General features: G+C 65.1%; 51 protein-coding genes and 2 tRNA genes (2 of these 53 only partly in view). 33 read left to right on the forward strand and 20 right to left on the reverse strand.

Going from position 1 to position 56896, the window contains the following annotated elements; all coding sequences use genetic code 11:
* Positions 1–432, forward strand: partial view of an MFS transporter gene (locus tag Q8L25_RS09025; protein WP_308924540.1) — the 3' portion only. It extends 879 nt beyond the left edge of the window; only the last 432 of its 1311 coding nucleotides appear in the window; the start codon falls outside the window, past its left edge; the stop codon is at positions 430–432.
* Between the two features lie 77 nt (positions 433–509).
* On the opposite strand, the gene Q8L25_RS09030 is transcribed toward Q8L25_RS09025, so the two are convergent.
* The 8 genes from Q8L25_RS09030 to Q8L25_RS09065 form a co-directional block, all read right to left on the reverse strand.
* The gene (locus Q8L25_RS09030; RefSeq protein WP_308924541.1) at positions 510–2975 is read right to left on the reverse strand and encodes a TonB-dependent siderophore receptor; all 2466 of its coding nucleotides are present in this window, start codon (positions 2973–2975) and stop codon (positions 510–512) included.
* 73 nt (positions 2976–3048) lie between these two features.
* The gene (locus Q8L25_RS09035; protein ID WP_308924542.1) at positions 3049–4038 is read right to left on the reverse strand and encodes a FecR domain-containing protein; all 990 of its coding nucleotides are present in this window, start codon (positions 4036–4038) and stop codon (positions 3049–3051) included.
* Positions 4035–4562, reverse strand: coding sequence for a sigma-70 family RNA polymerase sigma factor (locus Q8L25_RS09040; RefSeq protein WP_308924543.1), 528 nt, complete (start codon positions 4560–4562; stop codon positions 4035–4037). The genes Q8L25_RS09035 and Q8L25_RS09040 overlap by 4 nt, the downstream gene beginning before the upstream one ends.
* Positions 4563–4735: 173 nt before the next feature.
* Positions 4736–4812 (reverse strand) — tRNA-Met (locus tag Q8L25_RS09045).
* A gap of 59 nt (positions 4813–4871) precedes the next feature.
* Positions 4872–4948: transfer RNA gene (locus Q8L25_RS09050), tRNA-Met, on the reverse strand.
* Positions 4949–5027: 79 nt separating this feature from the next.
* Positions 5028–5969: a tRNA (adenosine(37)-N6)-dimethylallyltransferase MiaA gene (gene miaA, locus Q8L25_RS09055; protein WP_308924544.1), complete on the reverse strand. Its 942-nt coding sequence runs from the start codon at positions 5967–5969 to the stop codon at positions 5028–5030.
* A gap of 95 nt (positions 5970–6064) precedes the next feature.
* Positions 6065–7963, reverse strand: coding sequence for a DNA mismatch repair endonuclease MutL (gene mutL / locus Q8L25_RS09060; protein WP_308924545.1), 1899 nt, complete (start codon positions 7961–7963; stop codon positions 6065–6067).
* A gap of 30 nt (positions 7964–7993) precedes the next feature.
* Positions 7994–8926 (reverse strand): peptidylprolyl isomerase, encoded by a 933-nt coding sequence (locus Q8L25_RS09065; RefSeq protein WP_308924546.1) that lies wholly within the window; start codon positions 8924–8926, stop codon positions 7994–7996.
* A 271-nt stretch (positions 8927–9197) separates the two neighbouring features.
* Between Q8L25_RS09065 and Q8L25_RS09070 the strand changes: the two genes are divergently transcribed.
* On the forward strand, positions 9198–9848 hold the full coding sequence (locus tag Q8L25_RS09070) for a VTT domain-containing protein (RefSeq protein ID WP_308924547.1): 651 nt from the start codon (positions 9198–9200) through the stop codon (positions 9846–9848).
* Between the two features lie 137 nt (positions 9849–9985).
* On the forward strand, positions 9986–11026 hold the full coding sequence (locus Q8L25_RS09075) for a carbonic anhydrase family protein (RefSeq protein WP_308924548.1): 1041 nt from the start codon (positions 9986–9988) through the stop codon (positions 11024–11026).
* 260 nt (positions 11027–11286) lie between these two features.
* Here Q8L25_RS09075 and Q8L25_RS09080 read toward each other — a convergent pair whose 3' ends face one another.
* Genes Q8L25_RS09080 through tsaE form a run of 3 tightly spaced genes read right to left on the reverse strand, consistent with a single transcriptional unit; the run spans position 11287 to position 13998 of the window.
* Complete coding sequence (locus Q8L25_RS09080; RefSeq protein ID WP_308924549.1) at positions 11287–12123, reverse strand: D-hexose-6-phosphate mutarotase; 837 nt, start codon at positions 12121–12123, stop codon at positions 11287–11289.
* Positions 12124–12136: 13 nt separating this feature from the next.
* Positions 12137–13546 carry an N-acetylmuramoyl-L-alanine amidase gene (locus Q8L25_RS09085; protein WP_308924550.1) on the reverse strand — a complete coding sequence of 470 codons (1410 nt, stop codon included), beginning with the start codon at positions 13544–13546 and terminating at the stop codon, positions 12137–12139.
* Entirely contained in the window at positions 13510–13998 is a 489-nt protein-coding gene (tsaE, locus tag Q8L25_RS09090) for a tRNA (adenosine(37)-N6)-threonylcarbamoyltransferase complex ATPase subunit type 1 TsaE (RefSeq protein WP_308924551.1), read from the reverse strand. Before tsaE ends, Q8L25_RS09085 begins: the two co-directional genes overlap by 37 nt.
* A 94-nt stretch (positions 13999–14092) precedes the next feature.
* On the opposite strand from tsaE, the gene queG reads away from it, so the two are divergent.
* Positions 14093–15184, forward strand: a complete 1092-nt coding sequence (gene queG, locus Q8L25_RS09095; RefSeq protein ID WP_308924552.1) for a tRNA epoxyqueuosine(34) reductase QueG — start codon at positions 14093–14095, stop codon at positions 15182–15184.
* Here the strand turns inward: queG and Q8L25_RS09100 are convergent.
* Positions 15181–15558 carry a DUF3052 domain-containing protein gene (locus tag Q8L25_RS09100; RefSeq protein WP_308924553.1) on the reverse strand — a complete coding sequence of 126 codons (378 nt, stop codon included), beginning with the start codon at positions 15556–15558 and terminating at the stop codon, positions 15181–15183. The genes queG and Q8L25_RS09100 overlap by 4 nt on opposite strands.
* A 112-nt stretch (positions 15559–15670) precedes the next feature.
* Here Q8L25_RS09100 and Q8L25_RS09105 point away from each other — a divergent pair, with 112 nt between their 5' ends.
* Positions 15671–16339, forward strand: a complete 669-nt coding sequence (locus tag Q8L25_RS09105) for a PadR family transcriptional regulator (RefSeq protein WP_308924554.1) — start codon at positions 15671–15673, stop codon at positions 16337–16339.
* Positions 16340–16362: 23 nt separating this feature from the next.
* Positions 16363–17190, forward strand: coding sequence for a siderophore-interacting protein (locus Q8L25_RS09110; RefSeq protein WP_308924555.1), 828 nt, complete (start codon positions 16363–16365; stop codon positions 17188–17190).
* A 130-nt stretch (positions 17191–17320) separates the two neighbouring features.
* Here the strand turns inward: Q8L25_RS09110 and Q8L25_RS09115 are convergent, their stop codons facing one another.
* A complete protein-coding gene (locus tag Q8L25_RS09115; protein WP_308924556.1) occupies positions 17321–17905 on the reverse strand; it encodes a response regulator in 585 nt (194 codons plus the stop codon).
* A 35-nt stretch (positions 17906–17940) separates the two neighbouring features.
* Entirely contained in the window at positions 17941–19965 is a 2025-nt protein-coding gene (locus Q8L25_RS09120) for a PAS domain S-box protein (RefSeq protein WP_308924557.1), read from the reverse strand.
* 133 nt (positions 19966–20098) lie between these two features.
* On the opposite strand from Q8L25_RS09120, the gene Q8L25_RS09125 reads away from it, so the two are divergent.
* The 3 genes from Q8L25_RS09125 (at position 20099) to Q8L25_RS09135 (ending at position 22820) form a co-directional block, all read left to right on the forward strand.
* The gene (locus Q8L25_RS09125; RefSeq protein ID WP_374694295.1) at positions 20099–21091 is read left to right on the forward strand and encodes a TRAP transporter substrate-binding protein; all 993 of its coding nucleotides are present in this window, start codon (positions 20099–20101) and stop codon (positions 21089–21091) included.
* A 517-nt stretch (positions 21092–21608) separates the two neighbouring features.
* Positions 21609–22526 carry a site-specific tyrosine recombinase XerD gene (xerD, locus tag Q8L25_RS09130; RefSeq protein ID WP_308924559.1) on the forward strand — a complete coding sequence of 306 codons (918 nt, stop codon included), beginning with the start codon at positions 21609–21611 and terminating at the stop codon, positions 22524–22526.
* An 81-nt stretch (positions 22527–22607) separates the two neighbouring features.
* Positions 22608–22820 carry a hypothetical protein gene (locus tag Q8L25_RS09135; protein ID WP_308924560.1) on the forward strand — a complete coding sequence of 71 codons (213 nt, stop codon included), beginning with the start codon at positions 22608–22610 and terminating at the stop codon, positions 22818–22820.
* Between the two features lie 62 nt (positions 22821–22882).
* Here Q8L25_RS09135 and Q8L25_RS09140 read toward each other — a convergent pair whose 3' ends face one another.
* Together Q8L25_RS09140 and Q8L25_RS09145 are read right to left on the reverse strand one after the other, a co-directional pair.
* Positions 22883–26011 (reverse strand): efflux RND transporter permease subunit, encoded by a 3129-nt coding sequence (locus Q8L25_RS09140; protein WP_308924561.1) that lies wholly within the window; start codon positions 26009–26011, stop codon positions 22883–22885.
* 3 nt (positions 26012–26014) lie between these two features.
* Positions 26015–27265, reverse strand: coding sequence for an efflux RND transporter periplasmic adaptor subunit (locus Q8L25_RS09145; RefSeq protein WP_308924562.1), 1251 nt, complete (start codon positions 27263–27265; stop codon positions 26015–26017).
* A gap of 315 nt (positions 27266–27580) precedes the next feature.
* On the opposite strand from Q8L25_RS09145, the gene Q8L25_RS09150 reads away from it, so the two are divergent.
* Positions 27581–30097, forward strand: coding sequence for an EAL domain-containing protein (locus Q8L25_RS09150; protein ID WP_308924563.1), 2517 nt, complete (start codon positions 27581–27583; stop codon positions 30095–30097).
* A gap of 11 nt (positions 30098–30108) precedes the next feature.
* Here the strand turns inward: Q8L25_RS09150 and Q8L25_RS09155 are convergent, their stop codons facing one another.
* Positions 30109–30642 carry a hypothetical protein gene (locus Q8L25_RS09155; protein WP_308924564.1) on the reverse strand — a complete coding sequence of 178 codons (534 nt, stop codon included), beginning with the start codon at positions 30640–30642 and terminating at the stop codon, positions 30109–30111.
* On the reverse strand, positions 30639–31631 hold the full coding sequence (locus Q8L25_RS09160) for an endonuclease/exonuclease/phosphatase family protein (RefSeq protein ID WP_308924565.1): 993 nt from the start codon (positions 31629–31631) through the stop codon (positions 30639–30641). Before Q8L25_RS09160 ends, Q8L25_RS09155 begins: the two co-directional genes overlap by 4 nt.
* Before the next feature lie 37 nt (positions 31632–31668).
* Here Q8L25_RS09160 and ybaK point away from each other — a divergent pair, with 37 nt between their 5' ends.
* From ybaK to Q8L25_RS09270, 22 genes are all read left to right on the forward strand, one after another.
* Positions 31669–32160 carry a Cys-tRNA(Pro) deacylase gene (ybaK, locus tag Q8L25_RS09165; protein ID WP_308924566.1) on the forward strand — a complete coding sequence of 164 codons (492 nt, stop codon included), beginning with the start codon at positions 31669–31671 and terminating at the stop codon, positions 32158–32160.
* 124 nt (positions 32161–32284) lie between these two features.
* On the forward strand, positions 32285–32890 hold the full coding sequence (gene plsY / locus Q8L25_RS09170; protein WP_308925696.1) for a glycerol-3-phosphate 1-O-acyltransferase PlsY: 606 nt from the start codon (positions 32285–32287) through the stop codon (positions 32888–32890).
* A gap of 88 nt (positions 32891–32978) precedes the next feature.
* Positions 32979–33647 carry a DsbA family oxidoreductase gene (locus Q8L25_RS09175; RefSeq protein WP_308924567.1) on the forward strand — a complete coding sequence of 223 codons (669 nt, stop codon included), beginning with the start codon at positions 32979–32981 and terminating at the stop codon, positions 33645–33647.
* Positions 33648–33724: 77 nt separating this feature from the next.
* Positions 33725–34015 (forward strand): DUF427 domain-containing protein, encoded by a 291-nt coding sequence (locus tag Q8L25_RS09180; protein WP_308924568.1) that lies wholly within the window; start codon positions 33725–33727, stop codon positions 34013–34015.
* A 33-nt stretch (positions 34016–34048) separates the two neighbouring features.
* Positions 34049–35008: a DUF2157 domain-containing protein gene (locus Q8L25_RS09185; RefSeq protein WP_308924569.1), complete on the forward strand. Its 960-nt coding sequence runs from the start codon at positions 34049–34051 to the stop codon at positions 35006–35008.
* Entirely contained in the window at positions 35005–36654 is a 1650-nt protein-coding gene (locus tag Q8L25_RS09190; RefSeq protein WP_308924570.1) for a GDYXXLXY domain-containing protein, read from the forward strand. The genes Q8L25_RS09185 and Q8L25_RS09190 overlap by 4 nt, the downstream gene beginning before the upstream one ends.
* Before the next feature lie 44 nt (positions 36655–36698).
* The gene (locus Q8L25_RS09195) at positions 36699–37946 is read left to right on the forward strand and encodes a metal-dependent hydrolase (RefSeq protein ID WP_308924571.1); all 1248 of its coding nucleotides are present in this window, start codon (positions 36699–36701) and stop codon (positions 37944–37946) included.
* Between the two features lie 9 nt (positions 37947–37955).
* On the forward strand, positions 37956–39713 hold the full coding sequence (locus Q8L25_RS09200; protein WP_308924572.1) for a cation:proton antiporter: 1758 nt from the start codon (positions 37956–37958) through the stop codon (positions 39711–39713).
* A 60-nt stretch (positions 39714–39773) separates the two neighbouring features.
* A complete protein-coding gene (locus tag Q8L25_RS09205) occupies positions 39774–40655 on the forward strand; it encodes an ion transporter (protein WP_308924573.1) in 882 nt (293 codons plus the stop codon).
* A 36-nt stretch (positions 40656–40691) separates the two neighbouring features.
* Entirely contained in the window at positions 40692–41672 is a 981-nt protein-coding gene (locus tag Q8L25_RS09210; protein WP_308924574.1) for a 3-oxoacyl-[acyl-carrier-protein] synthase III C-terminal domain-containing protein, read from the forward strand.
* Positions 41673–41696: 24 nt separating this feature from the next.
* Positions 41697–42734: an NAD(P)-dependent oxidoreductase gene (locus Q8L25_RS09215; protein ID WP_308924575.1), complete on the forward strand. Its 1038-nt coding sequence runs from the start codon at positions 41697–41699 to the stop codon at positions 42732–42734.
* The gene (locus tag Q8L25_RS09220; RefSeq protein ID WP_308924576.1) at positions 42727–43557 is read left to right on the forward strand and encodes an MBL fold metallo-hydrolase; all 831 of its coding nucleotides are present in this window, start codon (positions 42727–42729) and stop codon (positions 43555–43557) included. The genes Q8L25_RS09215 and Q8L25_RS09220 overlap by 8 nt, the downstream gene beginning before the upstream one ends.
* Entirely contained in the window at positions 43554–44840 is a 1287-nt protein-coding gene (locus Q8L25_RS09225; RefSeq protein ID WP_308924577.1) for a F390 synthetase-related protein, read from the forward strand. The genes Q8L25_RS09220 and Q8L25_RS09225 overlap by 4 nt, the downstream gene beginning before the upstream one ends.
* A 2-nt stretch (positions 44841–44842) precedes the next feature.
* Positions 44843–45478 carry a phosphatase PAP2 family protein gene (locus tag Q8L25_RS09230; RefSeq protein ID WP_308924578.1) on the forward strand — a complete coding sequence of 212 codons (636 nt, stop codon included), beginning with the start codon at positions 44843–44845 and terminating at the stop codon, positions 45476–45478.
* Complete coding sequence (locus tag Q8L25_RS09235) at positions 45475–46596, forward strand: sterol desaturase family protein (protein WP_308924579.1); 1122 nt, start codon at positions 45475–45477, stop codon at positions 46594–46596. The genes Q8L25_RS09230 and Q8L25_RS09235 overlap by 4 nt, the downstream gene beginning before the upstream one ends.
* Positions 46593–47708, forward strand: coding sequence for an acyl-CoA desaturase (locus tag Q8L25_RS09240; RefSeq protein WP_308924580.1), 1116 nt, complete (start codon positions 46593–46595; stop codon positions 47706–47708). Before Q8L25_RS09235 ends, Q8L25_RS09240 begins: the two co-directional genes overlap by 4 nt.
* Before the next feature lie 80 nt (positions 47709–47788).
* Positions 47789–48349, forward strand: coding sequence for a MarR family transcriptional regulator (locus tag Q8L25_RS09245; RefSeq protein ID WP_308924581.1), 561 nt, complete (start codon positions 47789–47791; stop codon positions 48347–48349).
* A complete protein-coding gene (locus Q8L25_RS09250; RefSeq protein ID WP_308924582.1) occupies positions 48346–48990 on the forward strand; it encodes a DUF4166 domain-containing protein in 645 nt (214 codons plus the stop codon). The genes Q8L25_RS09245 and Q8L25_RS09250 overlap by 4 nt, the downstream gene beginning before the upstream one ends.
* Positions 48987–50459: a TIGR01777 family oxidoreductase gene (locus Q8L25_RS09255; RefSeq protein ID WP_308924583.1), complete on the forward strand. Its 1473-nt coding sequence runs from the start codon at positions 48987–48989 to the stop codon at positions 50457–50459. The genes Q8L25_RS09250 and Q8L25_RS09255 overlap by 4 nt, the downstream gene beginning before the upstream one ends.
* 42 nt (positions 50460–50501) lie before the next feature.
* Positions 50502–51890, forward strand: coding sequence for an ethanolamine ammonia-lyase subunit EutB (locus Q8L25_RS09260; protein WP_308924584.1), 1389 nt, complete (start codon positions 50502–50504; stop codon positions 51888–51890).
* Between the two features lie 69 nt (positions 51891–51959).
* Positions 51960–53411: an aspartate aminotransferase family protein gene (locus tag Q8L25_RS09265; protein WP_308924585.1), complete on the forward strand. Its 1452-nt coding sequence runs from the start codon at positions 51960–51962 to the stop codon at positions 53409–53411.
* A 14-nt stretch (positions 53412–53425) separates the two neighbouring features.
* Positions 53426–54658, forward strand: a complete 1233-nt coding sequence (locus tag Q8L25_RS09270; protein ID WP_308924586.1) for a RimK family alpha-L-glutamate ligase — start codon at positions 53426–53428, stop codon at positions 54656–54658.
* Here Q8L25_RS09270 and Q8L25_RS09275 read toward each other — a convergent pair.
* On the reverse strand, positions 54655–55587 hold the full coding sequence (locus tag Q8L25_RS09275; RefSeq protein ID WP_308924587.1) for a hypothetical protein: 933 nt from the start codon (positions 55585–55587) through the stop codon (positions 54655–54657). The genes Q8L25_RS09270 and Q8L25_RS09275 overlap by 4 nt on opposite strands.
* A 63-nt stretch (positions 55588–55650) precedes the next feature.
* Between Q8L25_RS09275 and eutC the strand changes: the two genes are divergently transcribed.
* Positions 55651–56430 (forward strand): ethanolamine ammonia-lyase subunit EutC, encoded by a 780-nt coding sequence (gene eutC, locus Q8L25_RS09280; protein ID WP_308924588.1) that lies wholly within the window; start codon positions 55651–55653, stop codon positions 56428–56430.
* A gap of 1 nt (position 56431) precedes the next feature.
* On the opposite strand, the gene tsaD is transcribed toward eutC, so the two are convergent.
* Positions 56432–56896: the end of a tRNA (adenosine(37)-N6)-threonylcarbamoyltransferase complex transferase subunit TsaD gene (gene tsaD, locus Q8L25_RS09285; RefSeq protein WP_308924589.1), read on the reverse strand. The gene runs 576 nt beyond the window's last position; only the last 465 of its 1041 coding nucleotides appear in the window; its start codon lies beyond the right edge, outside the window; it ends in the stop codon at positions 56432–56434.

Below are 56896 nucleotides of genomic sequence, written 5' to 3' on the forward strand. Positions count from 1 at the left end.
TTCTTTGCGCTGACGATACCATTTTCCGCCATCCTGGCCGACCGCCGCGGCCGCCGCACGACCCTGATCTGGGTCTCGGTCGCCATCGCCGTCTTCGGCCTGGTGCTGGCACCCATGTTCGGTTCGGGCGTGACCTGGGAAGTGACCGTGTTCATGGCCGTCGGCCTGGGCCTGATGGGCATGACCTACGGCCCGCTGGGCACCATGCTGTCGGAACTGTTCCCGCCGGAAGTGCGCTACACGGGCGCCTCGCTGACCTTCAACCTGGCCGGCATCCTGGGCGCCTCGCTGGCGCCGTATATCGCCACCTGGCTGGGCACCAACTACGGCCTGCAGTATGTGGGTTATTACCTGACCCTGGCAGCCTTGCTGACCCTGGGCGCCTTGCTGCTGGTGGGCAAACCGCGTCCGGGCAAGGAAGCGTGGGAGTGATGTACCAGTAGTCCTGCATGCTTGAAAAAAACCGCCAGTTCATCTGATGAACTGGCGGTTTTTTCATGCTCTCCGGCTTACCACTTTGGCGTGTACTTCAAGGTCACCTGCACATTGCGCGGGTCGCCGAAATGGTTGTTGCCGCCCGTGTCGTTGTACGACGGGATCACGTAGCGCTTGTCGAACAGGTTGTTGACGTTGACCGCCAGCGACAGCTGCGGCGTGGCCTGGTACGCCAGGCGCGCGCTCCACAGCGAGAAGCCGGCCACGTCGAACGTGCGGCCATAGTCGAGCGTGTGGCTTTGCATGGTCACGCCGGCGCCCACATTGAGCTTGTTCCAGCTGCCGGGCAGGGTGTAGTAGCCGGACCACAGGCGCAGCATGTGCTTCGGCGTCCAGGTCGAGAAGACCTGGCCCTGGTTGTCGGGGTCGTCGAGGTAGGTGGTCGTGGTGTAGGCGTAGCCGGCCGACAGCTGCAAGCCGGGCGCCACTTCACCCGATACTTCCGTCTCCAGGCCCTGGCTGCGCACCTTGCCCGAGGCGCGCGAGCAGTACCAGCCGTCGCAGGCAAAGCCGGCGTCGTAGTCGGTCACGGCGCGGTTCTTGTGCTCGTAGCGGAACACGGCCAGCGAGGTGTTCACTTTACCGTCCAGCAGTTCGCCTTTCACGCCCGCTTCGTAGCTGTCGCCGGTGATCGGTTTCAGCACGGCGCCGGCCGCGCTGAGGTTGGTCTGCGGCTGGAATACGCCGGCATAACTGGCATAGGCATTCCATTGCGGCGTGAGCGCGTAGATCAGGCCCGCCGTCGGGCTGAACTTGGCCGACACATCGGTGGTGTCGCGGTAGTCGCTGGTCGCATACACGAAGTCATACCAGCTGAAACGCCCGCCCAGCACGGCTTTCAACTTGTTCGTCAACTGGCCGTTCCAGCTGCCGTACAGCCCCTTCTGGCGCATGTCATAGGTGCTGTAGCTGGTCATGCCGCGCGCGGCGATGGTGTCGAAGTCCTGCCATGGGCGGTGATGGTCGATATTGAAGATCTGCGCACCCTGGGTCCAGGCGCGCGCCAGGCGGTCGTTGGAATGGAAGGTGGTGTAGCTGGCGCCGACCACCACTTCCTGGGCGATGCCCAGGCCGTTGTAATGGCCGCGCAGGTAGGCGTCGATGCCGCGCTTGCGGTTCTCGAAATCGGTGGAGAAATCGCCATACATCGAACCGCTGCCATCGGCCTTGATGGTGCCGGCCATGCGCTGGTGGGTCGAGCCGGTGGTTTCATTGGTGGCCAGCGCGGAGGTCTTGAAGGTCCACTGGCTGTTGAGATGGTGTTCCAGGTCCGCGCTCACGGTGTTCTGTTCGACCTTGCTGCGGTTCCAGTCGGCGCCCGTGTAGGTCGAGCGGGGCAAGCCCAGTTCGCTGCCGTCGGCATAGCGGCCCACGCCGATGAAGGTCGGGCGGCCGCGGCTGTCGACATGGTTGGCGGCCAGGCCCAAGGTGGTGGCGGGCGTCAGGTCATAGTCGAGCGCCACGTAGGCAGTGCGCGTCTTGCTCCATACCTGGTCGATGAATGAGTGTGTGTCGTCCTGGTCCAGGATCACGCGCCCGCGCAGGCTGCCGTCCGCGTTCAAGGGGCTGCTGACGTCGACCTGGCCATTGTAGTGGTCCCAGGAACCGGCGCGCGCCATCACGCTGGCTTGGCGGCCGGCCAGCGGACGCTTGCGCACCAGGTTGACGGAGCCGCCCGGGCTGCCCGTGCCCTCCAGCAGGCTGGATGCGCCGCGCAGTACTTCCAGGCGGTCATAGATGACCATGTTTTCCTGGCCCCAGTTGCCCAGTGCATAGGTATTGCGGTCGATCGGCACGCCGTCGTATTGCCATTGATCGATCTGGAAGCCGCGCGAGGTGATCACCACGCCCGGGCCCACGCCATGCACGCCGACCACGCCGGTGACATTGTTGACGGCTTCGCGCAAATCCGTGATGCCCTGGTCGTCGAGGCGCTGGCGCGTCAGCACGCTGACCGATTGCGGCATGTCCTTCATGGCCTGTTCGCCCTTGCCCAGCGTGATCTTGCGCGCCGTGTACGAGCCGCTGCCTTCGGTGGTGGCGCCCTGTTCCAGCTGGCCGACGACGGTAATCGACGGCATGGTGCGGTCTGCCGCTGTCGTGGACGACACGGCAGCCGATGCCGGGGTCGCCGGTGCGGCCACCAGCACATAGCCGGTCGGCGTCTTGCCGATGGCGTAGCCGCTGCCGCGCAGCAGCACCGCAAAGCCTTCGTCGACGCTGTAGCTGCCTTGCAGGCCGGCGGTGCTCAAGCCCTGCACCTTGGCCGCGTCGATCACGATGGCCACGCCGGACTGCTGGGCGTAGCGGTTCAGGGCACCGGCCAGCGGACCGGCGGGTATCGTGTAGCTGATGGCGGCAGGCGACGACTGGGCCTGGGCCGGCAATTGCGTGGCGGCGCAGGCGAGCAGCAGGGCGGCGACGGCCAGCGGACGCAGACGCGTATTGAGCGTGCGCGGGAATGGAGTGGTAACGGACATGGTGACAGCCTTTTGTGAATGATCTCAGCTGCCTTGACGCGCGAGAAGCGACTACACGAACCTGTGCGGCCAATTATTTTTTTTGAGGCGGCGCGTCGACCATCACCAGATAGCGCGTCAGCATGCGCACGCGCAGCTGCGGGAAATTGTCGAGCAATAGCTGCAGCGCCTGGTCCGTGTCGTCCAGCGGCAGCACGGCCGCCACGCGGATATGCGCGAGTTGCGCGCGGTCGTAGCGCAGCTGGCCCGGACGGTGGCGCGCCAGCTCGTCAAGCACCTCGGGCAGCGGCCGGTCGTCCACCACCAGCTGGTGTGCGCGCCAGGCGTCCTGCAGGCTGGCCGCGTCAAACGTTTGCAACGGCCCCACACCATTGGGCGTGATGCGCGCGCGCTGGCCGGCCGCCACCACCGTGGTGGCGTGCTGCGGCAGCTGCACCGCCACCTTCGATTCGATCATGCTGAGGATGGTCGCATCATCCTGCTGGCGCACCGTGAAGCGCGTGCCGAGCGCGCGCAGGGCGGCGTGCCGGCTGTCGACGATAAACGGGCGCCGCGCATCTTTCGCCACGTCGACCAGGATCTCGCCCCGCACCAGCTGCAGATGGCGCTCGCCGTTGGTGAAACGCAGATTGACGGCCGTGTCGCTGCCCAGGGTGAGGTGGCTGCCATCGGCCAGGGTATGCGTGCGCCACTGGCCGGTCGGGCTGCGCAGGTCGGCCAGCAGATAAGCAGGGCGGTCGCTGGCAGCCAGGCCCGCCGCCACCGCCATCACCAGCATGGCGGCGGCCACGCCTGCCGCCAGATGGCGCCGGCGTTTGGGCGCGATCGCCGCCAGCGCCGCGCGCGCCGGGCGCACATCCCCACCGGACGGGCCGCGCACGGCATGCACCTGGCCCAGCAGGCTTTCCATGCCGGCGGCCGCCTTGGCATGCAGCGGGTCTTGCGCCTTCCAGGCCGCAAAGCCGGCACGGGCGGACGCCCGCACGTGCTCGTCATCGGCGCTCAGCTGGACGATCCAGTGCGCCGCCTGCTCGGCGATGGTGTCGGCGCGCGCGGCCTTCATGCCGGGATGGCCAGGGAGGCCTGGCGGCAGGCGAGCAGCGCCTGCACCAAGTATTTCTGCACCATCCGGGTCGACACGCCCAGTTGCTGCGCCACCGCCGCCTGCGGCTGTTCGTCCAGGTAGTGCAGCAGGAACGCCTCGCGCGCCTTGGCCGGAATGCCGGCCAGCGCATCGGCAATCTGTTCCAGCGCCTGCACCGCCATCAGGATCTCGTCGGGCGACGGTGCGCCTTCGGCCGCATCCATCACCAGCGCCAGTTCGGCCAGGTAGCTGCGTTCCAGCAGCTGCCGGCGCGCCCGGTCCACCAGCAACCGCCTGGCCGTGGTGGACAGATAGGCGCGCGGCTCGCGCATGCCGAACAGCGCGTCGCGCGACGCGATAATGCGCACAAACGTATCCTGCGCCACGTCGGCCGCGCTGTGCGGACAGCTCAGTTTCTTGCGCAGCCAGCCATACAGCCAGCCGTGATGCTCGCTGTAGAGCGCGTGCACTTGCTGTTGCAGGGTGGGCGGGGAAGAAAGCATGGATTTTAATAAATGAGAATTATTCTCATTTTAATCCGTAAGCATGGCTGGAGACAATCCTCAAACTGCTCCGGCAAGGCAGATGTTGTGTACAGGCTGCACACAATGTGTGCGGCCATGAAAAAACCCGCTGTTGCGCGAGGCAAAAGCGGGTTTTCACTACTGCAAATTCTTGGTGGTGATAGGTGGACTTGAACCACCGACCCCAGCATTATGAATGCTGTGCTCTAACCAACTGAGCTATATCACCAAACAGACCGGTCAGACCGGATGCTCGTTTTGACCAGGACAAACCTGGTCGATGTTCTTTGGTGGTGATAGGTGGACTTGAACCACCGACCCCAGCATTATGAATGCTGTGCTCTAACCAACTGAGCTATATCACCCAACAGCCGAGCATTATCCAGTCTTCCGTTTTCCTTGTCAATGCCGGCCGCAAAAAATCTGTGGGTTTTTCGCGCTGTCTTATTTCAGGGACGTTTGGATCTGCGCCAGCATCTGTCCGGCCGGATCCTTGCCCAGGCAATCGATGACGATGCGGTCGGGCATGGCGCGCAGCCAGGTCAGCTGGCGCTTGGCCAGCTGGCGCGTGGCGATAATGCCCGTCTCGCGCAGCGCGGCGCGGTCGATGCGCCCGTCGAGGTAATCCCAGGCCTGGCGGTAGCCGACGCAGCGCATGGAAGGCAGGCCTGGGTGCAGGTCGCCGCGCCGGCGCAATCCTTCCACCTCGTCGAGCAAGGCATCGTCTTTCAGCATCGTATCGAAACGGGCGGCGATGCGCGCGTGCAGCACGGCGCGGTCGGACGGCTCCAGCGCGAACGACTGCAGCCGGAACGGCAGCACCGTCTTTTCGCGCAGCGCCAGCAGGGCCGACATGGGCTGGCCCGACAGGGCGATGATTTCCAGCGCGCGGCCGATGCGCTGGGCGTCGTTCGGCGCCAGGCGCGCCGCCGTGGGCGTATCGAGCTGCGCCAGGCGCACATGCATGGCGGGCCAGCCGATGGCGGCCGCGTCCGCTTCCAGCTGCACGCGCAGGGCCGCGTCCGCGCCCGGCAGGTCGTCCAGGCCATCGGTCAGGCCCTTGAAGTACAACATGGTGCCGCCGACCAGCAACGGCAGCTTGCCGCGCGCCGTGATGTCGGCCACCAGGCGCAAGGTGTCGTTGCGGAACTGCGCCACCGAATAGGCATCGAGCGGGTCGATAATATCGATCAGGTGGTGCGGTACCTGCGCCAGTTCTTCAGGCGTCGGCTTGGCCGTGCCGATATCCATGCCGCGGTAGACCAGCGCCGAATCGACGGAAATGATCTCGGCCGGGATCACTTGCGCGATGGCCAGCGCGGCGGCGGTCTTGCCGCTGGCCGTGGGGCCCATGATGGCGATGGCGGGGGGAAGTGTGTTGGTCATGATGCTTTGTGGTGGCTTGCTATGCAAACCCAACAGCGACTGCCGGGGTCGGACCCTCAGGGTCCGACCCCAGAATTTGCGGTTGGGGTTAAAAGTTATTGGCCGCGCAGGAAGAGCTTGTCCAGCGCATTGATCTCGACCTGCACCCAGGTCGGCCTTCCGTGGTTGCACTGGTCGGCCCGTTCCGTGCTTTCCATCTGGCGCAACAGGGCGTTCATTTCCTGCACCGACAGGATGCGGTTGGCGCGCACGGCCGTGTGGCAGGCGAGGGTGCCCAGGAGTTCGTTCTGGCGCTCGATCAGCACGCGCGAGCCGCCGTATTCGCGCACGTCGCGCAGCACGTCGCGCGCCAGCGTCTGCGCGTCGGCGTTTTTCAGCAGGGTCGGCACGCTGCGCACGGCCAGGGTGGTGGGCGAGAGGGCGGCGATATCGAAGCCCAGCGCTTTTAACGTCTCCTGGTTTTCATTGGCGGTCGACACTTCGATCGCGTCGGCATAAAACGTCACCGGGATCAGCAGCGCCTGCACCTGCATGTCCTGGCCCGATACCTGCGCCTGCAGCGCGTTTTTCAGCTGTTCGTACAGGATGCGTTCGTGGGCCGCGTGCATGTCGACCAGCACCAGGCCCTTGGTGTTCTGCGCCAGAATATAAATGCCGTGCAGCTGGGCCAGGGCAAAACCGAGCGGGTACTCTTCGCGCGCCATCGCTTCGGCCGAGGCGACGTAAGGTGATATTTGGGTGATGGGCGACGGCGAGCCGGCGAACAGCGCGCCATAGGCGGCCGTGTCTTGCGCCACGCCCGGTGCCTCGGCAAAGAAGGGCATGCTGCCGCCAGCGGGCGCGGGCGCAAACGTGTTCGTGAACTGGGCGCCGAACGAGGTCTGGGTCTGCTCGCGGCGCCACAGGCCGGGACCACCCAGGCCTGCACCCGTATCGCCGCCCAAGGTGGAGGCGGCCGGCAAGGGCGCCGGCACGCTGCCAAAGGCCGTGGCCGAGGTCTGCGCCAGCGCGCGCTGCACCGCGTGGAAGACGAACTGGTGCACCGAGCGGCTGTCGCGGAAGCGCACTTCGATCTTCGACGGGTGGACATTGACGTCGACCAGCGACGGATCGAGGTCGAGCGCCAGCACATACGAGGGAAAACGGTCGCCGTGCAGCACGTCCTGGTAGGCCATGCGCACCGCGTGCACCAGCAACTTGTCGCGCACGAAGCGCCCGTTGACATAAAAGAACTGGCCGTCGGCACGCGCCTTGGACGCCGTCGGCAAGCCGGCAAAGCCGTGCAGGCGCAGGCTGCCGGCCGCTTCGTCCAGCGCCAGGCGTGCTTCGGCAAAGTCATTGCCGAGGATATGCGCGCTGCGCTTGGCCAGTTCGCTGATGTTCCACTGGTCGATGGTGCGGCCGTTGTGCGACAGCGAGAACGACACGTCGGGCCGCGCCAGCGCGATGCGGCGCACGACTTCGGCGCAGTGGCCGTATTCGGTCTGTTCGGACTTGAGGAATTTGCGCCGCGCGGGCGTATTGAAATACAGGTCCTGCACATCGACCGTGGTGCCCTGCGCGCCCGACGAGGGCGTTACCGTGCCATTGTGCGAGCCGACGATTTCCCAGGCGTGGGCGGCGTCCGCCGTGCGCGAGGTGACGGTGACGGCCGCGACCGACGCGATCGAGGCCAGCGCCTCGCCGCGAAAGCCCAGGGTACCCACGTTTTCCAGGTCGTGCAGCGAAGCGATCTTGGAGGTGGCGTGGCGCGCCAGGGCCAGCGGCAATTGATCCTTGTCGATGCCGCGGCCGTTGTCGGTGATCGCGATGCGCTTCACGCCGCCTTCTTCCAGCCGCACGGTGATCTGCGTGGCGCCCGAGTCGAGCGCGTTTTCCAGCAATTCCTTGACCACCGCCGAGGGCCGCTCGACCACCTCGCCGGCGGCGATTTGCGAAATCAACTGGTCAGGCAGGGCCTGGATCGGACGGTGGGGCGTGATGGGAGCGTTCATGCCGTGATTATAGCGTGGCTGGCGTGGCGCTTATTTCCCCACCTCGCGCACCGGTATCGGCGCATTGCACAGGTCGACATGCCCGGCCTGCACCTTGCTCCACGGTCCGCCCCGGTTGCGCTGGGCTTCCAGCACGGCCTGGTAGGCGGCGCTGTCGGTGCGCATCACCTCCATCCGCACGCGCTGTTCAGGCGGCACATCGGACGCCAGGCGCACGGACTTGATCGGCACGTTCTTGTCCGGGCTGTCGTAAAAGCCCATCGGCGCCGCGCCGCGCGGCAGGGTCGACAATAATGGCATGCCGGACACGACGCGCCCGACCACCGTGATATCGCGGTCCAGGTGGCGCGGCGACTGGCCGATCACGGCGTACAGTTCGGTGCCACCGCCGCTGTCGCTGCCGACGTCGCGGCCCACGCCGACGGTGGCGTAGCAGTGCGCCAGCCAGGCGGTGCCGCTTTTCGGGTCGCGTGCGGACGGAAAACCGTTCGAGTGGCCCACTTGCGGCGCATAGCCATCGATGTCCTTCAGACGCGTGAAGCTGGTGACGGTTTTCAGCGGCACCGTGAATTCGCCGGGCAGGGTGCGCTGCGCGTGCTTGATGGGCCTGGGATTTTTTTCATCGGGATCGCCCCACTGCGCCACCCAGTTGTCCTGCGCGCGCGTGATGGCCAGGCCGTCGTAATACTGCTCGTCCACCAGCGCCTTGATATTGGCCACGTGTTTTGGCGCGAACTCGGGCGCCAGTTCGATCACGATGCGCCCGGCGGCGATCTCCAGGTACAGCGTATTGGCCGGGTCCAGCGCGCGCCAGTCGGCCGGCGTGGAAGCCTTGATAACGTCGGCCACCGTCTGTTTGGCGGGCAATTCGGCCGGCGCACGGATGGTGGCGGCATGCAAGGACGGCAGCGCCGCGCCGATGGCGGCGGCGATGGCCAGTGTCGTGAGGTGGTTCGGTCGCATGGATTCTCCTGGTCGGCGCGGTTTGCGCCCGGCGGAAAGTGTATAACGGAATGGCAATATTTCGGAAGGAGAAGCATGGCGCAAAAGCGCGCCGGCATGTCGTGCCGCAAGACTGGCGGCGCCCGGTTTCCTTAACCTGGCCTTAAAATGTCACACCGCATGCCACACATGCCCGGGCGCTGAAAAATTAATCACGAAATAGTGGCCCGGGGACTGCCGTCGCGCAGGCCCGGTGGTGTATGATTCCGGCGCTACCTTTAGGGAAAAAAATATGGATTTTGTGCAATTCCTCGACATGATTGTCCATGTCGACAAGACACTCGGTATCTTGATTGAACAGTACGGCACGCTCGTGTATGCGGTCTTGTTTGCCATTATTTTTTGTGAAACAGGCCTGGTGGTGCTGTTTTTCTTTCCTGGGGATACGCTGCTGTTTATCGCCGGCGCTTTTTGCGCGACCGGCCAGATGCACCTGGGCTTGCTGATCGCGCTGCTGGTCACGGCCGCCATCACCGGCAATACCCTCAATTACTGGATAGGCGAGGCGATCGGGCAAAGGGTGTTTACCCACGATTACCGCTGGATCAACAAGGACGCCATGCGCCGCACGCATGAGTTTTTTGAAAAGCATGGCGGCAAGACGATTATCCTGGCGCGCTTCGTGCCGGTGGTGCGCACCTTCGCGCCGTTCGTGGCCGGCATTTCCGACATGACGCATGCGCGCTTCCAGATGTACAACGTCACGGGCGCCCTGCTGTGGGTGGTGGGCCTGGTCACGGCCGGCTACTTCTTCGGCAATATTCCATGGATCCGCGACCACCTGACCCTGATCGTGCTGATCGGCGTGGGCGCCGCCGTGGTGCCGGTGGCGCTGGGCGGCATCTGGAAACTGTACAAGAAAATGACGGCCCGCTCGGCGTAAAGCAGCAAACGGCTGCGGGGCAATCGCGCCCCGCAGCCGGTTTTTCCCTTCTGTCGGTCCTGTTGTCCTTCCCCGTCATTCAAGTTTTGGATGTTTCCAGCCGTAAACCAGAGAGTACTCTTACTTTCTGGATTTCCATGCGACATTTGAGCGCCCTGTTAGCTTGCAGCCTGGCCGTGATGACGGCGATGGCAAGCGCCAAAGATGCCCCCACGCCGCTGGTCCCCGCCGGCAAGACTCCCGTGCCTGCGTCCGCGCCCGCCTCCGCCTCCGAGCGCGCGGCGGCCATGAAAACCCTGACCGAGTCCGTCAAGGGCAAGCCGCCCGTCACCGTGGCGCCCACCGCGCGCGACAAGGAAGAGGCGGCCGAAGTCGACCTGTCCGAACGCATCGCGGCGCGCCTGGCGGAAATGCGCGCCACCCAGGCCGCCCGCGCCGCCGCCCGCGCCAAGCGCGCCACCGTGGCGAAAGCCGTGCCGCCACCGCCGCCACCGGTGGCGCGCGGCACGCACTGGTCGTACGAAGGCGACAGCGGCCCGGCCAACTGGAGCAAGATCAATGTGGACTGGGGCAAGTGCAGCAGCGGCAACCGCCAGTCGCCGATCGATATCCGCGACGGCATGAAGGTGGAACTGGAACAGATCAGCTTTGACTACCACCCCTCGTCGTTCAACGTGGTCGACAATGGCCACACGGTGCAGGTGGCGGTGGGCAGCGGCAACTACATCACGGTGCAGAACCGCATGTTCGAGCTGCAGCAGTTCCATTTTCACCGGCCGTCGGGCGACCGCATCAATGGCAAGACGTATGAGATGGTGGTGCACCTGGTGCACCGCGACGCCGAGGGCCGCCAGGCCATCCTGGCGCTGATGCTCGAACGCGGCACGCCGCAGGCGACCATCCAGACCGTCTGGAACAACCTGCCGCTGGAAAAATTCGACACCATGAGCCCATCGATTTTGCTGGACCCGATGGAGATGGTGCCCACGCGGCGCGACTACTACACCTACATGGGATCGATGGAGCAGCCGCCGTGCAGCGAAAACGTGCTGTGGCTGGTGATGAAGCAGCCGGTGCAGGCATCGGCTGCGCAGATGGCGCTGTTCAGCCGGCTGTATCCGCTGAACGCACGCCCAGTGCAAGCCACCAATGGCCGCATTATCAAGGAATCGAACTAAGAGCCTATCCCAGTAGATGAATACGCCCCCTGCTGGCGCCCCTCAGAAGCGGGGACTGCGTTGCTCGTCGTTGCATGGCTCGCCATGCCGCCTCCTCGCGCCTTGTCCGCGCTCCTGATGAGCTGCAAGCAGAAGACGCTCACTACTGGGATAGGCTCTAAGAGCGCCTGGAAAAAGCCCATGGCGTTGTTGCCATGCCTCGTCGTACTAGTCGTACTGCCTTCGGCACGGCGCCTAGCCCTGGACTTTTTCAGGCACTCTTAGGTGAATTGAAGCTGCTGGCTGCCGTGCCATTCGGCGCCGGCGGCCAGCAAGTCCGGCTGGATCAGGGCCGCTTCGATGCAGACAAAACGCGGGTATTCGTCGTCGGCCAGGTCGGGCAGGGCGGCCGCATCCTGCGCGCCCGGATTCCATATCACCGCATCGGTAAAACCCTGCTGCGCCAGGCGCAAGGTGTCGCCGCCCGATTCGAGCTGCAAGGGGCCGGGCAACTGGTGATAGATGCGATCGAGCTTGTCGGCAAACTGCAGCACCTCTTCCGCCTGCAGCGCGTCCGGCGGCGTCTCTTCCGAATAGCGCACGCGCTGCAGGCCGGTAATGCGCGCCTGGTCCAGTGCATCGATGGCGAAATAGCTGTGCAGGGCGGCCGAGAACGGGAAGGGCTGGCTGCCCGTGTTGTGCACGGCCAGGCCGATCTCCAGCGATGATGCCTGCACCGTCACGCGCAGGCGCAGGGCGAAGTCGAACGGCCAGGCGGCGGCGATCGCCTGCGGCAGGTCGTCTTGGGTAAGGGTGAATTCGGTCCAGGCGGCGCCGTTGTCGGTCCCGCTGGCCGCCTCCTGCCAGGTCGCGACGCGGGCAAAGCCGTGGCGCATGCCGGCGCCGCGCGCGCCGAATTGCGGGAAGATCACGGGTACGCCGCCGCGGATGGCGCGGCTGCCGTCCAGTTTTGATTCGCGGCTGCAGAACAGGCGTTCGCGGCCATCGCTGCCGCGCCATGACACCAGGTGGCCGCCATACAGCGTTACCGTCGCCTGCGCGCCATCGGCGGCGCGGATGGTCACGGCCGGCAGCTGGCCAAATGTGTTCTTGCTCATGCTTGTGTTCCTGTCAGGTCATGCGGCTTTTCGCCAGCGGCGGATTTTTCGCAAAATAATTCTTGATGCCAGTGACGATGGCGTCGGCCATCTGGTCCTGGTAGCCGTTGTCGGTCAGCTTGGCTTCTTCTTCCGGATTGGAGATGAAGGCGGTCTCGATCAGGATGGAGGGGATGTCGGGCGCTTTCAGCACGGCGAAGCCGGCCTGCTCGACCGAGCCCTTGTGCAGGCGGTTGATGCCGCCAATTTCGCGCAGCACGGCCGCACCCAGCTTCATGCTGTCATTGATCTGCGCCGTGGTCGACAGGTCGAGCAGCACGCTGGCCAGTTGCTTGTCGTGGTTACCCACATTCACGCCGCCGATCAGGTCGGCCTGGTTTTCCTTGTCGGCCAGCCAGCGGGCGGCGCTCGACGATGCGCCTTTTTCGGACAGCACAAACACCGACGAGCCGCGCGCGGTCGGCTGCACGAAGGCGTCGGCGTGGATGGAGACGAACAGGTCGGCCTGCACCTTGCGCGCTTTTTCCACCCGCATGCCGAGCGGCACGAAGAAGTCGGCGTCGCGCGTGAGCATGACGCGCATGTTCGGCAGCAGTTCCAGCTTGGCTTTCAGGCGCTTGGCAATCGCCAGCACCACGTCTTTTTCCCGGCTGCCGCGGCGCCCGCTGGCGCCCGGGTCCTCGCCGCCATGGCCGGGGTCGAGCGCCACCGTAATCATGCGCACCACTTTCTGGCCCGGCTGGGGGCGCGTTTCGGGACGCTGTTCCGGGCGCAGGTCGGGCCGGATCGCCGGCAGGGTGGGCGTGGCCGGCACGCCCGGTATCACCACCACCAGCGGCGGCTTGCCGCTCTCGGGCAGGGGCAGGGCGGGCGGCGGCGTGTGCGTGTCGGTCATCAAAGGCTTGCCCGGGTCGCTCGACCAGTCGCCTTTTTCGATCATCTGCGCGATCAGGTCCGGTTCCTGCACCGGATACAAATCGAAAATCAGGCGGTGGTTGTAGGAGCCGGCCGGCGGCAGGGTAAACAGCTGCGGGCGCACTTCTTCCTTCAGGTCGAATACCAGCCGCACCACGTTGGGCCGGTTCTGGCCCACGCGCACCTGCTTGATATATGGGTCGTTCGACTGGATCTTGGCCACCAGGCCCTTGAGCGTGGGATTGAGTTCCAGTCCTTCGATGTCGACCACCAGCCGTTCCGGGTCCTTGACGATAAAGTGGGTCGCCTTCAGGATGCTGTCGTTTTCCAGCGTGACGCGGGTGTAGTCGTCGGCCGGCCAGACGCGCACGGCGAGGATTTGCGCCGCCATCGCCGACATCGGCGCGAACACGGACAACAGCAGGGTGCCGCCGGCCTTCAGTACCGTACGCCGTGTGATCGGCGACGATATCAAAGGTTCGGGGCGAATTTGAGACGTTGGAGGCATGACAGACCCAATTCAGAAGACGCTTGCAATTCTACATCACGGCCTGTGCCCGCAACGTTCAGGTAAATATCGAGGTCGGCCGGCGGCAGCACCGGATAGGCTTTTTCCGGCCACTCGATAATGCAGATATTATGGCCGTCGAAGTCTTCGCGAAAGCCCGCATCGAGGAATTCTTCCGCGCTGGCCATGCGGTACAGGTCGAAGTGGATCACCTGCACGGCCTGGCCGTCCAGTTGCACCGTGTAGGGCTCGGACAGGGTATAGGTCGGGCTTTTCACGTGGCCCGCATGGCCGGCCGCGTGCAGCAGGGCGCGCGTGAGGGCCGTCTTGCCGGCGCCCAGGTCGCCGTGCAGATAGATCGCCATTCCCGGCGCCAGCGCGCGCGCCAGGGCGGCGCCCAAGGCGGCCGTGCCGGCTTCATCGTGAAGATGGGCTTTGAAGTGTTCTGTCATGGTCGTCGGTATCGCATAAAATAGAGGCCGCTGCGCCTGCGCGCATCAGTCATTGTAACCGCCAGCGCCCCTGCCGCACTTCGTAAAGTTTCCTATGTCCGCCACCGTCACCGATCTCGCTGCTTTAGCGCGCACCATCAGGCAATGGGGGCGCGAGCTCGGTTTTGCCGATGTACGCATCGCCGACGTCGACCTGTCGCACATGGAGGCGCCCTTGCAGGCCTGGCTGGACGCAGGGTATCACGGCGAGATGGACTACATGGCCAGCCACGGCATGAAGCGTGCGCGCCCGGCCGAACTGGTGCCGGGCACGGTGCGCGCCATCAGCGCGCGCATGAATTACCTGCCGCCGGCGATGGGACCGGACTGGCGCGCGCAGGAAGCGGCGCGCGATGCCGATCCGACGGCCGCCGTGATCTCGGTGTATGCGCGCGGCCGCGACTACCACAAGGTGATGCGCTCGCGATTGCAGCAGCTGGCCGAACGCATCAAGGGCGAGATCGGCGACTTCGGCTACCGCGTGTTCAGCGATTCGGCGCCCGTGATGGAAGTCGAACTGGCCACCAAGGCGGGCCTGGGCTGGCGCGGCAAGCACACCTTGCTGATCAACCGCCAGGGCGGCTCCTTCTTTTTCCTCGGCGAGATCCTGGTCGACGTGCCGCTGCCGGTCGACGCGCCCGAAACGCCGCACTGCGGCCAGTGCTCGGCCTGCATTACCGTCTGCCCGACGCAGGCCATCCTGGGGCCGCACCAGCTGGACGCGCGCCGCTGCATCTCCTACCTGACCATCGAACTGAAGGGCGCGATCCCCGTCGAGATGCGCCCGCTGATCGGCAACAAGGTGTATGGCTGCGACGACTGCCAGACCGTCTGCCCGTGGAACAAGTTCGCCCAGCGCGCCGTGGTGCCCGATTTCGACGAGCGCCACAGCCTGGGCAGCGCCGGCATGGTCGAACTGTTCGCCTGGACCGAAGAAGAGTTCAACCGCCGCATGGAAGGCAGCGCGATCCGCCGCATCGGCCACGAACGCTGGCTGCGCAACCTGGCCGTCGGCATGGGCAATGCGGCGGCCAAGGCCAGGGGACAGCCCGATATCGTCGCGGCGCTGCTGTCGCGGCGCGACCATCCGTCCGGGATCGTGCGCGAGCATGTCGAATGGGCGCTGGCGCTGCACGGCATCAGTTAGCCCTGCTTCAATCTCAGCGCCGACCAGCGCGCGTCGATGGCGATCATCGCCACGCTGTCCAGGCCCCGCGCCTGCGCGTATGCGCGGATGCTGTCGCGATCGATATCGCTGCCCGCCTTGACTCCCCCCTTGATATAGCCGACCCACAGCGCGCCGCCCGGCGCCAGGCGCGCCTGCGCCGGTGGCATATGCTGTTCCAGCTCGACCCGGCTGCGCGCGAACAGCAGCAGCCAGTCGGCCGCTTGCCCTGCGCCCGCCATGCGTTCGGCTGGCAGCGTGGCCAGCAGTGCCGCATGTTCTCCAAGGTCGTTGAGCACGGCCAGGGTCCCGGCATTTTTCACATACATTTTTTCTGCGACCGTCTTGTCCGCCATGGCGCCTCCCGAGGATGAAAAAGCGAGCATAGCAAATTTCTTCTTGACTTATCGATATATCGTTATAAAATGGCGATACCTACTAACGATATATCTTTAAAGAAGAGACAACATGAGAAACTCACACCATACGGAACAAGGCCAGGGCGGCCACCATCATCACCATCATCATCAACACGGCGATTGCGGCCATCATCACCATCATCGTCATGAGCGCATGGATATGCACGGCCGCGGTCCACGCGGCGGCTTCGACGGCAACGGCGGCGAACGCGGCGATGGCATGGGGCGCGGCGGACCCGGCGGCCGTGGCGAACGGGCCGAGCGCGTGTTTGGCCGCGGCGACCTGCCCCTGATCGTGCTGGCGCTGATCGAGATCAGCCCGCGCCACGGTTATGAAATCATCAAGGCCATCGAAGAGCGTTGCGCCGGCGCCTATGCACCCAGCCCGGGCGCCGTCTACCCGACCTTGACCCTGCTCGAAGAGCAGGACCAGGTGACGGCGTCCGATAGCGGCAATGGCAAGAAACTGTACACCATCACCGAACTGGGCCGCGCGCATCTCGACGCGAACCGTGCCCAGGTCGACGGCATCCTGGCCCGCCTCGACATGTTCGCCCGGGCACAGGCGCGCCGCGCGCTGCCCGAGCGCCTGCACCAGGCCATGCATACCCTGAAGCATGCGCTGCTGCTGAACAAAACCAGCTGGAGCGACGAGCAGACCGACAGAGTGGCCGCGATCCTCGAAAAAGCCGCCAACGAGATCGTCGACGGCCACTGAACGCCACAGAAAAAGGATAGACCATGACTGAAGCAGCAAACACTCCCCCGCGCCCGCACACCATCGAACGCCTGCGCCATGAACTGAAACTGCGCGTGCTGACCGTGGTGCGCACCGAGGAACTGACGGCGCACATGCGCCGCATCACCCTGGCCGGCGGCGACCTGGAAGGCTTTGTGTCGCCGTCGCACGATGACCACGTGAAACTGTTTTTCCCCGCGCCCGGCGACACGCAGCCGGTATTCCCGACCCTGGGCAGCGGCGCCAACCCGGTCCAGTACGCCGAAGGCGCGCGCCCGATCGCCCGCAACTACACGCCGCGCCGCCACGATACGCTCAAGGGCGAGCTCGAGATCGACTTCGTGCTGCATGGCGACGGGCCGGCGTCGACCTGGGCCGCGCAGGCGGCACCGGGCCAGACGCTGGGCGTGGGCGGGCCGCGCGGCTCGATGGTGGTGCCGCTCGACTTCGACTGGTATGTGCTGGTCGGCGACCAGACGGCCCTGCCGGCCATCGCACGGCGCCTGGAACAACTGCCGGCCGGCGCGCGCGCGATTGCCGTGATTGAAACCGTGGATGACGGCGAGCAGGTCGCGCTGGAATCGTCAGCGCAGGTCGATATTCACTGGGTCGGGCGCAATGGCCGCAGCGGCGCGCTATTGCTGGAAGCGCTGCGCAGGATCGCCTTGCCGCAAGTGGGCGACGGCTATGTGTGGGTGGCGTGCGAGCATGCGCAGGTGCAGGGCTTGCGCGGGCATTTCATTGACGCCGGCGTGGCCAAGCAGCATCTGCATGTGGCCAGTTACTGGAAGCATGGCGCGGCAGAACACCATGAACGGCATGATGATTGATGCATACGCCGGTGGTGGTGTCGGGTTACGGCCTGCGGCCTAACCCGACCTACGCTGTAAATGACGCCGTAGGTCGGATTAGCTGGCCGCAGGCCAGCGTAATCCGACACCACCCGCAGCATCACCGCTATCACTTCAACAACCCCGCCAGCTCCACCGCCGTCTTGACCTGCATCTTGTCGAAGATATGCGCGCGGTGGACTTCCACCGTGCGCATGCTGATGCCCAGCTTGTCGGCCACCACCTTGTTCATCTTGCCGGCCAAAATCAGGTCCAGCACTTCGCGCTCGCGCGTCGACAGGGTGGCCAGGCGCGCGTGCACGGCGGCCAGTTCGCCGGCCTGGCGCGAATTGGCCAGGCCTTGCTGCACGCGGTCCATCAGGTCGTTGTCGTTGAACGGCTTTTCAAAAAAATCGAAGGCGCCCCGTTTCAGGCTGTCGACCGCCATCGGCACGTCGCCGTGGCCGGTGAGGAAAATCACCGGCAGGCGCGCCGTCAGGTCGCGCTTGACCAGCTGGTCGAACAGGGCGATGCCGTTCATGTCGGGCATGCGCACGTCGAGCAGCACGCAGTCGCCCTGTTCGTCAAACGTGCCGTCGAGGCTGTCGAGGAACTGCTGTCCGCTGGCGTAGCTGCGTGCCTCGATGCTGCGCGAGGCGGCCAGCCAGGACAGGGAATCGCGCACTACTTCTTCGTCGTCGATAATATGCAGCATGGTCTCTCCGGTGACAGCGTTGCTGTCGTTATGCGTTAGTGGTTATGCGTTTCCGCGGCGCGCGGCACGGCCGGCACGCTGAAGGTGAAGATGGTGCCGCCGGCCGGGTTCGCACCAAAAGTCAGCGCGCCGCCATGGAACTCGATGGCGGTGCGGCAGATATTGAGGCCCATGCCCATGCCTTCGGCCTTGGTCGAGAAAAACGGCGAAAACAGCCGTTCCGCCACGTCGGCCGGTATGCCGTGGCCCTGGTCGATCACGTCCACCGTCACCATTTCCTGCCGCGCGTCGTAACTGGCGCGCAGGCGCATGATACGCCGTCCGGGCGCCGCGTCCTGCATCGCCTCGATGGCGTTGCGCGTCAGGTTCAGCAGTACTTGTTCGATCATCACCGGATCGGCATGCAGCAGCGGCAGTTCGGGCGGCAGTTCTTCCAGGATGGTGACATAGAATTTGCGCGCCTGCAGGTCGATCAGCGCGCGGATGCCGTCGACCAGGGTGCGGATATCGACGTCCTGGCGCTGCGGCTCGCTCTTGCGCACGAAATCGTGCACGCTGCGGATGATCTGGCCGGCCCGCTGCGCCTGCGCGCTGGCCTGTTCCAGCGCCGGCTTCAGGGTGTTCGGCTGCACCGGCTGGCCGCTGTCGCTGGCCCGGGTGATCAGGTTCAGCGCGCCCGTGGTGTAGCTGGAAATGGCGGCCAGCGGCTGGTTCAGTTCATGCGCCAGCATCGACGCCAGCTCGCCCATGGTGGCCAGGCGCGAACTGGTCTGCAGCTTTTCCTGCTGCTGGCGATTGAGTTCCTCGACCCGCTTGCGGTCCGAGATATCGAGTACGGAACCCATCCAGCCGGTCTGCTTGCCGTTCTTGTCGACCAGCGGCGCCTCGAAGATCAGCACCGGCACGCGGGTGCCGTCCGGGCGCTGGAAGTGGGTTTCGAACTGCGGCGTGACATTGCCGGCCAGCGCCTTGGCGAAGCGCTGCTGGTATTCATCCATTGCCTCGGGCGCCCAGTAGGGCATCGGCGGCAGGCGGCCGAGGATTTCTTCCGAGCTGTAGCCGACCATCTGGCAGAAGGCCGGATTCACGTAGGTGACGCGGCCTTCCAGGTCGCGCGCGCGCATGCCGGTGACCAGCGAATTTTCCATCGCCGTGCGAAACAGCATCTGCTGGCGCAGCGCGCCTTCGGCCGTCAGGCGGCGCGAGATATGGCGCCACAGGGCCAGCAGGCTCCACAGCAAACCCAGCGACAGCGCGATGACGGAGCCGACCAGCAGGTTGGGCAGCAGCTTGGGCTGGCTTTTCACGCTGTCGGTAAACAGGGTGATGTTCGCGCCCGGCACGTCGAGCGCGCGCTTGTGGGTGTACACGCCGTGGCCAGGGCCGGCGGCGGCGCGCCGCGCCAGCACCTTGTCGTCGCGGTCGATCAGCGAAATCTGGTTGTCCTGGGCGAACCACCAGGGCACCATTTCATCGAGCAGGCTGCTGACCTGGTAGGTGGCCACCAGGCTGCCGATATAGTGCTGGCCGTTGTACAAGGGCTGGTGGTAATCCATCAGCATGGCGCGGGGCGGTGCGTCGGGAAAGCCGCTTTGCTGCGCCGGCTGGGCGTACTGGCCCCGGTGCAGGCGGCGCGCATTGTCGCCGGCCGTCAGCGACAGCGGCGAAAAATGGGTCTCCTGGCTCAGGGTATGGTCGCTCGAAGCGCGGACCTGGCCTTCGGTGTCGAGCCAGATCACGCGCTGCAGTTCGCGCCCGTTGCGCAGCATCTGCTGCAGCCGTTCATGCACGCTGGACGCCGGCAGCACGCCCTTGGCGATGTCGGCGCCCAGGTTGAACAGGCTTTCCTCGTTGCGCGCCAGCTGGAAGCGGATGGTCTGCTCGACCCACAAGGTATCGGCGATCAGCTGCTCCTGGCGCTCGTTGCTTTCCATCTGGCGCGCCTGCCAGGGCAGCCAGAACAGCACGGACAGGAACAGCAGCAGCAGCAGCACCGGCAGCAGCCAACGCACGGGGCTGGTAAACTGCAGGCGGCGCGCAAGGGTGGGCGGATTTTTCATGGCTCGCAGGGTAGCGCGTTATCGGGGTAGTGCCAGTGTGGTTAACCACAGTGGTGTTGTTCCATTATTTCGCACATTATCGGCGCAGATCCATAATAAGGCATCTGTTTTCGCCACGGAGACTGCAATGCACATGAAATCCATGCTGGCCCTGTTCTGGCTGGCGATCGGTACCGGCGCGATCGGCCCGGCCCACGCGCAAGCGACCATCGTCATCAAATTCAGCCACGTGGTGGCGCCTGATACGCCGAAAGGCCAGGCTGCCGAACGCTTCAAGCTGCTGGCCGAAAAAGCCACGCGCGGCAAGGTCCGCATCGACCTGTATCCGAACAGCCAGCTGTACAAGGACAAGGAAGAACTCGAAGCGCTGCAGCTGGGCGCGGTGCAGATGCTGGCGCCCTCGCTGGCCAAGTTCGGCCCGCTGGGCGTGAAGGAATTCGAAGTCTTCGACCTGCCGTATATCTTCCCCACCAAGACGGCCCTGTACAACGTCACCGAAGGCGACATCGGCAAGGGGCTGCTGAAAAAACTCGAACCGAAGGGCATCACGGGCCTGGCCTACTGGGACAATGGCTTCAAGGTGATGTCGGCCAACCGCCCGCTGCACCACCCGGCCGACTTCAAGGGCCTGAAAATGCGCATCCAGTCGTCGAACGTGCTCGACGCGCAAATGCGCGCGCTGGGCGCCAATCCGCAGGCGCTGGCGTTTTCGGAAGCGTATCGCGCCTTGCAGACGGGGGTGGTCGACGGCACGGAAAACCCGCCTTCCAATATGTACACGCAAAAGATGCATGAAGTGCAAAAGCACCTGACCGTCTCGAACCACGGCTACCTGGGCTACGCCGTCATCGTCAACAAGAAGTTCTGGGATGGGCTGCCATCCGATATCCGCAGCCAGCTGGAAAAAGCCATGAAGGAGGCGACCACGTTTGAAAAGGCGATCGCCCAGAGCGACAACGACAAGGCGCTGGAAGCGATCCGCAAGAGCGGCAGGACGCAGATCTACACCTTGAGCGTGCAGGAGCAGGCCGAGTGGCGCCGCGCGCTGGCGCCGGTGCAGAAAAGCATGGAGCAGCGCATCGGCAAGGAATGGATTTCGGCCATCAACCGCGAAAGCGCCAAATAAGATTCAGATAAATGTGACAATTCTGTGACATACCACAATTTGCCGCGCTTGCGCCAGTGCCTTTTGCCTGGCGAACACAGCTCCCTGTGATGGTGCAAAAAAAGTCGATCCTGAAGATTAAATACGTTATGATGAGCAGCGTTACGGGGAAACACGTATAAGCTTATACAGCCCGGTAGCAAGACGGCAACACAGAATTGGTCACAAAGTTGGTGGGGGAGTGGCTATAAAAACGGTATTGATACCGGGGATATATTGAGGAGACACACGTTTCACAGAAGTTGTTGAGTCATAGCTGTCTGCGGCCACAAGCCGGCACCGGCGGACCCAAACGACCGGGAACGTGAAGCAATATTTGAAGCGCACCAGCTGGTGCGCTTTTTTTTCGTCCGCCGCAGACAAGTACCAGCCCGGCCTTGGTGCATGCATAATCGTGCGTGCGCCACTTTCTGGTGCATGACAAGTCAGCCTGAGTTGTATATTTGCCACATTTAATGTTTTGATCGCGACCGCGCCGATGATGAACAGCCTGCTTGCACCCGACAACGCCACCCTGATCGATGAGTTCTGCGACAGCCTGTGGCTGGAAGACGGCCTGTCGAAAAACTCGCTCGACGCCTACCGGCGCGACATGCGCCTGTTCGCGCGCTGGCTGGAAGTGAACCGGCCCGGCCGCGACAACCTGTACGACGTCGCCACCGCCGACATCGAAGCGTATTTCACCGCCCGCCACGAGGACAGCAAGGCGACCTCGTCGAACCGCCGCCTGTCGGTGCTCAAGCGCTTTTACCAGCTGGCGCTGCGCCACAAGCACATCACGCTGGACCCTTGCCTCAAGCTGGTGTCGGCCAAACAGCCGACGCGCTTCGTGCATACCCTCAGCGAAGCGCAGGTGGAAGCGTTGCTGGCCGCGCCCGACGTCGCCACGCCGCTGGGCCTGCGCGAGCGTACGATGCTCGAACTGATGTATGCGAGCGGCCTGCGCGTGTCGGAACTGGTGGACCTGAAAGCGGTGGAACTGAGCCTGAACGACGGCGTGCTGCGCATCACGGGCAAGGGCGACAAGACGCGGCTGGTGCCGTTCGGCGAGCAGGCGCGGCGCTGGATCGAGCGCTATTTGAAAGAGGCGCGCGCCATTATCCTCGACGGCCAGATGGATGACGCCCTGTTCGTCACGCGCCGTGGCGGCGCCATGACGCGGCAGATGTTCTGGGTGATCATCAAGAAACACGCGATGCACGCGGGCATTACGTCGCCGCTGTCGCCGCACACCTTGCGCCACGCGTTTGCCACGCATTTGCTGAACCACGGCGCCGACTTGCGCGTCGTGCAATTGTTATTGGGGCACTCCGATATCTCCACCACGCAGATCTATACCCATGTGGCGCGCGAACGATTGAAACTGCTGCATGCCGCGCATCATCCGCGAGGCTGAACATTTTTGCATTTGCCCTAACTGCGTCATAATGTGGCTAGTGCGCTTATCTGTCACAACAAAACATTAAAGAGGTAGTAAATGGCCAAGACAAATTTCCAATACGAAAAACGGCAAAAAGAGCTGGAAAAGAAGAAGAAAGCCGAGGAAAAAGCCAGGCGCAAGCTGGAAGCGAAAAACAATCCGAAGCCGGCCGATGGCAGCGAAGAGGCGCCTGAAGATGACGAGGGCGAAGAGGGCGATGCCGCCGATGACGCCGCCGAAGCCGGCGGCGCACCAGCCCAGCCGCAGTAATTGTTCTTGCCGCCGCGTCGTCCCCGCCAATGCGGGGACGGTGAAGGCGATCCTGCGCAGCGTCAGTGGACGCCGCCGATGGCCGTGACCTTGCCATCGTTTTCCGTCTCGGACTCGTGCGCACCGCCGCCAAAGAAGCGCGCCGCGCGCTTGCCCAGGCTGTCGAGGTAGGTGTAGGCCACCGGCACCACCACCAGGGTCAACAGGGTCGAGGTGATCACGCCGCCGATCACGGCGCGTCCCATCGGCGCCTGCGATTCGCCGCCGTCGCCCATGCCGATCGCCATCGGCAGCATGCCGAACACCATCGCCAGGGTCGTCATCAGAATCGGCCGCAAGCGCACCTGCCCCGCTTCCATCAGCGCCTCGAACTGCCCCAGCCCTTCGCGCTGGCGTTGGTTGGTAAAGTCGACCAGCAAAATCGCGTTCTTGGTCACCAGCCCCATCAGCATGATAAAGCCGATCACCGAGAAGATATTCAGGGTGCTGCCGGTAATGAGCAAGGCCAGCAGCACGCCGATCAGCGACAGCGGCAAGGACACCATGATGGCGACCGGCTGCAAGAAGCTGCCGAACTGCGAGGCCAGCACCAGGTAGATGAAGATCACCGCGATGCCCAGCGCCATCATCGCGCCACCCATGGTTTCGGCCATCTGCTGCGCATTGCCGGCCACGTCGAAGCGCACGCCCGGGGGCAGGGCGATCGATTTGATGGCCTTTTGCACATCGGCGTCGACATCGCCGGCCGGGCGGCCCTGCACGCCGGCATAGATGGCGACCCGGCGCTGCAGCGCCTGGCGTTTCAGCACTTGCGGGCTGGACGAGGGCACGAAGTCGACCACCTGGCGCAGCGGGATCATGATCGGCTTGCCGCTGGCGTCAAGCTTGCTGGACGCCAGCGACAGGTCGGCCAGGTCGGCCACTTTCTGGCGGCCCGATTTCGGCAGCTGCACGTTGACGTCATAGTTCTGGCCGTCGGACGCCAGCCAGTGGCTGACGGTGTCGCCGGCAACAAACGGGCGCAGCGCATTGCCGATCTGCTGCACCGACAGGCCCAGGTCGCTGGCCAGCTCGTTGTTGATCTTGATGGTGGTCGACGGGTTGGCGCCTTCCTGGCTGTATTCCATGTCGGCCAGGCCCTTGATGGTGCGCATCTTGTCCATCAGGGTGTGGGCCACCGCATCGAGCTTGCCTTCATCGGTGCCCAGAATGGCGATAAAGATCGGCCGCTGGCCTACCGACAGGGTGATGCCGGCGATCGGCGCCAGGCGTTCGCGGATCAGCTTTTCCAGTTCCTGCTGCGAGCGGCGCTGGTGGGTTTTCACATCGAGCAGTTTCAGATTGACTTCGGCGGCGTTGCGGCCATCCTGGGTGCCGACGTTGGCCACCAGGCTGTCGATTTCGGGGAATTCCTTCAAGGCCTGCTCGATCTGCCGCACCTTGCTGTCGGTGTATTCCAGGCTGGAGCCGACCGGCGTCTTGAAGCGCTGGTTGACCCAGCCCTGGTCGGTTTCCGGGAACATCTCGCCGCCGATCATCGGCACCAGCATCAGGCTGCCCACGAACAGCGCCACGGCCGTGGCCAGGGTGGTCTTGCGCCAGCGCAGGGCCAGCGCCAGCACCTTGCCGTACCAGACGTGCAGGCGGTCGATGACGGTTTCCAGCCAGGCCATGAAGCGGCCCAGCCATGGCGCATACTTGAAGCGGTCCTTGACCGGGTCGCGCCAGACCGACGACAGCATCGGGTCGAGCGTGAAGCTGACGAACAGCGATACCAGCACGGCCACCGCCACGGTGATGCCGAATTGCAGGAAGAAGCGGCCGATAATGCCGTCCATGAAGGCCACCGGCACGAACACGGCGACGATGGCAAAGGTGGTGGCCATCACGGCCAGGCCAATCTCGTTGGTGCCGTCGTTGGCCGCCTTGTAGTGGTTCTTGCCCATGCCCAGGTGGCGCACGATGTTTTCGCGCACCACGATGGCGTCATCGATCAGGAGACCAATGCACAGCGACAGCGCCATCAGGGTCAGGAAGTTCAGGGTGAAACCGAAGGCCTTCATGGCGATAAAGCTGGCCAGCACCGAGATCGGCAGAGTCAAGCCGGTAATGATGGTGCTGCGCCACGAGTGCAGGAACAGGAACACGATCACCATGGTCAGCACGGCCCCTTCGATGATGGTGCGCTTGACGTTATTGAGCTGGCTTTGCACGCGCTCCGATTCGTCGTCGAGCACGCGCAGGCTGATATCGGCCGGCAGCGTCTTTTGCAGGTCCGCCGCCACTTTCAATATGCCGGTGCCCACTTCGACCACGTTGGCGTCCTGCACCTTGGTGATTTCCATGGTCACGGCCTGCTGGCCGTTCATGCGCGAGATCGACAGCTCTTCCTGCTCGCCATCGACCACGGTCGCCACCTGGTCCAGGTAGACCGGGCCGACGGCGCGGCGCGCGACGATGATCTTGCCGAACTCGCGCGCATCCTTGATCTTGCCTTCCACCCGCACCAGCTGTTCGGCCGCGCCGTGGCTGATCGAGCCGGCCGGCAGATTGGTATTGGTGGCCTGGATCGCGCGGATCACTTCATCGACGCCGATGCCCTGCGCATTGAGTTCGACCGGCTTCATGCTGATCAAAATCTGGCGCGCGCGCAGGCCGCGCAGCTTGACCTGGCCCACCCCGGCCACGCTCTGGAAGCGCTTGCTGATCACCTGTTCCGTCATGGTCGACAGTTCACGCAGGTCGTGCGCGGTCGAGGTCAATACGATGGTGGCGATCGGGCGTTCGTTGTCGCCTTCGGCGCGCGCGATGAACGGGTCCTTGGCTTCCTTCGGGAAGCGCGGGCGCACCAGGGCCACCTTGTCGCGCAGGTCCTGCATGGCCTTGTCCATATTGGTCGACAGCTCGAATTCCAGGTAGACGCCGGCGCGCCCTTCCCACGAGTTGGCGCGGATGGTCTTGATGCCGCTGACGGTGTTGACGGCGTCTTCGATCGGGCGCGTGATGTCGTTTTCCACCGCTTCGGGCGACGCGCCCGGATAATTCACTTCAATCGCGGCAAACGGGAACTGCACGCTGGGCATGCTTTCCACGCCCAGGCCGCGGTACGAGAACACGCCCAGCACCACCAGCGCCACCATGACCATGGTGGCGAACACGGGGTTCTGGATACTGACTTTGGTCATCCACATGGTTCAGCCTTTCGGTGCCGGCGCGGCCGGCGGCGTGGCGGTGGCCGTGGCAGGAGCGGGCGTTGCGCCAAAGGTCACGCCATGGCCCGGTTTCACGCCATCGAGTTTCGCGACGATCACCCTGGTGCCCGGCGCCAGGCCCTCCTTGACTTCCGCATAGCCTTCGTCTTCGTTGCGCAGGCCCAGGGTGACGCTCTGCTCGACCACCTTGTTGTCGACCACGGCGTACACCACGGTGCCGTGTTTTTCCGTGCGCAAGGCCGTCAAGGGCACCATCGGCGCGACGGAGGAACGTTCGGTGACGATGCTGCCCTTGGCGAACATGCCGCCGCGCAGGGCGCCGTCGCCATTGTCGACGGCGATATACACCAGCATGGCGCGCGAACCGCTTTCGGTGGTGGGGTTGATGCGCGCCACCTTGCCGCTAAAGTCGCGCGCGCCAAAGCCGTCGACCTTGAAGCGCACTTCCTGGCCGATTTTAATGCGCGGGATTTCCGCGCTGGGCACGGGCGCTTCCAGCGTCAGCTGCGCCAGGTTGACGATGGTATAGACGGGCATGTCGGGCGCGACTTTTTCGCCGGCCTGCACATGGCGCTTGCTGACGATGCCGGCCATCGGCGCGCGGATCACGGTGTCGGCCAGCGCGATGCGGGCGATCTCCACCATGGCGGCGGCCGACTTGACGCTGGCGCGCGCCAGGTCGACCGAGTTCTGCGTCGTGTCGTAGGCGGTCTGCGAAATGTATTTTTGCTTGAGCAGCGCCTGGCTGTTCGCTTCGTTCTTGCTGGCCATCGACAGGCGCGCCTGGGCTTCGTCGAGCATGGCCTGCTGCTGCGTCAGGCGCGCGCGCTGGTCGGCCGCGTCCAGGCGCAGCAGCACCTGGCCGCTGGACACCTGCTGGCCCTCCTGCACCGTCGTTTCGCGGATTTCGCCGGACACCTTGGCCTTGATGGTGGCCTGGTTCAAGGGCGCGAGCGAACCGGACAAGGGCAGGCTGACGCTCAATGCGCGTGCGCCGATGGCGGCCACGTCGCCCTGCGCCAGTTCATGCACGGGCGTCCTGGCCTGTTCCTTCTTCCTGGCCGCCTGCGCCTCGGCGGCCCTGGCCGATTGCTCTTTTGACTGCATCACGCTCCAGCCGCCGCCCGCCAGGCCCAGCACCAGCAGGATCAGCACGGGCGCGCGCCAGCGGCGCGGGCGCCGGGTCGCGGAAAAAGGCAAGGGCGGGATCGGGGGCGTTGTCTCGTTTTTCATAGGATACTTTTATGGTAGGGGCATTCGGGTAGCGCACCGTCGTGGCGGGGAGCCATGGCACGCCTGCCACGGCAGCCGTTCACGGCGGTACGCATGTTGCCACTTTATGAAGATTGCCGCCCGCTTGCCAGTCCCATGCGACAGATTGCACAAAAACGGGGCTGGAATGCAGTGGGATGCGACAGGGATGCCACGCGATGCTTGTGCGGCCTCAATAAGCCGATACGCTGGCGGGCAAGAATGGGGGCGATGGTTGCGCCACCGCGCGGGCTTCCGGCTCGCCGGTCGCGGTGTGGCCGTAACGCGGGGGAGCGCATGGTTGACCGGATTGCCAGGCCCACCGCAGCGCCGGGCCGCTTGCTGGCGTGCGCGCCCGTCGACATCGGGCTGGCCGGCCAGGCGCTCGATTTCCTGGCGATTATCGCCGCCGCCGTCGAGCAGGCGCCCGGCATGGCGGTGCGCGGCATCGACCGCGACGGCATCGTGCGCTACTGGAGTCCGGGCGCCGCGCGCCTGTACGGCATCCGGACCGAACAGGCCATCGGCCAGGCCTGGGCCAGCCTGGCGCCCGCCGCCTCGTCCGAGTTTGCCGCTGAACTGGCCGACGGTTTCGGACCGGAACTGGCCATCGTGCTGGCCGGCGGCAAGGCCAGGCCGGCGCGCCTGTGGCAAATCGCCGCCGATGGCGCCGGTCCGCGCTGTTTCTGCTCCACCCTGTTCCCGCTGCTGCACGAGGGCCGGGTGCGCCACGTGGTGTGCATCGATGTCGAGCTCACGGCCGGCAGCCAGGCTGGCATGCCGGTCGGCGCGCTGCTGTTGATGGCCGACAATTTCCGCCAGTTGTACGACAAATCGTCGGACGCCATCGTGCTGCTGCGCGACGAGCATATCGCCGAAGCCAATCCGGCCGCCGTCGCGCTGTTCCAGTGCGAAGACCGGCAGCGCCTGCTGGGGCGGCGCCTCAGCGATTTTTCGCCGCTGCGCCAGCCGGGCGGCGAGTTGTCGGCCGTGCTGGGCGCGCAGATGGCGGCCCAGGCGCACGCGGACGGCAACCGCCGCTACGAATGGCGCTACCTGACCTGCCTGGGCGAGCTGTTCTGGGGCGAAGTGCTGCTGACCTCCGTCACGCTCGATCACAGTTATCTGTTCTACGCCGTGGTGCGCGATATTTCCGCGCGCAAGCTGGCCGAGCGTTCGCTGTACCTGGCCGCGCAAGTGGTCGAACATGCGCGCGAGGCCATCCTGGTCATGGACGAACAGCAGAACGTGGTCAGCATGAACCCCGCCTACAGCGAGATCAGCGGCTATCGCCCGGAAGACCTGCGCGGGCGGCGCTTCATTGAGGTCGCCAGCGCCGAACAGCAGGCCGTGCTGGCGCAGGCGTGGGACCTGGTGCTGCGCGAAGGCCATTGGCAGGGCGAATTCCTGGCGCCGCGCAAGGCGGGCGCGCCGTATCCGTCCTGGCTGTCGCTGACCGCCATCCGCGACCACACGGGCCAGCCCAGCAACTACATGGCCATCCTGCTCGATATCAGCGAGCGCAAGAAAGACGAGGAACAGACGCGCCACCTGGCCGAACATGATTTCCTGACCGACCTGCCGAACCGCGTGCTGCTGCGCGACCGGCTGTCGCTGGCGCTGGCCGCCGCGCGGCGCAAGCTGCACATGCTGGCCGTGCTGTACCTGGACCTCGACCACTTCAAGCATATCAACGACAGCATGGGCCACCATGTGGGCGACCTGCTGCTCAAGGAAGTGGCGCGGCGCCTGGTGCGCTGCGTGCGCGGGGTCGATACGGTCAGCCGCCACGGCGGCGACGAATTCGTCATCCTGCTGGCCGAAGTGGGCGGCGCCGACCAGGCGGCCCACGTGGCGGCCAGCGTGCTGCAGGCCGTGACCCAGGTCTATCAGCTGGGCGAATACGAACTGCATGTGTCGGCCTCGATCGGCGTGGCGGTGTTTCCCGGCGACGGCGACAGCATCGACAGCCTGATGCATAACGCCGACGTCGCCATGTACCACGCCAAGAGCCGGGGCCGCGACCATTTCCAGTTCTTTAACGCCGACATGAACGCCCATATCGTCGAGCGCGCCAGCCTGGAACACGACTTGCGCGCGGCGCTGGACAAGGACGAATTCGTGCTCGAATGCCAGCCCGTGATCGCCATCGCCAGCGGCGCGGTGGTCGCGTGCGAAGCGCTGCTGCGCTGGCGCCACCCACAGCTGGGCCTGCTGCTGCCCGAGCGCTTTATCGCCGTGGCCGAGGAATGCGGCCTGATGGTGCGGATCGGCGGCTGGGTGCTGCGCCAGGCCTGCCTGCGCGCCCGCGCCTGGCACGACGCCGGCCACCCGCTGGCCGTTTCCATCAACCTGTCGGCCGCGCAGTGCATGCAGAACAATCTGTTGCACAGCGTGCAGGAAGCGCTGCGCGACGCCGGCCTGCCGCCCGCCGGCCTGGCGCTGGAAGTGACGGAAAGTATTTTGATGAAAGGCGGCGCCCGCCTGATGGACACGCTGGCGCAGCTGCGCGCGCTGGGCGTCACCGTCAGCATCGACGATTTCGGCACCGGCTACTCGCGCCTGGGCACGCTGCGCCAGTATCCGGTCGACAAGCTGAAGATCGACCCCTCCTTCCTGCAAGGCGACGACCTGGCCGTGGCCGCCACCATCATCGCCATGGCGCGCCAGCTGCACTTGCTGGTGATCGCCGAAGGCGTGGAAACGGCGCAGCAGCTGGCTTACCTGCAAGAGCAGGGCTGCGACCAGTACCAGGGCCGCCATGCCTGCGCGCAGGTCGAGGGCAGCGTGCTGGGGAAACTATTGGCTGCCTGAGATGGCGATGCTCAAGGAGGAGCGGCGGTTGCCTTGTCGCTGTCGGGCCGGGACCAGGCAGGGCGCTGCTCTTCCGGGACGTCCGCCTGGGCGATGGCATCGATAGTGCGCAGCGTCTGCGCATCATGGAGCTTCAGCGTGCCGGCAAAATGCCTGCCGCCACAATCAATGGCGATCTGCCGTCCTCCCAGCCAGAACCAGTAGTCGCGGATAAAGGGCTCGCACTTGATGTAGCGAAGCCGGCCATTGCGGTAAATGGCCAGCCGGCTGGCGCCTGGTCCGGCATCGCCTTCCGCAGTCCAGGCATTGCGCACCAGCCATGCCGCGTAGCTGTTGTCTGGCGCCAGGGTTGCGTTTGCCGCATTGCCGCCGCTGCTGATTTTCTTGTCCCGGCCATCATGAAAAACCCGATGGACGTTATTTGTCTTGTCGACATAGATGGCCTTGAAGGCTGTATTGCCGGTATTGCTGGCGTAGCAATTGGCAGTCCATACCATCAGGAGGATGGCCGCGACTTTTGTCGACAGGGAGCGATTGGCCATCATGCATCATGGACGATGTTCAGCAGCTTGATGCGTGCCACCACCTGCCCATGGTCCGAGGCCTGCGGCAGCGCCTGCAGCAGGTGGTCGTTCACATACAGCACGTCCTGCACCGCGCCGATGGCGCGTGGCGAAGCGGGGTGGAAGTGCTCGGAGACGAGGATATGGTCGATCGTCATGTACGTGCTGTCGTGCACATTGGTGTAGCCGACATGGCGCAGGTAGTCCTGGCGCAGCTGGATGGCGTTGCAGTCGTACAGGCGCTCGCGCATTTCCGGCAGGTCGGCGCCCGGTTCGCACGGCGCGCCGGCGCCCATCACGATCGAGGTGGTGACGGCGTTGGCGATATCGTTGAAGTCGCCCAGCACGATGCAGGGCCGGCCGCTGGTGCCCAGGTCGCTGACCAGCACGCGCAGCGCCACCGCTTCGGCGCCGCGCCGCTGCAGCGAGCGCAGGTTGGCCAGCGCGTAGCTGCGCGCGTCGGCGCCGTCGCCATGGCGGTAGTCGGGCCGGCGCGATTTCAGATGCACCACCAGCACGTCGGTGATATGGCCGCCAGGCAAGATCACCTGCGCGTGCAGGGGAGGGCGCGCGAAACGCGACAGGGTGGTGTCTTCCGGATGGCCGTCGGCCGGCATCGCCACGCCGGCGGGAAAGTCGGCATAGGCCACGCTGGGGCCGGCCAGCGGCAGGCGCGACACCAGCGCCACGGTCGGCAGCAGGCGTTCGGGGCCGTCCGGTGCGTCGTAGCCGGCCTGCACCGCGTCGCGGTAGTGGCGCGTGCGCGACAGCACGTCGCGCAGGGCCGCCTGCGAGAACACTTCCTGGAAACCGATCACGTCGGCACCCAGCAGATCGATCTGGTGCGCCGTCCATTCCGCCTTGGCGTCGTACTGTTCCGGGCTCAAGGGCGCCAGATTGTCATACAGCCTGGCGCCCGGCGGGGCAAGATTGCAGACATTGAAGGTGGCAAAGCGTATTTCTTGCTGCATAATTAGCACTCCTCACTGAACGATCAGCGTATCACGCATGGCTAAAAAAGAGCATATTTCAGAAACGCAGGCGACGCAGCTGCTGCGCAAGCACCAGGTCGCCTTCGACGAATGTCCGTATCCCTACGAGGAACACGGCGGCACCAGCGTCTCGGCGCGCGAACTCGGCGTGCCCGAACACGAGGTGATCAAGACCCTGGTGATGCAGGACGAGGCGGCCAGGCCCTTGATCGTGCTGATGCATGGCGACTGCAAGGTGTCGACCAAGAACCTGGCGCGCGCCATCGGTTGCAAGTCGGTCGAACCGTGCAAGCCCGAGGTGGCGCAGCGCCATTCCGGCTACATGATCGGCGGCACCTCGCCGTTCGGCACCAAGAAGGCCATGCCGGTCTACGTCGAGGAAAGCATCCTGGCCTTGCCGCGCATCTATATCAACGGCGGGCGGCGCGGCTTTCTCGTCGCGCTGGCGCCACAGGTGCTGCTCGATGTGCTGAACGCCAAGCCGGTGCATTGCGCCTTGCAGGATTAAGGAAATGCGCCGGCGCCCTGTCCTTGCACCGGGCGCTGGTGTATATTCTGCTGCGCCAGCCTCGATGCTGATGCAATAAACATAATTAAGGGAAGAAATGAATCCAGTAATCACAACCTTGGCGATGACAGTGGCCGCTTACTTGCTCGGCTCGATCTCGTTCGCCGTGGTGATGAGCAAGGTGTACGGCATCGCCGATCCGCGCACCTACGGCTCGAAGAATCCGGGCGCGACCAACGTGCTGCGCAGCGGCAACAAGGGCGCCGCCATCATGACCTTGCTGGGCGACGGCGCCAAGGGCTGGCTGGCCGTGTTCCTGGCCGACCGTTTTGCGGCGGATTTGGGCGTGGGCGACACCGCCGTGGCGCTGGTCGCCATCGCGGTCTTCCTGGGCCACCTGTGGCCCGTGTTCTTCCGCTTTGTCGGCGGCAAGGGCGTCGCCACGGCGCTGGGCGTGTTGCTGGGCATTAATCCCTGGCTGGGCCTGGCAACCCTGGCCACCTGGCTGATCATCGCCTACGCTTTCCGCTACTCCTCGCTGGCGGCGCTGGTGGCGGCCCTGTTCGCGCCGTTCTACTATGGCCTGCTGTTCGGCGTCGATGCGGTTTTGTTGTCGGTGGTGGTGATGAGCGCGCTGCTGGCCTACCGTCACAGCCAGAATATCGCCAACTTGCTTTCTGGCAAGGAAAGCAAGATCGGCGCGAAGAAGGACGCGGCAAAGAAAAAGTAAATCCTTGATATTGGCCGGCCCGCACGCATATGGATGGCTTGCGGCGCCGCGCGGTGCGGCCGCCACCGACTCGCGCAAAGGCTGCCTCATGACCATCACTCCTGCATCGACTCCCACGCCCGTCCGTATCGATTTCGTTTCCGACGTCTCCTGCCCCTGGTGCGTGATCGGCCTGAAATCGCTGGAGCAGGCGCTGTCCACCCTGCAAGACACGGTGGCCGCCGAAATCCATTTCCAGCCGTTTGAACTGAACGCCAATATGGCGCCCGAAGGCCAGGATATCGGCGAACATATCGCGCAAAAATATGGTTCCACGCCGGAACAGATGGCGCAGTCGCGCGAGGCGATCCGCGCCCGTGGCGAATCCCTGGGTTTTACCTTTTCGATGGACAAGCGCGGCCGCATCTACAACACCTTCGACGCGCACCGTTTGCTGCACTGGGCCGAACTGGCCGGGCGTCAGCGAGAATTGAAAATGGCCCTGTTCGACGCCTATTTCACGCAGGGCCAGGACCCGTCCTCGCACGAGGTGCTGGTCAAGGCCGCCGCCGATGCGGGGCTCGATCCGGACACGGCGCTGGAAATCCTGACCTCGGGAAAATATGCCGACGAAGTGCGCGCGCGTGAACAGTTCTACCAGCAAAACGGCATCAGCTCGGTGCCGGCCATTATCATCAACGAACGCCACCTGATTTCCGGCGGCCAGCCACCGGAAGTGTTCGAACAGGCTTTGCGCCAGATCATCACGCAAGGCTAAGTTTCCGCTGTGCACCAATGGCGCGCGCCATTCCTTAGTAATTAGGCTACACTCCGGTTTCACAGGAGGATAGCCGAATGCCAACAGCAACCTGGAATGGCGCCGTCATTGCGCAAGCGAGCAGCGATCAGGTACAGATCGTTGAAAACAATGTGTATTTCCCTCTCTCTGCCGTCAGCCAGGACTACCTGCGCGCCAGCGGCCACCAGACGACCTGCCCGTGGAAGGGCATCGCCAGCTATTACGACCTTGTCGTCGATGGCCAGGTAAACGAAAACGCCGCCTGGTATTACCCGGAACCCAAGGCCGAAGCCAGGCAGATCGCCGGCCATGTCGCCTTCTGGCGCGGCGTGGTCGTCGACCGCTGAGCCGCATTCTTCCTGTCACTTCGAAAGCAGACGATGGATCTACGCCTCGCCGTGTATCAACTCGCCTCGAGCAACCGGCTCGACGCCGCGCAAACCCGGCAGTTGCAGGAACTGGCCGGCTTCGAGCGCGAACCCAAGGGTCTTTCCTGGTGGTTGCCGCGCGGGGTGGCCGTGCTGGGCGCCGCGCTCTTGGGCCTGGGCCTGATCTTCTGGGTCGCCGCCAACTGGGAAGACCTGGGCCGCACCGGCCGCTTCGCCCTGATCCAGGCGGTGTTCGTGGCGTCCTGCCTGGGCGCCTTTGTCGCGCCAGCCGCGCGCGCGCCGCTGCTGCTGATCGCCATGCTGGCCATCGGCGGCCTGTTCGCCTATTTCGGCCAGACCTACCAGACGGGCGCCGATCCGTGGCAGCTGTTTGCCGTGTGGGCCGCGCTGGCGCTGCCGCTGTGCCTGGTGGCGCGCAGCGACGTGCTGTGGACGCCGTGGATGCTGGTGCTGGCCACCGGCGTTACGCTGTGGATGCAGGCCCATTCGCGCCATAGCTGGCTGGTGCGCGCGGAAGATATCGATATCTTGCTGACCGGCTGGGCCGTGCTGCTGCTCGCCTGCGCGCTGGTGTCGCCGCTGCTGGCGCGCTGGACGGGTACGGGGCCGTGGCCGCTGCGCCTGGGCCTGATGCTGGCGGTCATCATGATTAGCGGTTCAGGCCTGAGCGCGCTGTTCAGCAGTGATATCGCTACACCGTACTGGGCCGCCCTGGGCGTGCTGGTGGTGGTGGCTGGCGTGCTGCTGACGCGCCAGTTCTTTGACGTGTTCGGCTTGAGTGCTGCAGCGCTCGGCATCAACACTTTGCTGGTATGCGGCCTGGCCTCGCGCCTGTTTGACAACGGCAACGATGCTATTGGCGGCATGCTGATGCTGGGCTTGTGCGCCGCCATCCTGCTGGCGCTGACCGTGCAGGGCATCTTGTGGCGCACGCGCCGGGAGGCGCCATGAGCACCGTGAAAGTGCATCCGCTTGGCGAGCTGATCCGCGATGCCGCCCAGGCCGGCGTCTTGCCCGCCAACGTCACCCTGCCGGTGCAGGACGTGCGGCCCTGGCCGGTGGTGCTGATGACGGCGCTGGGCGCCTGGCTGGCGGCGTTGCCGCTGGTGCTGGCGCTCGGTTTCATGCTGGGCAGTTTCCTGGAAAAAGGCGGCGGCACCTATCTCGTGGCGATCCTCGCGCTGGGCGTGGCCGTGCTGCTGATACGTCCGCGCGGCGTCTCGCTGTTTGTCGAACAACTGGGCATACCGTGCCTGCTGGTGGGCGGCGGCCTGCTCGGCTATGCCCTGTTTCGCGACATGGACGACCAGCTGGCCGCGCTGCTGCTCAGCGCCGTCAGCCTGGCGTTTGCCGCCATCCTGCCGCGCGACTGGCTGCGCGTGCTGCTGGGCCTGGTCGCCTGCGGCCTGCTGGCGCTGGGCAGTGTCGGCAGCCATTACAGCTGGTCCTACGGCAACGATTCGGCTACCTTGTACCTGGCGTGGCTGCTGGCGCTGGGTGTCTGGCTGGCCGCGCACTGGCTGCAGAAAAACAGCTATGACGATGGCGCCGGCGCACCGGTGGCCGCGTATATCGAATCGGTCTCGACCGGCTGGGTGCTGGCCATTTTGCTGGGCCTGGCCAGCTGGTCCGGCAAGACCTTTTTGCTGAGCGCCAGCCTGGGCGACGGCCTGGCCAGCGACATGGCCAATGAGCTGACGAGCCGGCCTGGCGGCAGCTGGTACGCGCAGCTGCTGCCGTTCCTGTCGGTGGCCTTGGCCGTGGCGGGCGCCGCCTGGATGCTGCGCCGCTGGCCGTCGCTGCGCCAGCTGCCGGCCGCCGGCGTGGCGCTGGTGCTGACGGTATTGGCGTGGTTCTTGCCGGGGCTGGGCCCGGTGCTGCTGGTCCTGGCGTTCTGCGTCAGCAGCGCGCGCCTGCGTGTGGCGGTGGCGGCCGGCGTGGTCGCCGCCTGGATTATCGGCAGTTTCTATTATCTGCTGGCCTGGCCGCTGGCCAGCAAGGCGCTGCTGCTGGCCGCGGCCGGCCTGGCGCTGGGGGGCTTGTCGTGGCTGGCGGCGCGCGGCGCCATCCTGCCCGTGGGCGACAGCGATGCCGCACCGGCCAGGCCGGGTCGCCCGGCGCAGCTGGGCGTGCTGGCGGGCCTGCTGCTGGTGTTGCTGGTGGCGAACGGCGCCATCTGGCAAAAAGAACAGCTGATCGCCAAGGGGCAGCCGGTATTTCTTGCGCTGGAACCGGTCGACCCCCGCTCGCTGATGCAGGGCGACTTCATGACCCTCAATTTCCTCAGCTTGAGCGCCTTTGACGGCATGGCGACCGGCGAGCGTTCCAGCGCACGGCCCCATGTGGTGTTGACGCGCGATGAGCGCGGCGTGGCCACCGTGAAAGGCCTGCACGACGGCAAGCCCCTGGCGCCCGGTGAATTCCTGATGGAGCTGACGCCGAAAGACGGCCGCTGGGCGCTGGTCACCGACGCCTGGTTCTTCAAGGAAGGCGAGGGCGCGCGCTGGGAGAAGGCGCGCTTCGGCGAGTTCCGCGTGATGCCCGACGGTCGTGCCTTGCTGGTCGGCATGCGCGGCGAAAACCTGGCGCCCTTGTAGCAAAAAGCGTAGGGCGTGGCGCGGCCGTACTGTAAAATTGCCGGATGGATAATATTACACATTCGGTGATCGGCCTGGGCGTAGGCGAGCTGCTGCACCGCAGCTTGCCGCCCGAGCAGCAGGAAGCTCCCCAGCGCACGCGGCGCGCCCTGTTTCTGTTCTCTGCCTGGTTCGCCAGCAATGCGCCGGACCTGGACCTGTTCCTGACCCGGCTGATGCCGCGCCCCTTCGGCTACATGTTGCAGCACCGCGGCCATACCCACACTTTATTGCTGGCGATACCTCAGGCCTTGCTGGTGCTGGCTTTGCTGTGGCTGCTGTGGCCCGGCGCGCGCCGGCTGCTGAAAACCAGCCAGCCTGCGCGCATCGGCCTGGCGCTGTGCCTGCTGCTGGGCTTAGCCTTGCACATGGGCATGGATTTCCTCAATTCCTACGGCCTGCATCCGTTTTATCCGTTCGACAACCGCTGGCTGTTCGGCGACATGGTATTTATCGTCGAACCCATGTTCTGGGTGCTGCTGGGCGTGCCCGTGATCATGGCGCTGCGCACCCGGCTGCTGAAAGGCGTGCTGCTGGCCGGGCTGGCGGCGGCCCTGTGTTTCTTTGCCTATAAAAATTATCTGGCGCCGCTGGCGCTCGGCGTGCTGCTGGCGCTCGCTGCCTTGATGGCCGTGCGCCAGCACCGCACCGGCGTGCGCGGACGCGGCGCTTTATTGCTGGGCTTTGCGCTGTCGGCCACCTTTATCGGCATGCAGGGTACGGCCTCCGCGCTGGGTCGCGCCAGGGTCGAGGCGGCCTTGCAGCGGATCGATCCCGGCACGCGCGTGTGGGACGTGGCGATGACGGCGTTTCCCAGCCATCCGCTGTGCTGGACTTATGTCTCGCTCGACAGCAAGACCGATGCCTATACCCTGCGCCGCGGCACCATGAGCTTGCTGCCGGCCAGCCTGGCGCCGGCCGCCTGTCCGGCAGGCCTGGCGGAACCCGGCGATGGCGGCGGCCAGCTGGCGCCCGGCATCGCCGTCTCGGCGCAGGCCACCGGCAGCCTGGCGGCCCTGCGTGCGCTGCAATCGACCAATTGCCACGCCGACGCCTGGTTGCGCTTTGGCCGCATGCCCAAACTGAGCGGGAGCAGCCTGACCGATGTGCGCTTCAACCCGGACATGCAGGACAATTTCACCACGGTGCAGCTGGAACAATTCAGCGGCAAGCCTTGTCCACGCTATGTGCCGGGCTGGGAACGGCCGCGCGCGGACATGCTGGGACTGCCGCCCGCCGGTTCGCAACATTAGGAGGCTATCGTGGAAGAGCAGCACGCCCTGCCGTATTTGCGCGAAACGCTGCTGTTTCTCGCCCTGGCCGGCATCTTTATTCCGCTCTTGCAGCGCCTGAAAGTGAACCAGGTGCTGGGCTTTCTTGCCGTCGGCGCGCTGTTCGGGCCTTTCGGTTTCGGCCTGTGGGCCGGCGACTTCGCCTGGCTCACCTATTTCTCGTTTGTGCGCGCCGAGCAGGTCAGCGGCCTGGCCGAGCTGGGCGTGATGTTTTTGATGTTCATGATCGGGCTGGAACTGTCCACCGAACGCCTGTGGGCGCTGCGGCGCTGGGTGTTCGGCGCTGGCGTGGGCCAGGTGGCTGTCAGCGCCTGCCTGGTCGGCGCGGTGGCGTATTACTGCGGCCTGTCGCTGGAAGCGGCCATCGTGCTGGGACTGGTGCTGTCGCTGTCGTCGACCGCCGTCGTGATGCAGTTGTTGAACGAGCAGCGCTCGCTGCAAACGCCCGCCGGCCAGGCCGGTTTTTCCATCCTGATGTTCCAGGACCTGATGGTGGTGCCGCTGTTTATCCTGATCGATGTGTTCGCCAGCGGACATAGCGATGACCTGGCCTATCTGCTCGGCTTTGCGGCCCTGAAATCGGCCGGCGCCATCCTGCTGATCTATCTGCTGGGGCGCCGCGTGATCCGCCCGCTGTTCCAGTTTTTTGTCGGCAAGCGCCAGCCCGATGTCTTCATGGCCCTGACACTGCTCAGTACTCTCGGTATCGCCGGGCTGACCTACCTGGCCGGCCTGTCGATGGCGCTGGGCGCCTTGCTGGCCGGGCTGCTGCTGGCGGAAACGGAATTTCGCCATGAAGTGGAAGTGATCATCGAACCGTTCAAGGGGCTGTTGATGGGCCTGTTCTTCATGTCGGTCGGCATGCAGATCGACGTGCGCGAAATCATCCGCTCGCCGGTCTGGATCCCGCTCGCGGTATTAAGCCTGTTTGCCGTCAAGACCCTGGTGACCGGTGTGATTTTCCGCCTCGGCGGCTTTCCCTGGGGCCGCGCGGTGGCGTCGGGCGTGCTGCTGGGGCAGGGTGGCGAATTCGCCTTTATCGTGGTCGCCTATGCGCTCGGCACCAGACTGATCGCGCCCGACGTGGCGCAGTTCGTGATGCTGGTGGTGGGCCTGAGCCTGTTCGCCACGCCGGCGCTGGCGAAAGCGGCGCGCGGCCTGGGCGGCTGGTGGGACCAGCGCCACCATCACCAGCTGGCCGACCTGGCGACCGGCACCGAAGCCCCGGCGAGCACCGTCATCATCGCCGGTTTCGGCAGGGTGGGCCAGCTGCTGGCCAAGGTATTGACGGAACAGGACATCAGCTACGTGGCGATCGAGAACGATGCGCGCCTGGTGACCGCCCTGCATCCGCGCGGCTTTCCCGTGTATTTTGGCGACGCCTCGCGCGCCGAGTTGCTGCAGAAAGTCCATGCCGACCGGGCCAGCGCAGTGGTGCTGACGATGGATCATCCGGCCTCGGTGCTGCATGCGGTGCGCTCGATACGGCGCGCCTATCCGCAGCTGCCCGTGCATGCGCGCGCCCGCGACGAAGCCCATGCGCTGGCGCTGGTGCAGGCCGGCGCCACCCTGGTCGTGCCCGAGGCGCTGGAAGCGGCGCTGCAGCTGGCGGCCACCGTGCTGCAGACGGCCGGCGTGTCCGAAGCGCGCGCGGTGGACATCGTGCAGGCCGAACGGGAACGGCGCAACGCCGTGCTGCTGGCGCAGCAGCCCCCTGAACCCTTCTAGCGTGTCGCCATCCAGGCCAAATTATCTATACAATAATTGGCATATGAACACATCACCAGCATGAAAGCCGCCCCCCTGACACCACAGCAGCGCTCCGCGCAGGAAGCGCAAAAACGATACGGCAAGCCCGAGGCGGGCTGGCGCGCGCGCATGTACGGCGTCATTTTTGAGGCGGAAACGCGGGCCGGGCGCGCGTTCGACCTGGTGCTGATCGCCGCCATCCTGATCAGCGTGACGGTGGTGGTGCTCAGCAGCGTCGCCTCGGTGGCGGCCCGTCATGGCCCACTGTTGCTGGGGCTGGAATGGTTTTTCACTTTCCTGTTTACCGCCGAATACCTGGCCAGGCTGTCGTGCCTGCAGCATCCCGTGCGCTACGCGCGCAGTTTTTTTGGCATTATCGACCTGCTGGCCATCGTGCCGACCTATATCGGCCTGCTGCTGCCGGGCGCCCATGTGCTGATCGATGTGCGTATCCTGCGCCTGCTGCGCATGTTCCGCATCCTGAAGCTGACGTCGTATGTGCACGAATACACGATGCTGGGCCGGGCCCTGCTGGCCAGCCGGCGCAAGATCCTGATTTTTTTGTCGGTCGTGATGATGATCGTGTTTTTGCTGGGCACCGTGATGTATGTGGTGGAAGGACCGCAAAACGGTTTCAGCAGCATTCCCACCTCGATCTACTGGGCCATCAGCACCATGACCACGGTGGGCTTTGGCGATATCACGCCGAAGACCGATATCGGACGTACCATCGCCTCGCTGATGATGCTGCTGGGCTGGGGCATCCTGGCCGTCCCGACCGGCATCATCAGCGCGGAAATGACGGTGCAGCGCGGTGGCCGCCAGCAGGAAGGCCGCCGTTGTCCTGGCTGCGGCGAGCGCGATATCGATGACGACGCCAATTTCTGCAAGCACTGCGGCGATTCCCTGCCGACGCCATGACCGACGCCGCACCAACATAACAATAAAGAGGCTCCCATGATTCCAGTACGCCTGATCGCGACAGGCAAGGCCGTGCCGTCGCATAGTGTGACGTCCGACAGCCTGGACCGAAAACTCGGCCATCCGCCCGGCTACACCCTGCAAAAAAGCGGCGTGCTGTCGCGCTTCGTGGCCGCGCCCGACGAGTCGCAAAGCCAGCTGGGCGCGGCCGCCCTGCTCGACGCCTTGAAGAACGCCGGCCTGCAGCCGTCCGACGTCGATCTCTTGATCGGCGCCTGCGGCGTTCCCGAGCAGGCCTTGCCGAACACGGCCTGTTTTATCGCCCTGCACGCGGGCCTGCCGCCGGGCACGCCCGCCTTCGACATCAACGCCAGCTGCCTCAGTTTCATGGCCGCCCTGCGCGTGGCCGCGTCCATGCTGGCCGATGGTGCCTACCGGCGCATCGCCATCGTCTCGTCGGACCTCGCCTCGCGCGGGGTCGACTGGAGCGAACCGGAGGCGTCGATGATCTTTGGCGACGGCGCCGCCGCCGTGATTGTCGAACGCGGCGACGGCAGCGCCGGCATCGTCGCTTACAAGATGGGCACGTATCCGGAAGGGCGGCGCTACTGCGAAATCCGCGGCGGCGGCACCGAGCGCAACCCGCGCAATGGCAGCGAGCCAGGGGACTATCTGTTCCATATGGACGGCAAGGCCGTGTTCCGCCTGGCCGTCAAGGTGATGCCGGCTTTTCTCGATCAGCTGATGGCTGAATCCGGTGCCGGCCTCGATCGCATCGACGTGGTGGTGCCGCACCAGGCCAGCCCGCTGGGGCTCGCACATGCCGCGCGCATCCTCGACGTGCCCGATGCTAAAATCATCAAGATCTTCGAGACCCATGGCAACCAGGTGGCGGCCTCGCTGCCCACCGCGCTGCACGAGGCCGTGATGACGGGCCGTGCCGTGCCGGGCCAGCGCCTGCTGATGATGGGCACGGCGGCCGGACTGACCATCGGCGGCATGATTATCGATTTATGATTATCGATCTATGAGGATGGTGTGATGAAGCGGATACTGGTCACGGGGGCGACAGGCGGCCTGGGGCGCAATGCCGTGCACTTCCTGCTGGCGCAGGGCGTGGACGTGCGCGCCAGCGGCCGCAACCTGGCCGTTGGCCGCGAACTCGAACGCCTGGGCGCCCAGTTCGTGCCGCTGGACCTGGCGCTAGCCACGCCGCAGCAGGCCGACCAGCTGGTGCGCGGCATGGACGCCGTCTGGCACTGCGCCGCGCTGTCCTCGCCGTGGGGGCTGGAACGCGACTTTATCGCCGCCAACGTCACCGCCACCGGCCAGCTGCTGCGCGCGGCGGCCGCCTCGCATGTGGCGCGCTTCGTGCACATCTCGACACCGGCCCTGTATTTCGACTACCGCAACCGTTACGAAGTACCGGAAACCTTCCGCCCCGATACCTATGTGAACGCCTATGCGCGCACCAAGGCGATGGCGGAAAAACTGGTGCAGGAGGCGGCCGACAAGCATCGCCAGATGCTGTGCGTGATTCTGCGTCCGCGCGCCATCTTCGGCCCGCACGACCAGGTGCTGATCCCGCGCCTGGCGCGCGTGCTGCAAGAGCGTCGCGGCAAGCTGCCGCTGCCCAATGGCGGCGCGGCCACCATCGACATCACCTATGTCGACAATGTGGTGCACGCCATGTGGCTGGCCACCCTGCACAAGACGCTGGCGTCGGGCGGCGCCTTCAATATCACCAACTGCGAACCGGCGCGCCTGTGCGATATCTTGCGCAGCCTGTTCTGCGACCAGCTGCGCCAGCCGTTCGAGATCGTCAGCATGCCGTACCGGGTACTGGCGGTGGTGGCCCGGCTGATGCAGTTTGCTTCGCGCTTTACGCGGCGCGAACCGGCGCTCACCCCCTACAGCATCGGCGCGCTCAGCTTCGACATGACGCTCGATAACGCCAAGGCGCGCAAGGTGCTGGGCTATCGCCCCATCGTCAGCCTGCAGGACGGCATCGCCCGCACCGCGCAATGGATGCGCCAGGAAGCGGCCGCGCAGCGCGTGCCCAAGGAGCGCAATGGCTAGCATCACCGCCTTTCGCGTCGGTCACTGTACCCACCCCTCCTGCATGGTCCTGAAAGGCAGCGGTTTCGCCAGCCGCTGCTTCCCCTCGCGCGCCTACCTGATCGAGACGCGCGCGGGCCTGTACCTGTGGGATACCGGTTATGCCGACCATTTTCGTACTGCCACGTCAAAAGGCGTGTACCGCATGTATGCCTGGGTCACGCCGGTGGTGTTCGACGCCCACGAGTCCCTGCAGGGCCAGCTGCGTGCGCATGGCGTGTCGCCCGGCGATATCCATACCCTGCTGCTGTCGCATTTTCACGCCGACCATATCGCCGGCATGCGCGATTTTCCGCAGGCGCGGCTGATGGCCTCGAAGACGGGCTGGGACGCCGTGCGCGGCCTGTCCGGCATCGCCGCCGTGCGCCAGGCCTTTGTGCCGGAGCTGTTGCCAGCAGATATAGCCGATCGCCTGGCGTTTGTGGAAAGCGTGCCCGAGACCGCCTTGCCGGCGGCCTTGCAGCCGTTCACGACGGGGCGCGATGTCAGCGGCACCGGCGAGATTTATATTGTCGAGCTGCCCGGCCACGCCATCGGCCACCTGGGCGCGTTCGTTCTGCAGGACGGGGGCTGGACCCTGCTGGCGTCGGATGCGGCCTGGGTGCCGGAAAGCTTCCAGCAGCTGCGCGGCCCATCCGAGCTGTCCTTTATCATCCAGCACAAGCGCGCACCGTACTACGAGACGCTGAACCGCCTGCACCAACTGCACCAAGGCGGCCAGGCGCAGATCCGCATCACGCATGAAGATACGGATGACTATGCGCCCGTGGCGGGCCGGTCTTGAAGCGCATTATCTGGCTGCTGCTGTCGTACTGGCGCACGCGCCGCCTGCGCTTTGCGGATCGCGCGCAGCTGGACGCCTATCAGAAAAAAAAGCTGACAGCGTTTATGGCCACGCTGTGCGCGCGCAGCCGCTACTTTGCGCCGTTCCGCGCGCTGCCGCTGGCGCAATGGCCGACCATGAACAAGGCGCTGATGCTGGAGCACTTCGATACGATGAACACGGCGGGAGTCCGGCTGGCGCCGGCGATGGAGGCGGCCATGGCGGCCGAGCGCAGCCGCGACTTCACGCCCGCCGTGGGCGATATCACGGTGGGCCTGTCGTCGGGCACCTCGTCTCAGCGCGCCGTGTTTACCGTCAGCCCCCGTGAAAAAGCCCAGTGGGCCGGCGTGATGCTGGCCAAGGCGCTGCCCGACGGTCTGTTTTCGGGCGAGCGGGTGGCCTTGTTCCTGCGCGCGAACAGCAATCTGTACACGGCCGTGCGCTCGCCATGGCTCACCTTTGCCTTCTACGATCTGTTCCAGCCGTTCGATACGCTGTGCGCCGAACTGGTGCTCTACAAACCGTCGGTCATTGTCGCGCCGGCCCAGGTGCTGCGCCAGCTGGCGCTGGGCGTGATCGAAGGGACGCTGGCCCTGGCGCCGAAAAAAGTCATCTCGGTGGCCGAAGTGCTGGAAGCGCAGGACCGCGCGCTGATCACGCAGGCATTCGGCGCCGTGCATGAAATCTACCAGGCCACCGAGGGTTTTCTGGCCAGCAGCTGCGACCATGGCGTGCTGCACCTGAACGAGGAATACGTGCATGTCGAGCCGCAGTGGCTCGACGAACAACAGCGCCGCTTCGTGCCCGTGATTACCGACTTTACCCGCATCACGCAACCCATCGTGCGCTACCGGCTCGACGATATCCTGCTGGCGCGCGCCACGCCGTGCCCGTGCGGGCGCGTCACGCGCGCCATTGACGGCATCGAAGGGCGCTGCGACGATATGCTGGTGCTGCCGGCCACGGACGGCAAGAATATCTCCGTCTTTGCCGATGTGCTCACGCGCGCGTTTGCGCAGGCCTTGCCGGCCGATGGCGACTATCGGCTGGTGCAGCAGGGAGAGGCCACCTTGCAGCTGCATGCGAACCAGGACGATGCGGCCCTGGCCGCGTTGAAAGCCCACCTGGAAGGCGTATTGCGTGGTTTGGGCGTGGCCATCGAACGGCTGGACTGGGCCGTGAGCCGTGACTTGCCCGCTTTTGATCCCACCATGAAACGGCGCCGTATCCGGCGTGTGCCTTGACCATGACCTTGTTGACACGTTTGTTTTACCTGCTGGCCGGTTGGGGCAGCGTGGGCCTGGTATATTTTTCCAGCGACTGGTTACAGGGGCAGGGCGCGCTTTTGCCCCATATACTGCCCGAGACCTTGATCGACCGCGCGATTGCCTATAGCGACGCGGCGATCTGGCTGTACCTGTCCTTCTTTATCCTGATCCCGTACACCTATCTGGTCGTCAGCCCGGCGCGCGTGCGCTGGCTGGCGCGCGCCATGGCGGTGTCGGCGCTGATCTGCGGCCTGGTGTTTCTGCTCTATCCGACCACGCTGGCCTATCCACCGGTGGGCGACGGCATGGGCTGGAGCACGCAGATGCTGCGCATGCTTCAGACGATGGATTCCACGCAAAACTGCCTGCCCTCGCTGCATGGCGCCCTGACTCTGCTGTGCGCCTGGGCGCTGTTCGAGCGCGAGCGGCCGATGCGTTCCCTGCTGGCCGTCTTGCTCACGCTGGGCATCTGCTACGCCATTATCGCGCTGCGCCGCCATGTCAGCATCGACCTGGGCGCCGGCCTGCTGGTGGGCCTGGCGAGCGGCGCGCTGGCGAAAATGCGCGTATCCTCGGCAGATCGTCGCGACATTTCCCCGGAAATTGCACCATGACCCTCAATCCCTTTGCCCTCACTTTCGTCATCATGCTCGCCTTTGTGCTGGCCGAACTCCTGATACTCAAATGGGTACGCAAGACGCCGGTGCCATGGAAGGACGTGATCTTCAACCTCAATTCAGGCCATATCCTGATGTGGGTATTTCGCGGCGTGGAAGTGGCGGCCTTCGCCCTGCTGCTGCGCCATGCCAACCTGCATATCGTCGACCAGTGGCCGGTGGCCGCGCAGTGGCTGTTCGCCTTTGTCGCCTGGGATCTGTGCTTTTACTGGATGCACCGGCTGCACCACAAGATACCGCTGCTGTGGGCCGTGCACGTGGTGCACCACCAGGGCGAACATTTCAACCTGTCGCTGGGCGTGCGCAATTCCTGGTATTCGTCGCTGACCAATTTTCCGTTTATCGCCATCCTGGCCGTGCTGGGGCTACCGCTGGAGATTTTCGTCGTGATCTCGTCGCTGCATTATTCGGTGCAGTTCTACAACCACAATGCGCTGGTCAACAAGTCCGGCATTCTCGATAAAATCATGGTCACGCCCTCGCACCACCGGGTCCATCACGGCACCGACAAGCGCTATATCAACCGCAATTTCGGCGGCACCCTGCTGCTGTGGGACAAGCTGTTCGGCAGCTTCCAGCCCGAACTCGACGGCGTGGAAATGCGCTATGGCGTCAAAGGCACGACGCCGACCCATAACCCGCTATTGGCCAGCAACGGCAAATTGTTCAAGTGGCTGCGCGCCCGCTTTCCCGACTGGCAGTCGCGCGGCGTGTTCCACGTGCCCGAACTGTATATCGGCATCGGCGGCGTGATCCTGTTTGGCCTGGTGATTTATTACGTCAACCATGAAGCGGCATGGACCGCCGCGCAGCAAACAACGCTGTTTGCGCTGATCTTTGCCGGCACCCTGGCGCTGGGCGGCCTGTCGGATGCGCGCCGCTGGGGCGCGATGGCGTGGATCGCCATCTGCCTGGCGCTGCCGCTGCTGTTCCTGTTCTGGCAGGGCGCGCGCGATGCCTGGGGCGTGATCTTCATGGGCCTGCTGCTGGTGCACGGCCTCGATGGCGCGCGCCGGCTATGGTGGCCTGCCCCGCAAGAGGGCACCCGCGCATGACGGCAGCGAAGTCCTTGCCGCCGCTGCGGTTTGCCCCTGCGCGCGATTCGGCCTTCCGGCGCGAACTGCGCGAGCGGGCCGACGCCTACCTGGCGGCGGCATCCACGCACCGTTTTGCCGACTGGCGCATGCATGCCAAGGCCATCGCCCTCACAAGCATGGCGGCGCTGCTGTATGGTCTGGCACTGAACGCCGCCACTGCCTTCGGCTTTGTCGCCTGCTATGTCGCCAGCGTGGTCACGGCCATGGTGCTGGCCATGAACAGCCTGCACGATGGCGCGCACAGCGCCATGTTCCGCCGTGGGCCGCTGAACCGCCTGCTGACGCGGCTGGTGAGCGTGCCGGTGGGCGTGGACATGGATTTCTGGACCATCCGCCACGTGCACTTCCATCACACCTACGCCAACGTAGAAGGCTATGACCTCGACACGGAACCGAATCCGTTCTTGCGGCAGACGCCGTACCAGCGCTGGTCGCCGCAATACCGCTACCAGTATCTGTACTGGCCGGTGATCGCCGCCCTGTCGCTGCCCTACCTGAACTGGTATGGCGACTGGCTGGACCGCTTCGGCAAGACGCCGGTGGCGGTGCACAGCCGCCTGCAGGGCTGGCGCGGCTGGATGGTTTTCCTCGGCTGGAAGCTGGCGCACCTGACCCTGGTGCTGGCCGTCCCAAGCTGGGTGGTGCACAGTCACGGCATAGCCTGGGGCACGGTGCTGGGCGCGTATCTGCTGGGCCAGATGATCGCGTCGTGCGTACTGGTGGCGCTGATCCTGGGCACGCACTGGGCCGAAGTCGATTTCTTCCAGCCGGGCGAAGACGGCACCATGCCGCACGACTGGTACCAGCACACCTTTTATACGGCCTGCGACTGGACGCCGAAACCGCGCGCCCTGCGCTGGCTCGGCTACTGGCTAGGTGGCCTGAACCTGCACCTGACCCATCATCTGTTCCCGACCTGGAACCACCGCCACTACCCGGCGCTGGCGCGCATTATTGCCGAACTGGCGCCGCGCCACGGGCTGACCTACCGTGAGATCGGCTACCTGCAGCTGCACGCTTCGCAGCAGCAGTTCCTGAAAGCGATGGGCCAGCCGCCGGCATCTCTGTAACGAATCGCGCTTGACTCAGTTTTCTTACTGTCTTACATTTCTGTAACGACAGAAATAAGAGAAATCAGGGAGTCAAGCGCATGGAACTGAGTCCAACCACACAAAAGTATATTCTGCACTGGGGTGAGATGGGCACCCGCTGGGGCGTCAACCGTACCGTGGCGCAGATCCACGCGCTGCTGTTCCTGGCCAATGCGCCGCTGACGGCGGAAGATATCGCGGCCAGCCTGAACGTGGCGCGCTCGAACGTCAGCAACAGCCTGAAGGAACTGCAAAGCTGGGGCCTGGCGCGCGTCACGCACGTGATGGGCGACCGGCGCGACCACTTCGTTGCGCTGCAGGATGTATGGGAAATCTTCCGCGTCATCATGGAAGAGCGCAAGCGGCGCGAGATCGATCCCACGCTGACGGTGCTGCGCGAATGCGCGATCGAGGGTGAACACGATGCGGCGATTCCGCCGGAGACATTGGCACGCATGGGCGAAGTGCTCGCCTTTCTGGAAATGCTCAGTGCCACCTACAGCGATTATAAAAACCTGCCCCCGGCCACCCTGCAGCGCATGCTGTCCATGGGTGGCAAGGTGGCCAAGTTCCTCAGTTCCGACGACAAGCCGGCCAAGGCGAAGAAGGGCAAGCCATGAACGACCCGTCCGAAGGAGAGCTGTTCAAGAAGGTGATGGGCGATGCCTGGCAAAACCTGCACCCCGATATCCGCCGCCGCTTCGAGAAAAATCCCGCGCCGGGCCAGCCCTTGTACTACCGGGGCGAACTCAGCGAGCTCAGTTGTTCGCGCCTGGGCAAGGTGCTGGGCTGGCTCACGCGGCCCTTCATCAACGGCGCGCTGATACCGCACAATGACGCGAATTTCCCGGTCGATATCGAGGTCTATTCGCGCCCGGGCTGCCCCCATATTTTCAAGCAGCGCACCTACCGCCTGCATGATCGCAAACCGATACGCTTCACGTCCTATATGGCCGAAAGCGAACAGGGCGAAGTGCTGGAATACGTGGGCATGGGCCTGGGCATGAAGCTGCTGCTCGATATCCGCGAGGGCAATCTGTACTTCACCAGCGACGGCTATTTTCTCGACCTGTTCGGCTGGCGCATGCCGCTGCCCGGCCTGCTCACGCCCGGCAAGACCTATCTGTGCCACCGCAACGACAATCCGCAGCAATTCAATATCCGCATCGAGATCCGCCATGTGCTGTTCGGCACCACCTTTACCCAGGTCGGCGTGTTTCGCGAAGCGGCGGCCCCCGACACCGACAAGGACACACCATGAATACCCATTTGCTGGCTCTGCAACTGATGGCGGCGCAAGGCTGCCTGGGCGCCTTTGACACCATCTACCACCATGAAATCACCGAGGCGCTGCCGCAAAAGAAGTCGGCGCGCCTCGAACTGAGCATCCACTCGATCCGCGCGCTGATCTACAGCGTGCTGTTTGCCGGCCTGTCGTCCTGGGAATGGCATGGCGCCTGGGCCTGGGTGCTGGTGCTCGTCTTCAGCGTGGAGATCGTGCTGACCCTGTGGGACTTCGTGGTCGAAGACCGCACGCGCCTGCTGCCGGCTACCGAGAGGGTCACGCACACGGTGCTGGCCATCAATGCGGGCGCATTCATTGCGCTCTTGGCCCTCAACAGCGCCGACTGGGCCAGTTTGCCAACGGCGCTGGTGTGGCAGCCTTACGGCTGGCTCAGCGTCTTCCTGGCGCTGTGCGGGGTGGGTGTGGGCTTGTCCGGCCTGCGCGACGGCCATGCGGCCTGGCAGTTGGGCAGGCGCGTGGTGCAGGAGAAACAGGAAAAACAGGAAACGGAACAGCTGTCTTTCGCCACCACGCCGCAGCAGGTACTGGTGACGGGCGCCACCGGCTTTATCGGCCAGCAGCTGGTGCATGCCTTGCTGGCCGATGGCCACCAGGTGACGGTGCTGACGCGCCAGGCGAAACAGGCGGCGTGGACGTTTGATGGCAAGGTGCGCTGTATCACCAGCATGCGCGACCTGGCAGACAGTGCCCATATCGATATGGTGGTCAACCTGGCCGGCGCGCGCATCGTCGGCGCACGCTGGACCGAAGCGCGCAAGGCTGCCCTGCGCCGTAGCCGCATCGGGCTGACGCAGGACCTGGTCGCCTGGATCGCCCGCGCCGCGCACAAGCCGCGCGTGCTGCTGTCGGCGTCGGCCATCGGCTATTACGGCGTGCAGCCGCAAGGGGACGATCACGAGCTGGCCGAGGATAGCCCGCCGCAAGCGATCTTTATGTCGCAGCTGTGCAGCGAATGGGAGGCGGCCGCGCGTACGGCGGAGCAGTATGGCGTGCAGGTCGGCCGCATGCGCTTTGGCCTGGTGTTCGGCCACCAGGGTTCCCTGCCGCAGATGCTGCTGCCGATCCGCCTGGGAGCGGGCGGCCCGCTGGGCGCTGGCCGCCAGTGGATGTCGTGGGTGCATGTGCAGGATGTGATCCGTGGCATCGCGCACCTGGCGCGCCGCAGCGAAGACGATGGCGTCAGTGGTGCGTATAACTTCTGCGCTCCCGAAGCGATGCGCCAGGGGCAGTTTGCGAAAGTGGCCGGCAAGGTGCTGCATCGCCCTTCATTCATGCCGACACCGGCATTCGTGATGCGCGCGCTGCTGGGCGAGCAGGCCGACTTGCTGGTCGAGGGCCAGCGCGTGGTACCGCGCCGCCTGCTGGCCGACGGTTTCGTGTTTCGCCATCCCGATGTCGAGGGCGCGCTGCGCAGCCTGGAGTGACGCCGTGCAGGCGTAGAATGGCTGGTACGGGAGGAAAATCGGATGAGTCATTATGCGCACACGCTGGGAAGCATGGTCTACCGCTTCCGCGACCTGAAAGACCTGCTGGCCAAGGCGACACCGCTGCGTTCGGGCGACGTACTGGCCGGTGTGGCCGCCTCGAACGCGCAGGAGCGGGTCGCCGCGCAGATGGCGCTGGCCGACCTGCCGTTGACGGTGTTCCTGAACGAAGCGCTGGTGCCATACGACAGCGATGAAGTCACGCGACTGATTATCGACAGCCACGACCGCGCCGCGTTTGCGCCGATTGCGCATCTGTGCGTCGGGGATTTTCGCGACTGGCTGCTCAGCGATTCCGCCGACAGCGCCGTGCTGGCGGCGGTGGCGCGCGGCATCACCCCTGAAATGGCGGCGGCGGTGTCCAAGATCATGCGCTTGCAGGACCTGGTGCTGGTGGCGCGCAAGTGCCGCGTCGTCACGGCCTTTCGCAATACGCTGGGGCTGGCAGGGCGTCTCGCCACGCGCCTGCAGCCGAACCACCCGCTTGATGACGCCACCGGCATCGCGGCCTCGATCGTCGATGGCCTGATGTATGGCAGCGGCGACGCCGTGATCGGCATCAATCCGGCCACCGACAATGTGGCGCAGGTGGTGTCGCTGCTGCAGCTGCTCGATGGCGTGATCGGCCAGTACGCCATTCCCACCCAGTCCTGCGTGCTCACGCATGTCACCAATACCATCGAGGCGATACGGCGCGGCGCGCCGGTCGACCTGGTGTTCCAGTCGGTGGCCGGCACCGAGGCGGCCAACCGCAGCTTTGGCATCGACCTGGCGCTGCTGGCCGAGGGCCGGGCGGCGGCGCTGTCGCTGGGGCGCGGCACGGTGGGCAACAACGTCATGTATTTCGAGACGGGGCAGGGCAGCGCGCTGTCGGCCGGCGCGCATCACGGCATGGACCAGCAGACCTGCGAGGCGCGCGCCCATGCCGTGGCGCGAGCATATGCGCCGCTGCTGGTCAACTCGGTGGTCGGCTTTATCGGCCCCGAATACCTGTACGACGGCAAGCAGATCATCCGCGCCGGGCTGGAAGACCATTTCTGCGCCAAGCTGCTGGGCCTGCCCATGGGCTGCGACGTCTGCTACACCAACCATGCGGAAGCGGACCAGGACGACATGGACGTGCTGCTGACCATGCTGGGCGCGGCCGGCTGCAATTTTCTGATGGGCGTGCCGGGCGCCGACGACATCATGCTGGGCTACCAGAGCACCTCGTTTCATGACGCCCTGTATGCGCGCCGCGTGCTGGGCCTGGGCGCGGCGCCCGAGTTCGAGGCCTGGCTGGCGCGCATGCAGATTACCCAGGGCGACGGTCAACTCTCGGCGCAGCTGGCGCCGGCATTCCAGGCGGCGCTCAAGCGGCTGGCCAGGTAACAGATGTAAATGGCGCCCTGGCTGGCCATGCCGGTGCGATAATCAACCATCTACTTTAGCGACGCCATCATGCTGCCACCCGATCCAGATTCCCTCGACCCGCAGACGCCCGAAGAATGGGATGCCTTCCGCGCGCAAAGCCACCGCATGCTCGACGACATGCTCGACTATGCGCAGCAGATACGCACGCGTCCCGTCTGGCAGGCCGCGCCCGCCACGGCGCGCGCCAGCTTTGCCGAGCCGCTGCCGCGCGCGCCGGGCGAGCTGGCCGACGCCCACGCCACCTTCATGCAGGACGTGCTGCCCTATGCGGTGGGCAATGTCCATCCCGGTTTCATGGGCTGGGTGCATGGCGGCGGTACGCCGGTCGGCATGCTGGCCGAGATGCTGGCGGCCGGCCTGAACGCCAATGTGGGCGGGCGCAGCCAGATGCCGGTGGAAGTGGAGCGCCAGATCGGGCGCTGGATGCGCGAACTGTTCGGCTTTCCCGACACGGCCAGCGGCGTGTTCGTCACCGGCACCTCGATGGCCAATCTGATGGGCGTGCTGGTGGCGCGCACCCAGGCGCTGGGCGTGGCCGCGCGCCAGGACGGCGTGAAAAATACGCGGCTGGTGGCCTACACCTCGGCTGCCGCCCATGGCTGCATCGCCCAGGCGATGGATCTGTCGGGCCTGGGGACAAGCTCCCTGCGCCGCATCGCCGTCAATGGCAGGCAGCAGATCGATGTGAGCGCGCTGGCACAGGCGATCGCGCAGGACCGCGCGGCGGGTTTGCAGCCGTTCTTTATCGCCGGCACGGCCGGCACGGTGGACACGGGCGCCATCGATGACCTGTCCGCACTGGCGGCGCTGGCCAGGCGTGAAAAACTGTGGTTCCACGTCGACGGCGCCTATGGCGCGCTGGGCATGCTGTCGCCCGAGGTGGCGCCGCTATTGGCCGGCGTTGAGCTGGCCGATTCGCTGGCCTTCGATTTTCACAAATGGGGGCAGGTGCCGTATGACGCGGGCTTCCTGCTGGTGCGCGACGGCGCCCGCCATATGGCGGCGTTTGCCGCGCCGGCCGCCTATCTGCGCCGCGAAGCGCGCGGCCTGGCCGGCGGTTCGCCGTGGCCGTGCGACTTCGGCCCCGACCTGTCGCGCGGCTTTCGCGCCCTGAAAACCTGGTTCACCTTCAAGGTGCATGGCGCCGAACGCATGGGCGCGGCGATCGCCCACACCTGCGCGCTGGCGCGCCATCTGGCCGAGCGCGTAAGCGCCACGCCGGAACTCGAACTGCTGGCGCCCGTGACCCTCAATATCGTCTGCTTCCGCCACCGCGGCGTGCCTGGCGGCGACAGCGATTCCTTCAATGGCGAGATCGTCGCCGACCTGCATGAGTCGGGCATTGCCGCGCCGTCGTCGACCACCATCAATGGCCAGCTGGCGATCCGCGCCGCCATCGTCAACCACCGTACGCGCGCGCAGGATATCGACGCGCTGGTCGACGCCGTGCTGCGCTTTGGCGCCGCGCGCCTCTCTTGATTTACGGAAACACCATGACTGATTTGATGCAGCAGGCCGCCACGCCATACGCGCCGCTGATCGGCCTGGCGCCCTTGATGCGGCTGGCCTTTTTACAGCAGGACCTGGCGCCGCTGGGCGAAGCGCTGCTGGCGCGCGCCCAGGCGCATGCCGACGATGCCCACGCCTGGCTCGATTTTTCCACCGTGCTGCAACTGAAGGGACAGCGCGAGCTGGCGCTGGCGGTGAAAGCGCAGGCGATCGAACTGCAGCAGTGGTATTGCCTGCCGGCGCAGGCGCCGCAGTCCGGCCCCGGCATCCGCGTGCTGGTGGTGATGGGGCCGGGCGATCTGATGTCGAATACGCCGATCGAATTCCTGGTCGAGCAGTCCGACGTGGCCATGGACTTGCTGTACCTGACGGCAGACAGTGTCTTTCCCGAAGAAGTGCCCGACCATGATGTGCTGCTGGTGGCGGTGGCCGAATCGGAGGCGAACCAGCCCTTGCTGGCGCGCCTGGTGGCCTTTCTGCGCGACTGGCCGCGCCCCGTGGTCAACCTGCCTGAAAAAATCGCGCATACCTCGCGCGACGGCCTGTGCGCCCGCCTGCAGGACGTGCCAGGGGTGGCCATGCCGCGCACGGCGCGCCTGGACCGTACGCAACTGCAGGCGCTGGCCGACGGCCAGTTGCAGATCGGCTCGCTGCTGCCCGGCGACGATTTTCCGCTGATCGTGCGTCCGCTCGGCTCGCACGCGGGCCATGACCTGGAACGCATGGCCGGCGCCGCCGACCTGCACGCCTATCTTGAAAAAGTCGACGCCGAGCGTTTTTATATCGCCCGCTTTGTCGACTATCGCAATGAGGACGGCCAGTACCGCAAATACCGCATCGCGCTGATCGACGGTTCACCGTATATCTGTCACTTTGCCGTCTCCTCGCACTGGATGATCCACTACCTGAACGCGGGCATGGAGGAAAGCGCAGTCAAGCGCGAGGAGGAAGCGCAGATCATGGCGCACTTCGACGAACAGTTTGCGCGCCGCCATGCGCAGGCTTTCCAGGCCATCGATGCGCGCATGCTTATGCCGTATCTCGGCATCGATTGCGCCGAGACGCGTGACGGCGAACTGCTGGTGTTCGAGGCCGACAATGCCATGATCGTGCATGCGATGGATGCCGAGGAGATGTACCCCTACAAGCGGCCGGTGATGCGGAAGGTGTTCGATGCGTTTCGCGCCATGCTGGCAAGGGCAGCGGCTGGCGGTTAGCCCAGCAATCGTTCCAGCAGCGCGCGCTTGCCGGCGCTGCGCGGCGACTCCCAGTAGCCGTCGAACTGCAGCAGCAGCGCGCCATCGTGTTCGATGCGGATGGCCTGTGGTTTGCCCAGCATGACGGCGTGCACATAGCTGGCGAACGATTCGGCAAAGTCTTCATGCACGCTGCTGGCCGCGTACAGGGTGGCGAAGTTCGTGCCTTGCAGCTGGCCGTAGGCATGCGCCATCTGGCTGGCGGCCAGCCGGGCGCCATGGTAGTAGACGATGTCGCTACGTAGCGCAAAGTCGTTTTCCGCCAGCGGCACGACGCTCTTTTCTTCCGATATCTGCCAGGCCAGCGGCAAATAGTGGTATTCGCCGGCATCGCGCAGCGACTGCGCGTCAAGCCACCAGTCGTGCAGCAGATTGCGGCCGGCGGACAGCACATGGCCGAATTCGTGCAACAGCAGGTATTGCAGCGCGCCCTGGCGGTTGTCGTCCCCGGGCAGCGCAATTTGCGCATGCAAGGAAAAACCCTCCTCGGCAGAAAACGGCGTATTTTCCTTCCATGTGGCCCAGGCATTGGCCGTGCGCGATTCGAACGCATCGACGTCGAGCGCCACCACCACGCCGATAATCACGCCCTCAAAGCTGACGACGATATCGCTGATGGCGGACGAGCCCAGCTGGCGTGCAAAGCGCACGCCCAGCAGCACGCCGTCGAGCAGCGCCTGCACCGACGCCGGCATGCTGGCAATCGCCGCGCGCACGTCGGCCTGGAAGGCGTCGTCCACCTGGGTTGACGATGGCCGCTCGGCCACGCCCATGGCGAGATTGACCTGCGTGACATGGTCGATGATTTCATCCTGCGCCGGACCGAGGCGCTCCAGCAGCGGAGCATCGTACAACTGGTCCCACAGCACGGCATCGGCGGCGACGATCATGGTGCTCCTTGGTGATATGCTGATGCGCAGTGTAGCAAGATTCCACCACTCCGGGAGCATGCCATGGCCAGCGACACCCGCGTCACCGACAATCCCTGGCAAGCCCTGCGCCGCCATACCCAGGCGCGCATCGCGCTGGGGCGCAGCGGCGTGAGCCTGCCGACTTCAAGACAACTGGCGTTCCAGCTGGCCCATGCGCAGGCGCGCGACGCGGTGCACCTGGAACTCGATATTCAGGCGCTGGCGGCACGCGAGCCGGGCAGCATCGCCCTGCACAGCGCCGCCGCCACGCGCGCCATCTATTTGCAGCGGCCCGACCTGGGACGGCGTCTCGATGAAGCGTCGCGCCAGCGCCTGGCGCCATGTCCGAAGAACGTGGACCTGGCGCTGGTGGCCTGCGATGGGCTATCGGCGCTGGCGATCGAACGCCATGCGGCGCCGTTCCTGGCGGCCCTGCGCGAACGGCTGGCGCTGGAGTCATGGACAGTGTCGCCCTTGTCCATCGTGCGGCAGGGGCGGGTGGCGGTCGGCGACGAAGTGGGCGAGTTATTGCAAGCGCGCGCCGTGCTGGTGCTGATCGGCGAGCGGCCGGGCTTGAGTTCCCCCGACAGCCTGGGCCTGTACCTGACGTGGGCGCCGAAAGTGGGCCTGCTCGACGACAGCCGCAACTGCATCTCGAACGTGCGTCCGGAAGGCATGCCGTATGCGCAGGCGGCGTACCGGCTGCACTACCTGCTGTCGCAGGCGTTTGCGCGCCGGTTGTCGGGGGTGGGGCTGAAGGATGAGACGGTGGAGCAGGACGGCGCGGCCCTGGCGGGCGCGCGCAACTTTTTGTTGAAGTGAATCAGATTTCGCGAATCTCGTCGAGCGGCCACCGCGGCCGCACATTGAACGCATAATCGCGCTTGGCCGCATCGGGGTTGATCTGCAGGCGCATGGCGCCGGCAAAGGCGATCATGGCGCCGTTATCGGTACAGAATTCCAGTTCCGGGTAATACACCTTGAAGCGCTTCTTGACTGCCGCCGCGTTGAGAGAGGCGCGCAGCTGGGCGTTGGCGCCCACGCCGCCGGCGATCACCAGCCGTTTCAGGCCCGTGTGCTTGAGGGCCGACACGCATTTGGCCGTCAGTACTTCGACGATGGCGTCGACAAAGCCGCGCGCGATATTCGCCTTGTCCTGTTCGCAGATATTGGCGATCACCTTTTCTTCGTGGTTCTTCACCACCGTCAGCACGGCCGTCTTCAGGCCCGAAAAGCTGAAATTGAAGTCCTTCGAGTGCATCATCGGGCGCGGCAGCTTGTAGGCCAG

It is taken from the genome of Janthinobacterium sp. J1-1 (assembly GCF_030944405.1).
GTDB lineage: Bacteria > Pseudomonadota > Gammaproteobacteria > Burkholderiales > Burkholderiaceae_D > Janthinobacterium.

Coding starts and splice junctions, on each gene's coding strand:
- Q8L25_RS09140 (WP_308924561.1), bottom strand. CDS start 26,011: ATGTGGATGACCAAAGTCAGTATCCAGAACCCCGTGTTCGCCACCATG.
- Q8L25_RS09255 (WP_308924583.1), top strand. CDS start 48,987: ATGAATACCCATTTGCTGGCTCTGCAACTGATGGCGGCGCAAGGCTGC.
- plsY (WP_308925696.1), top strand. CDS start 32,285: ATGACAGTGGCCGCTTACTTGCTCGGCTCGATCTCGTTCGCCGTGGTG.
- Q8L25_RS09215 (WP_308924575.1), top strand. CDS start 41,697: ATGAAGCGGATACTGGTCACGGGGGCGACAGGCGGCCTGGGGCGCAAT.
- Q8L25_RS09135 (WP_308924560.1), top strand. CDS start 22,608: ATGGCCAAGACAAATTTCCAATACGAAAAACGGCAAAAAGAGCTGGAA.
- Q8L25_RS09240 (WP_308924580.1), top strand. CDS start 46,593: ATGACGGCAGCGAAGTCCTTGCCGCCGCTGCGGTTTGCCCCTGCGCGC.
- Q8L25_RS09180 (WP_308924568.1), top strand. CDS start 33,725: ATGCCAACAGCAACCTGGAATGGCGCCGTCATTGCGCAAGCGAGCAGC.
- Q8L25_RS09085 (WP_308924550.1), bottom strand. CDS start 13,546: ATGCCTCCAACGTCTCAAATTCGCCCCGAACCTTTGATATCGTCGCCG.
- Q8L25_RS09175 (WP_308924567.1), top strand. CDS start 32,979: ATGACCATCACTCCTGCATCGACTCCCACGCCCGTCCGTATCGATTTC.
- Q8L25_RS09235 (WP_308924579.1), top strand. CDS start 45,475: ATGACCCTCAATCCCTTTGCCCTCACTTTCGTCATCATGCTCGCCTTT.
- xerD (WP_308924559.1), top strand. CDS start 21,609: ATGATGAACAGCCTGCTTGCACCCGACAACGCCACCCTGATCGATGAG.
- Q8L25_RS09275 (WP_308924587.1), bottom strand. CDS start 55,587: ATGATCGTCGCCGCCGATGCCGTGCTGTGGGACCAGTTGTACGATGCT.
- miaA (WP_308924544.1), bottom strand. CDS start 5,969: ATGACCAACACACTTCCCCCCGCCATCGCCATCATGGGCCCCACGGCC.
- Q8L25_RS09270 (WP_308924586.1), top strand. CDS start 53,426: ATGACTGATTTGATGCAGCAGGCCGCCACGCCATACGCGCCGCTGATC.
- Q8L25_RS09100 (WP_308924553.1), bottom strand. CDS start 15,558: ATGGCGGACAAGACGGTCGCAGAAAAAATGTATGTGAAAAATGCCGGG.
- mutL (WP_308924545.1), bottom strand. CDS start 7,963: ATGAACGCTCCCATCACGCCCCACCGTCCGATCCAGGCCCTGCCTGAC.
- Q8L25_RS09220 (WP_308924576.1), top strand. CDS start 42,727: ATGGCTAGCATCACCGCCTTTCGCGTCGGTCACTGTACCCACCCCTCC.
- Q8L25_RS09250 (WP_308924582.1), top strand. CDS start 48,346: ATGAACGACCCGTCCGAAGGAGAGCTGTTCAAGAAGGTGATGGGCGAT.
- Q8L25_RS09185 (WP_308924569.1), top strand. CDS start 34,049: ATGGATCTACGCCTCGCCGTGTATCAACTCGCCTCGAGCAACCGGCTC.
- Q8L25_RS09125 (WP_374694295.1), top strand. CDS start 20,099: ATGAAATCCATGCTGGCCCTGTTCTGGCTGGCGATCGGTACCGGCGCG.
- eutC (WP_308924588.1), top strand. CDS start 55,651: ATGGCCAGCGACACCCGCGTCACCGACAATCCCTGGCAAGCCCTGCGC.
- Q8L25_RS09105 (WP_308924554.1), top strand. CDS start 15,671: ATGAGAAACTCACACCATACGGAACAAGGCCAGGGCGGCCACCATCAT.
- Q8L25_RS09115 (WP_308924556.1), bottom strand. CDS start 17,905: ATGCTGCATATTATCGACGACGAAGAAGTAGTGCGCGATTCCCTGTCC.
- Q8L25_RS09040 (WP_308924543.1), bottom strand. CDS start 4,562: ATGCTTTCTTCCCCGCCCACCCTGCAACAGCAAGTGCACGCGCTCTAC.
- Q8L25_RS09120 (WP_308924557.1), bottom strand. CDS start 19,965: ATGAAAAATCCGCCCACCCTTGCGCGCCGCCTGCAGTTTACCAGCCCC.
- queG (WP_308924552.1), top strand. CDS start 14,093: ATGTCCGCCACCGTCACCGATCTCGCTGCTTTAGCGCGCACCATCAGG.
- Q8L25_RS09030 (WP_308924541.1), bottom strand. CDS start 2,975: ATGTCCGTTACCACTCCATTCCCGCGCACGCTCAATACGCGTCTGCGT.
- Q8L25_RS09035 (WP_308924542.1), bottom strand. CDS start 4,038: ATGAAGGCCGCGCGCGCCGACACCATCGCCGAGCAGGCGGCGCACTGG.
- Q8L25_RS09155 (WP_308924564.1), bottom strand. CDS start 30,642: ATGATGGCCAATCGCTCCCTGTCGACAAAAGTCGCGGCCATCCTCCTG.
- Q8L25_RS09260 (WP_308924584.1), top strand. CDS start 50,502: ATGAGTCATTATGCGCACACGCTGGGAAGCATGGTCTACCGCTTCCGC.
- Q8L25_RS09190 (WP_308924570.1), top strand. CDS start 35,005: ATGAGCACCGTGAAAGTGCATCCGCTTGGCGAGCTGATCCGCGATGCC.
- Q8L25_RS09080 (WP_308924549.1), bottom strand. CDS start 12,123: ATGAGCAAGAACACATTTGGCCAGCTGCCGGCCGTGACCATCCGCGCC.
- Q8L25_RS09265 (WP_308924585.1), top strand. CDS start 51,960: ATGCTGCCACCCGATCCAGATTCCCTCGACCCGCAGACGCCCGAAGAA.
- Q8L25_RS09150 (WP_308924563.1), top strand. CDS start 27,581: ATGGTTGACCGGATTGCCAGGCCCACCGCAGCGCCGGGCCGCTTGCTG.
- Q8L25_RS09195 (WP_308924571.1), top strand. CDS start 36,699: ATGGATAATATTACACATTCGGTGATCGGCCTGGGCGTAGGCGAGCTG.
- Q8L25_RS09205 (WP_308924573.1), top strand. CDS start 39,774: ATGAAAGCCGCCCCCCTGACACCACAGCAGCGCTCCGCGCAGGAAGCG.
- ybaK (WP_308924566.1), top strand. CDS start 31,669: ATGGCTAAAAAAGAGCATATTTCAGAAACGCAGGCGACGCAGCTGCTG.
- Q8L25_RS09075 (WP_308924548.1), top strand. CDS start 9,986: ATGCGACATTTGAGCGCCCTGTTAGCTTGCAGCCTGGCCGTGATGACG.
- tsaE (WP_308924551.1), bottom strand. CDS start 13,998: ATGACAGAACACTTCAAAGCCCATCTTCACGATGAAGCCGGCACGGCC.
- Q8L25_RS09070 (WP_308924547.1), top strand. CDS start 9,198: ATGGATTTTGTGCAATTCCTCGACATGATTGTCCATGTCGACAAGACA.
- Q8L25_RS09245 (WP_308924581.1), top strand. CDS start 47,789: ATGGAACTGAGTCCAACCACACAAAAGTATATTCTGCACTGGGGTGAG.
- Q8L25_RS09145 (WP_308924562.1), bottom strand. CDS start 27,265: ATGAAAAACGAGACAACGCCCCCGATCCCGCCCTTGCCTTTTTCCGCG.
- Q8L25_RS09065 (WP_308924546.1), bottom strand. CDS start 8,926: ATGCGACCGAACCACCTCACGACACTGGCCATCGCCGCCGCCATCGGC.
- Q8L25_RS09160 (WP_308924565.1), bottom strand. CDS start 31,631: ATGCAGCAAGAAATACGCTTTGCCACCTTCAATGTCTGCAATCTTGCC.
- Q8L25_RS09230 (WP_308924578.1), top strand. CDS start 44,843: ATGACCTTGTTGACACGTTTGTTTTACCTGCTGGCCGGTTGGGGCAGC.
- Q8L25_RS09210 (WP_308924574.1), top strand. CDS start 40,692: ATGATTCCAGTACGCCTGATCGCGACAGGCAAGGCCGTGCCGTCGCAT.
- Q8L25_RS09110 (WP_308924555.1), top strand. CDS start 16,363: ATGACTGAAGCAGCAAACACTCCCCCGCGCCCGCACACCATCGAACGC.